Source organism: Planomicrobium sp. CPCC 101079, assembly GCF_007859275.1.
In the GTDB taxonomy this organism is placed as follows: domain Bacteria; phylum Bacillota; class Bacilli; order Bacillales_A; family Planococcaceae; genus Planococcus.
On record NZ_VOHC01000013.1, the window covers coordinates 1 to 41,811 of the forward strand.

A 41,811-nucleotide genomic window follows, 5' to 3' on the forward strand; every position below is an offset into this window, starting at 1 on the left:
TGTTTTTTCGACTCGTGGCCAGCTAAATAATCGCGAACAGCCCGTACCTTCTTTTCAATCGTAAATTTCGTCATAGAAAAACTGCACCTCCATTGTTAGTTGTGTCTAACAATTTCGGTGCAGTTCAATTCAAGCTGCTTTTTTTATTTGTCACTTCAGGATTTTTATTTTAACGTTTTTGCGGCCCCATTTAAGCGCTCCGCTTTGTGTAGGAATAAATACATCGATTTTCTTCCCTTTGATCGCTCCTCCGATATCACCGGCCACTGCATATCCGTATCCTTCAACGTGGACTTTTGTTCCCAATTTGATGACTTTTGGATCAACGGCAATAACTTTTAAACCAGGATTTTTCTTTAAGTTCAAGCCCGTTCTGGTAATGCCTGAGCAGCCTCGGCATGAGGCTGTATAAGCAGTAGCTGAAACCGTGAATTCTTTAACGACGGAGCTTGAAGAAGAACGCGACGGTGTTTTTGCTTTTGAAGCGGGTTTGGTCAATTTCAACTTTTGTTTTGGCTTGATTGTATTCGACTTTAAACCGTTCCATGATTTAAGGTTAGCAACGCTTACTTTTTTGTTTTAGAAATTTTATATAATGTGTCTCCACTTTTAACTGTATAGGTACTTGCTGCTGCGGAACTTTCAAGTGATGTGCCAAGGAATAAAATCAGTGCAAAACTCAAGACAACTAGTAGTTTTTTCAATCTGTTCTCTCCTTTGTTTGTGTTTATTAAGTACAAACAAAATAACACGCAAACATTACAGTTCTGTAACAAATACCCTCCAATCCCATTACAGTTGTGTTCTTTTTTGTGACATAGTAACTATCCAAGCCTTTATAAAAGTAATATATTTACTTTTATATAAGCACTTTATAATAACCATTTAATCCTACGCGTAGTATTATTCCCCGGGAAATGTTATTTTTCAACAAGAAAAGCCGCTGCATCCGCAGCGGCTTGTATTTTTATTACTTATTTGCTTTATGGACTTTTAAAGATTTCCCTTTAACTGTTTTGTCCTTCATCGCCTTTAATACCATAGGTCCTTTACCGTTTAAGATATCAATATAGGTGACCGTGTCTTGTATTTTGATAATGCCAATATCTTCTGCAGTTACTCCTGGAATGCTGGTCAAAGTACCGACAAAATCAAATGCCCGCAATTTCTTTTTCTTCCCGCCATTGAAATACAGTTTCATAATATCTTTGTTCAATTGTTCATTTTTGTTTTTCTTCAACTTCGGGCGGCTCTCTAGCTTTTCAATGAATGCATCTCTTGCTTCGTTCACTTCTTCTGCAGCCGGTGCATCTCGTTGAGGGATTTCAAATCCGATATAAGATTGAATCTCCGATAAAAACTTATCTTCATTTGGCGTAACAAATGTAATTGCTTTTCCGGTTTTGCCGGCGCGCCCTGTTCTCCCTGCCCGGTGGACATAGCTTTCTTTCTCCAACGGAATGTCATAGTTAATGACGTGTGTAATATTGTCGATATCGATGCCCCGCGCTGCTACATCTGTAGCGACCAAATAGCGGAACTCGCCTCTTTTAAATTCATTCATGACCGCAAAGCGGTCTTCCTGCACCATGCCGCCGTGCAGTTTGTCTACCGTGTAGTAATGTTTCTCAAGTTCATCCACTACATAATCGACGTTGTCTTTCGTGCGGCAAAAGATAATGCAGCTGTCAGGATTTTCGACGACTGTCACATCCCGAAGCAACGAAAATTTCCCCTGCTCTTTCACGACATATAACGAATGGTCGATCTGATCTGTCAATGTTTCTGTAGATTCGATCTCGATATGCTGTGGATTTTTCATGTATTTATGCTGCAAATTTGCAACATTTTCCGGCAGCGTCGCAGAAAACAACATCGTCGTGAGCTGCTTTGGCAATTTTTCAATGATCGCTTCAACTTGTTCAATGAATCCCATGTTGAGCATTTCGTCCGCTTCATCCAAAACAAGATATTCAATACGGTCGACATTCAGCGTTCCCCGCTCTAAGTGGTCTAAGACACGCCCCGGCGTTCCAACAACAACATGGCATTTCTGTCTTAGTTCAGCTTGCTGGTAGGCGAATGGCTGTTTGCCATAAACGGCCGCTGCCTTGACTCTCTTGAAGCGGCCAATGTTCGTGATATCTTCCTTCACTTGGTCCGCCAATTCCCGTGTAGGAGTCAACACAAGGGCTTGCGGCTTGTTTTCTTCCCATTCAACCAATTCACAAAGCGGAATGCCGAAAGCGGCGGTTTTTCCGCTCCCAGTCTGGGACTTTACCGTTACGTCACTCTTGGCAAGCGCCAAGGGGATCACTCTCTCCTGTACTTCTGTCGGTTCTGCATATCCTAATCCCTCGAGCGTCCGTAAAATAGGTTCACTTATATTAAATTCGATAAATTGCTTCTTGTTCATCTTTTTGCTCCTTTTCATTACGCAAGTATTTCAGTATTTCTATTATGGCATGGTTTAGAGCATTCCGGTCATTAAACGATTATTAAGTTTTATATGGCATAAAAAAGCGGCAAGGACCACTCTCCTTGCCGCTTAGGCCTTTTATTGGTCCAACAGGCTTACTGAAACTTTGACGTCCAGCGACTGGCTTCCGCCTCTATAGACGCCTTGGACCGGGCTGACATCGTTATAGTCCCGGCCGACGCCGACCCGGATATGGTGTTCCAGCGCTTCTACATTATTTGTCGGGTCAAGCCCAACCCAACCGATCCCGGGAACCATCACTTCCACCCAGGCGTGGCTTGCAGCATCCCCTACCAAAGCCGAGTTTTCGCCAACGTATAAATAGCCGCTGACGTAACGGGCTGGTATATTTTTATTGCGCAAAATCCCAAGCATGACATGCGTTATGTCCTGACAAACGCCTTTCATTAAGCCAAATGATTCTTCAGCCAGCGTAGAAACGTTCGTTGATTCGCCATCATACGTAAAGTGCTTATTCAAAAACTCCGTAACGTCAATGGCATATTGCACCGGATTCTTCATTTCGCCGAGCTGGTCATCCACTTGTTTCATCTGCTCCGGCGTGATATACGTATAGGCCGTGTTGCTCAAAAAAGCCAAGTAATGTTCACTGAATAATTGCGAATGGAAGATGGCATTCATTTCAGGCGAATAATCGATGCGGTGGACAAATGGGCTTTTTTGAATGCTGACCACCGAGCTGGTTTTAACTTCTAAATGCTGGTGGTGTTCGGCAATAAAAAAGGTTTCGACATGATTGCCCCAAATATCAACATGTTCTTTTGTCAGCGAAGCCGGTGTAATTTCCGCCCGGTAAGAAAGCAAGCGCTGGCATTCATCCGTTCTCGGCTTTAATCGGATGGAATTCATGCTTTGGTCGACAATTGTCTCGTATTCAAAAATATTGGTATGCTCGATTTTATATTTCATAGAAGTAATTCCCTTCGGACTTAACGTCTGAGTTTGCCTTTGAGTTTGGGTTTGTTTCATTTCTTGTTTTTGTAAGGAAGGATCGATTAAATAATACGTTTTCGAAAAAATTTCACCGATTTCATTGCAGCCATTTTGAAACTGGTTTAAGAAGTTCATCATTTCGTCGGAATTTAACGCTCTTATATCAGTTTTCTCAAAATCGGTCCGCAGCTGATCCAACTTTGCGTAAAGCTCCCATGAATAATGGGAGACTTTTCCTCCTTCAAGATCATCGACCGCTTCCCGTACATGATTCAGACAGTAAATGATCGACCGCGGAAAAGCTTCATTGGACGTCAGAAAACACAGCACTTCTTTTGCGTCCATAAGCGGTGGATTGGCTTTCAAATAAGCTTCGTAACCATTCGTCATGCGGAGAGCCGCCAGCCAGTAATAATAATCTTCTGTCTGCTCCTCCATTTCCCGTTCACGGGTCCGTTCACACACTACATTTAAAATTCGTGCAGTTTTTTCTGCACGTTCCAGCCATTTGCCGATTTTAATCATTTGATAGGCAACTCCGCGGGACATAGAAGATTCAATAATGCCTTGGGAAGTCAATGAAGTCATTTTGACTTGTTCTAGGAATTTGCGGACATTGTGCATGCTAGTTTGCTGCCCATCCATTTTTTGAAGCGTCCAAAAACTGTCATTCCAAGCTTCCCAATAGTCATCCGGGATATGGTCACGGCTCACTCTGGCATTTTCCCTCACAAAGCGCACACAATTTGCTGCAGAATTCAAGTTTTCTTCCGACAATGCCAAATAATGCACAAGATTTTCTTCATCGTAATAGGGCATGGATTTGATTTGCTCCATCAATTCCGTAGAAGCACAAATTTCAAAAATCAGCTTCCAATCCCGATCCCGTACCAATTCTTCATCCGAAGCTTCGATCATTTGCAGCAGCTGTACATCTAAAATGCGAGCATTGTTTTCGGCTCTTTCGGCATTACGCGACATCCAATATAACGAATTTGCTACACGGCTCAACATCACAATAGCCCCCCCTCATCTTTGCAAACCCACGTATCTTTGCCTCCGCCGCCTTGAGAAGAATTGACAACAAGTGATCCTTCTTTCAATGCGACACGAGACAATCCGCCAGGCAGCACACGGGATTCCTTGCCCCTCATGACAAAAACACGCAAATCTACATGGCAGGGATAAAATTTTTCTCCTTGATAAGCTGGCGCACGGGATAGCTTGATTGTCGGCTGGGCAATGTATTGATGGGGCGTTTCGATAATTTTCGCACGGAACTCTTCTATTTCTTCTTTAGAAGCATGCGGACCGATAAGCATATCGTAGCCGCCTGATGCTCCAACATTTTTGACCACCAGTTCTTCGAGATGTTCAAGGACCCACTCCCGTTCTTCCTCTTTACTAAGGAGATATGTTTTCACATTGTCGATAATCGGTTCTTCACCTAAGTAATAACGGATCATTTCCGGAACATAAGCATAAATGGCTTTATCATCAGCAACCCCGTTGCCGATACCATTTAAAATAGCTACATTGCCGTGCCGATAAGCTTCCACTAATCCCGCTACCCCTAAGGCAGAATCTTCACGGAAGGCTTTGGGATCCAGAAAATCATCGTCTATTCTCCGGTAAATGATATCGACACGCTTTAAACCGCGAATTGATTTCATGTATACGATATTGTCTCTGACAAGCAAATCGCGGCCTTCAACCAAGTCAATCCCCATTTGCTGGGCTAAAAAGACATGGTCATAATAAGCAGAGTTATACATGCCTGGCGTTAAAAGTACCGCAAATGGTTTATCACTTTTCGCTTCCGGTGCATGGTCAAGCATCGCTTCGTATAAATAGGATAATTGATGCTCCAAGGTCTCCACCGCGTGTTTAGCAAAAAACTCAGGATATACTTGCCGCATCACATAGCGATTTTGATAAACATAAGACATTCCTGAAGGATTCCGCAGGTTGTCTTCAAGGACATGGTATTTGCCAGACTCGTCCCGGATCAAATCAATACCAGCCAGGAAAATATGGTTTTTTATCGGCACTTTGATGCCTTGGACTTGCTTTGAATAATAATAGGGATTCTCTTCGACCAGGCTTCTTGGAATGATGCCTTCTTCGAGGATGTTCTGTTCGTGGTAAACGTCTTCCAAAAATCGGTTGAGGGCTTCCGTCCGTTGAATCATTCCTTTTTCAATCGTCTTCCATTCTTCCGGAGAAATGATAATCGGCACAAAATCGAATGGCATGGTCCGTTCAGTTCCCACATTGTTGTTGTAAACCGTAAATGTGATGCCTTGCCTCAGAAAGGAAAGTTGTGCTGTTTCATGTTTTTCTTTTAATTCATCTTGTTTGAATTGGGAGAGAATTTCGTGAAACTTTTGATAATGCGGTTTTGGCGTTCCTTCCGACGTAAACATTTCATCAAAAAAAGGACTTGTCTTGTACGATTTAAACATGCGGTTCCCCCTCTCGAAAATTTATGTAATTTTCAAACAAATTAAGATAGAGAAAAAAGCTATAGCTCTGTAAGACTAGAGCATAGCTTTATCTTAATATTCAGTATATCTTATTTTATTTGTCAAATGTAGATTTATTCGACGAAGAATCGCTGCCAGTTGAAGAATCATCGTCTGAAAGATCTTTTTTCAATGATTCTGTATAAGCTGTGCTGCCGCCGTAGATACCGCCGCTTGGCGTTGTCGTATCTGTTTTAGATGTTGAAGAAGTTCCCGTTGAAGTGCTGCCGCTTGTCGAGCTGCCAGCATCTTCACCTGATGAACCGCCGACATCATCCTGAAGCGTTTGGTTCGCTTTATCCAGCATGTCTTTTTCTTTATCCATCATTTTTTGCTGGCTGTCGATTGCGCCTTTTACTGCTTCAACCGCTTTTGTTACGCCCGGCTTCACTTTATCAACCATGCCACCTGATTGTTCGTTAAATCGATCCAAACCTTTTTTAACGTTTTCTTTCAAGTTGCTTGCTTGTGAAGTTGTCGTTCCGTCAGTATTCGTCTTTTTCTGTGTCATAGCTGCTCCAATTGCCGCACCTAATCCCAATAATACGAGTTTGCTGAATACACCACCGCCGCTATTTCTAGCCATAACAATCTCCTCCTCTAATTTGTTTACACTATGTCTTTAGTATTGACTAAATTTGATGTTTTTAAACATTTGTATGGATAAATAAAAGACACCTCATATATAAATTAAAAGGTGTCTGAGATGTCATTATTCTTTGGTGAGTTTTCCTTCTTGGTATAATACTTTTTCAAAAGCGGCTACAACTTCGGGGTCATACTGAATCCCCGAAAGCCGCTTCAGCTCTTCCATCGCATACTCTGGCGAAAATGCTTTACGGTAAGCACGATCTTCTGTCATAGCATCGAATGTATCGGCTACTCCAATAATTTTAGCTTCCAGCAAAATTTCTTCGCCTTTTAATCCAAATGGATAGCCACTGCCATTTATCCGTTCATGGTGCTGCTCCACAATATCCGCTAAATCGGCGTAAGCCGTTTCCCGTATCATGGCTGCACCATCGCCAGGATGTTTTTTTACTAAGTCAAATTCTTCTTTAGTTAACTTAGTCGGTTTATTAAGCACACTTTCCGGAATATTTATTTTTCCAATATCATGAAGAATAGACGCTAAAAGCAGGTTTTCCATTTCATCTTTTCTCAACTTCAATTTTGAAGCAATCTTTACCGCATAATTTGCTACTCTAGAACTATGATTAAAAGTATATTGATCTTTTTTTTCTACAGCTTCTCCAATTTTACGTAATTCACTTAACATATTGCTAAGATAATGAAAGACTGGAACTGTAGAGGCTGACAAAAATGTAACATTAGTTAAAGTTTTAAAATGGATTGCTCTCTCTAAACTATGAGAAGAAAAGAAATCATTTGATTTTAACTTTAATGTAGCACCATCGATTTCAGCTTCAATTTCCCCGTCTATTATATAGAAGAATTCTTGAGCATCTGGGTCTTCACTTGGAAAAAGTATGAAAAGATTGTCTTTTAAGACCGTTTGTTTTATTACCTCAATACCGTTTCCACGTCCAAGAAGGCTTAATGTTGTCTCTCCATTTTTCACTTTTTCTAGATGTCCATTTCTTAATATGTCAAATCCTTTCACCAATACACTTCCTTTATTGAAAAAGTATGAGAGCTAAATAAAAACTTTATTCTCATATTACTCTATTTAAGCTTTTTTTAACAACTGAATCTACCAAGCAACTACTACTATAGGATCAATCAAAGCAACACGGTCAGCAAATTGGTATTCAACCCAGATCACTTCCACAGTGACTCCGGCTTCCGTTGCTTTTTCGACACCTTTGCTTGTCATTTTTTGAGTTTTTTCATCTAGTTTGGCGATTAGTCCATCAAGATCTTCGTTGTATTCAGCAGTAAGTTGCGCCTTCTTTGCAACATCCTGTTCGCTGTTGAATTTTACAAGGTACTTTTCGTACAAGGCTTGCGCTTTCACTTGAGTTTTTTCGACTTCATCGGAAATTTTATCGTTTGTTTGGTAAATTTTCACTAATGCTTTCTCAACTTCCGGGCTGGCTGGTTCTGCTGCAAATGCCGAAGTGCTGGCCATCACAGCGAAAATAATAGAAAATAAAGCGGCTACAAAACTTTTCTTAAACATGTTTTTCCTCCCTGTTTTCCCTGAATGTAGCGAATGCAACGGTTTTTGACTTGAAACATCTGGATTTCTAATCGGCTTCATTTGTAGATCAAAAAAATTGCCCCACCCAATGTTAGTATATAGGAACTAGGTATAAAGGACAACTTATTTCTAAATATTCTCTTAATTCCGGTCAAAATATTGTATTTATCCCAGTTTTATAAAAAAGAACCAGGAATTTATCCTGGTTCCTTTTTTACGGCAATACAGTTGTCCCCATCAGAAAACGGTCGCATTCGCGGGCAGCTTCCCGGCCTTCGTTGATCGCCCAGACAATCAGGCTTTGGCCGCGGCGCATATCTCCTGCCGCAAAGACGCCTTCTACATTGGTTGTGTATTTTCCGTATTCCGCTTTAACAGTTGAGTTTGCTTCTGTTTCTACATTCAACTGCTGGATTAGATGTTGCTGCGGGCCGCTAAATCCGATTGCCAAAAGCACCAGATCCGCCTTCCATACTTTTTCCGTCCCCGGAATTTCTTCTCGGATGCGGTTGCCTTGTTCGTCGATTTTCAGTTTCACATTGACCGTATGGACTTCTTTGACGTTGCCATTTTCATCGCCGACAAACTTCTTCGTCATAACGGCATATGCTCTCGGGTCATCACCAAAAACAGCCGCCGCTTCCTTTTGGCCATACTCAATTCGGTGGATTTGCGGATATTGTGGCCATGGGTTGCCCACTTCGTCGCGGATCGCCCCTTTTTTGTCATAAACATCAAATTGCACAAGGCTTCTGCAGTTTTGGCGAACTGCTGTTGCAAGGCAGTCTGTTCCTGTATCGCCTCCACCAATTACGATGACGTCTTTTCCTTCTGCTGAAATAAAGGCGCCATCTTCCAAATTCGAATCCAGCAAACTTTTCGTACTGGAATGAAGAAAATCCATTGCGTATTCGACGCCTTTCAATTCACGGCCTTCCACTTTAATATCCCGATGGACCGTAGCGCCTGTGCACATAATGACAGCATCAAAATCTGAACGAAGTGCAGAGGCCGGATAATTTTTTCCTACTTCCGTATTGGTCTGGAAAATGATGCCTTCCTGCTCAAGAATATCGACTCGGCGTTTAACGACATCATATGAAAGTTTCATCTCTGGAATGCCGTAAGTCAACAATCCGCCTACACGGTCGCTTCTTTCAAAAACCGTAACCAAATGGCCTGCTTTATTTAATTGGGCGGCGGCTGCAAGACCTGCAGGGCCGGAACCAATGACAGCCACTTTTTTGCCTGTCCGGGTTTTCGGCGGTTCCGGAACAACCCATCCTTCTGCAAACCCTCTTTCAATAATTGAGCGTTCAATCGTCCTGATCGCGACTGGCGGCTCGTTAATGCCTAAAATGCATGCACTTTCGCAAGGAGCGGGGCAGGCAAGCCCCGTAAATTCCGGGAAATTGTTCATGACATGTTCACGGCGCAGCGCTTCTTTCCATTGTCCACGGTACACAAGGTCATTCCATTCCGGTATAAGGTGATAAACCGGACAGCCCGTAGTGGTTCTATCTATTTCCATGCCGGATTGGCAAGTCGGCACGCCGCAATCCATACAGCGTGCGCCCTGTTCCTTCACTTCTTGCTCTGATAGAGGCGCCGTGTAATCAGCCCAATCCTTAATCCGTTCCGCTGGATTGCGCTCTTTGAATGTCTGTCGATTATATTCCATAAATCCAGTCGCTTTTCCCATTATATCCCCCCCATTTTGGTCTTGTTTTTTTAAAGGGCCAAAATACGATTCAAGCCAGCCCTCTTATTTTCCGGCATTAGCCATTTTACTTTCTTCAAATGCTGCCATTTCAGCATCCATTTTTGTCATGCCGCTGCTTTGTAGTTTGTTGATGCGGTCATTGATTTTCAAGTACGCTTTTGGAATGACCCGGACAAACTTAGCGGAAAAGATTTCCCAGTGCGCCAAAATTCGTTTAGCGTTTGAGCTGTTTGTATACTGGGCGTATTTCTCTATCATATTGCGCAAGTCTTCAATTTCCGCCGGTTCTGCAAGGGGCTGCAGATGCACCATTTCCGGATTGCAGCGCACTGCAAATGTTCCATCTTCATCAAGCACGTAAGCGATGCCGCCGGACATGCCTGCTGCAAAGTTTTTCCCGGTTTTTCCTAGAATCACAACTCGGCCGCCTGTCATGTATTCGCAGCCATGATCACCGACTCCTTCAACAACAACGTTCGCTCCGCTGTTGCGGACGGCAAAACGTTCCCCGGCCACTCCGTAGATATAAGCTTCGCCGGCAGACGCGCCGTAGAAGGCGACGTTTCCAATAATGGTGTTCTTTTCTGGTATGAACGTCGAATCGCTTGCCGGATAAACAATGATTTTCCCGCCAGACAATCCTTTGCCGACAAAGTCATTGGCATCGCCAACCAGCTTCAGCGTCATCCCTTTTGGAATGAAGGCCCCGAATGCTTGTCCTGCTGAACCTTGGAAATTGAAGTTGATGGTATCTTCAGGCAATCCTTCTGCACCGTAGCGCTTGGAGACGGCGCTGCCGATAATGGTTCCGGTCGCACGGTGGATATTGCGGATGGCAGTTGTCACTTCCACCCGTTCTCCCCTTTCGATCGCGTTTTTGCTGCGCGGCAGCAATTCCTGATAATCGAGCGTCTGCTTTAAACCATGGTCTTGCTTGATGGTCGCATAGCGCCCAACTTTTTCTGGAAGATCCGGCTGATAAAGAAGCGCCGATAGATCAAGGCCGCCAGCTTTCCAGTGGTCTACAGCATGATTCGCTTCAAGGACGTCTGTTCTTCCGATCATCTCGTTGATAGTTCGGAATCCGAGTTCCGCCATCAGTTCACGCGTTTGTCTTGCGATAAAGCGCATAAAATTGGCGACATGTTCGGGATTCCCCATATATTTTTTGCGCAATTCCGGATTTTGCGTAGCAATGCCGACCGGGCATGTATCCAAATGGCAAACACGCATCATGACACATCCGAGCACTACAAGAGGCGCAGTAGAAAAACCAAATTCCTCTGCCCCAAGAAGCGCAGCCGTTACAACATCGCGCCCCGTCATCATCTTGCCATCCGTTTCTACAACAATCCGGTCACGCAATCCATTTAACATCAAGGTTTGATGCGTTTCGGCAAGCCCGATTTCCCAAGGCAATCCCGTATGCTTCAAACTGGTTTTAGGAGCAGCACCAGTTCCCCCGTCATAACCGCTGATTAATACGACATCAGCGCGTCCTTTCGCTACACCTGCAGCAATCGTACCTACACCGACAGCCGACACAAGTTTAACGCTGATGCGTGCAGAAGGGTTGGCATTCTTCAAGTTGAAAATCAGTTCTGCTAAATCCTCAATTGAATATATATCATGGTGAGGAGGCGGTGAAATCAGCTCTACGCCTGGCGTCGAACCGCGCACTTCCGCAATCCATGGGTACACTTTCTTGCCCGGCAAATGACCGCCTTCTCCTGGTTTTGCACCTTGGGCCACTTTAATCTGGATTTCATCCGCATTTACGAGATAATGGCTGGTCACTCCAAATCGGCCGGATGCTACTTGTTTGATAGCGCTTCGGCGATTATCGCCATTCTCATCCAAAGTAAAACGGGATGGCTGTTCGCCGCCTTCGCCCGAGTTGCTTCTTCCGCCAATGCTATTCATAGCAATGGCCAGCGCTTCATGAGCTTCAGCACTGATCGAACCGTATGACATGGCTCCCGTTTTAAAGCGGGCGCAAATTTCTTCAATCGATTCCACTTCTTCGATCGGCACAGGCGTCCGTTTCTTAAAGGACAGCAAACCGCGGATCGATTGCAGATTAGCTTTTTCATCCGTCAGCAATTTTGTGTATTTTTGGAACGCTTCGTAATTGTTTGTGCGGCAAGCTTGTTGAAGTGTATGAATTGTGACCGGATTGTATTGATGGTCCTCACCTTTTTCGCGGTACTGGAATTCATCTCCCGCATAAAGTGCACGGTTTCCTCCATCGCGTTCTGGATAAGCTTGTGCATGGCGCATCAACACTTCCTTAGCGATGATATCAAGACCAATGCCGCCGAGGCGCGAAGACGTTCGGGTAAAGTATTTGTCGATAACATCCATGTGGATGCCGACTGCTTCAAAAATCTGAGCGCCGCGGTAACTTTGAATCGTAGAAATCCCCATTTTCGACAATACTTTTATAATGCCGTCTGTTACCCCTTTGACATACGTCTTTTCCGCTTCTTCATAAGTCATACCGACAATATCTTCAATCGCAACAAGTTCCTTGATAGAGCGGAAAGCAAGATAAGGATTGATCCCTTCAGCCCCATAACTGAGAAGCGCCGCAAAATGATGCACTTCCCGCGGCTCCGCCGATTCAAGAAGCAGGCTGACTTTTGTCCGCACTCCCTGGCGTATCAAATGATGATGCAGACCGGATACGGCAAGCAGCGCTGGAATAGCCGCAAATTCACGGTTCACTCCGCGGTCCGACAAAATGATCAATGTGGCCCCATCCGAATGCGCGGCGTCCGCTTTCGCAAACAACGCTTCCAACTCCGCTTCCATGGCTTCATGTCCGCCATCAGCTTGGAATAAAATCGGCAAAGTCACTGCCTGGAATTCTTTAAGCTTTTGTTGGCGTAATGCCTCTAATTCGTAATTCGTTAAAATCGGCGTTTCCAACCGGATATGGCAGCTGCTTTCCGGTCCCGGCTCAACAAGATTGCCTTCAGCTCCGATGGTGGTGCGGGCAGCGGTAATAATATGCTCGCGAATGGCATCAAGCGGCGGGTTCGTCACTTGGGCAAATAGCTGCTTGAAATAATTATAGAGAAGCTGCGGCTTTTTCGATAACACTGCCAGCGGCGAGTCGTATCCCATCGACCCCACTGGGTCTTTGCCGTCTGTAGCCAAAGGTTTAATGATTTTCTGCAATTCTTCTACCGTATAACCGAAAGCATGCTGCTGTTCAAGCAACCCTTCCGTTACGTCATAATTAGGATTTGTTGCTGGTTCCGGAAGGTCTTCCAAGTTGACCATATGGTTTTCAACCCAGTCTTTATAAGGATACTCCGCAGCGATTTGCAGCTTGATCTCCTCATCCGGAATAATTTTCCCTTCTTCCAAATCGACAACCAGCATTTTTCCTGGCTGAAGGCGATCTTTATAAACGATATCATCTGCAAAAATATCCAATGCCCCAACTTCTGAGCCAAGCACTATCATGCCGGTTTTCGTCACGTAGTAGCGGGCAGGCCGCAAACCATTGCGGTCAAGGCAGGCGGCAATTTGTTTGCCATCTGTGAAGACGAGGGCTGCTGGACCATCCCATGGTTCCATCAACGTGCTGTGGTATTCATAAAAATCTTTTTTCTCCTGCTTGATCGTCGGGTCATTCACCCAAGGTTCAGGCACCATCATCATAGCGGTGTGCGCAAGCGAACGGCCAGACAAATGAAGAAACTCGAAACAATTATCGAACATCGATGAATCACTGCCAGTTTCATCGATGACCGGCAGAACTTTTTGCAGTTCCTCTTCATTGAAATACGGTGAACTGCATAACGCCTGGCGCGCCCGCATCCAATTGACATTGCCGCGCAGCGTATTGAATTCGCCATTATGAATGGAGTAGCGATTTGGATGGGAACGTTGCCAGCTCGGGAATGTATTCGTACTAAAACGGGAATGCACGAGCGCCAAAGCCGATTTGAATTCTGGGTGGTTCAAGTCGATATAAAATGAATCCAGTTGTTCCGGAATCAACATCCCTTTATAAACAATTGTTCCAGCAGAAAGGCTGCTGAAATACACATCTTTGAATTCTTCTTTTTCCACCAATTCCTGTTCAATCCGCTTACGGATGATGTATAGTTTTCGTTCAAAATCTTTTCTGTTGGAAAGCGCTTCGGCTGCGCCTATAAATACTTGGCGTATTACCGGCTTTGTCTTTTGTGCCACTTTGCCAACGAACGCATCATTTACCGGAACCGCACGCCAGCCTAAACAATCCTGGCCTTCTTCGACAACAATTTGTTCAATGATTTCTTTTGCCTGCATTCTCAAATCATAATCTTGCGGCATGAAAACCATACCAACTCCGTACTTTCCTTCTTCCGGAAGTTTAATGCCTTCTTTTTCACATTGCTTCAAGAAAAAGCGATGAGGGATTTGCGTAAGGATACCCGCTCCATCACCTGTGCTTGTATCGGAAGATTGGCCGCCCCGATGTTCCAAATTACAAAGTATATTAATCGCGTTTTGAACAATCGAATGCGATTTTTCACCATTTATATTAGCAATCATTCCTATGCCACACGCTTCATGCTCTTGATCCGGATGGTAAAGCCCCTGACGAACGGGATACTCTTTCTTCTTCATCAAATCGCCTCCTTTAGTTCAGTAAAGTATTTTGATTTTGAATAGTATATCATAAATTTTGAATAAATATAAAATTGAATCAATTAAAACGATAAAAATTTTATTGCAAGCGCTTTCAATTAAACCTGATCTAACAAGGTTCCTGATGCATCCTTCATTGTATTCTGCAGCAAAAAACCCCTATTAAGAAATAGGGGTTTTTATGCATAAATATTAAGTTTCTACCTTCTCATAAGAACGGATCGCCTCTAAGAAAGCAGCTCCGTATTTCTCCAGTTTGTTGGCGCCTACACCATTCACTTCCAAAAAGCTGTCTGGTGTTTTTGGTCTGCGGGAACACATGTCCTGTAGAGCTTTATCCGAGAAAATAACAAATGGCGGCACACCCGCTTCGTCTGCCAACTCTTTCCGTACTTTACGCAGTTCTTCAAACAGCGGATCATTTTCTGAGAGCTGTTTGGTGACAACCGCACCTTTTCGCAGAACCTTCCGCTTGCCGAGCAGCACGTCCCGTCCGCCGTCTGGGACATAAATCGTCGGATACGTCCCTTGCTCAACCGCCAGCAAATCTTGTGAGATCATAAATTCTATTAGATTCGAAACTTCTTTCGCGCTTTGGTGCTTCAAAATTCCGTATGTTGACAATTTATCAAAACCGAAATCCATCACTTTTTTATTGCGCGAACCAGTCAATACTTGGGCAGTCAGCATCTTGCCGAATTTCTGCCCCATCCGGACCACACATGACAGCACCATTTGGACGTCTTTAGTCACGTCCAGGCTTTCGCGCTCATCCAGACAGCTTCCGCACTGTCCGCACGGTTCAGCATTAGAATCGCCAAAATAATGAATGATGAATTGTTGCAGGCAGTTTTCCGTATGGCAATAATCGACCATTCCTTGAAGTTTCACCAGCTCTCCTGGAATTCGGCTTGGGTCTTGCGCTTGGTCAATTAAAAACCGCTGGGTCTGGACATCCTGTGAAGCATAAAGCACTATGCATTCACTCGGCAACCCGTCGCGCCCCGCACGCCCAGCTTCCTGATAATAGCTTTCCATATTTTTGGGCAGCTGGTAATGGATAACGTAGCGAATGTTTGATTTGTCGATTCCCATGCCAAAAGCATTGGTTGCGACCATGACGTTCACTTCATCGTTCAAAAACCGCTCTTGGCCTTTCTTTCGTTCTTCATCAGGCACCCCCGCATGATACCTGGCAGCTTTGATGCCTTTTTTCAGAAGCATCTCGTACACAGAATCAACGGTTTTCCGTGTCGCTGCATAAATTATGCCCGCTTCTTTTTTATTTTTTTCTACATATTCTTTTACAAAACGTTCCCGGTCTTGTCCACGTATAACCGAGAACGTAAGATTTGCCCTTTCAAATCCAGTCATGACTGTATGCTCTTCATCAATATTGAGGATGCGGCAAATGTCTTCCCGAACTTGCGGCGTAGCAGTCGCGGTCAGCGCCAATACCGTCGGATTGTTTGGGAAGATTTCCATCATTCGGCTGATCAACCGGTAACTCGGCCGGAAATCATGGCCCCATTGCGAAATACAATGCGCTTCGTCCACTGCAATCAAAGGCACATGCACCCCTTGCAATTCATCCAGGAAAATTTGGGAATCAAGCCGTTCCGGTGCAATATAAAGCAACTTAACTGCGCCTTGCTGAACATTGTGCAAGGTTTCCCGGACTTCTTCAAAATCGAGCGAACTATTAATGTAGGCGGCTGGGATGCCAGCTGCTGTAAGTGCATCCACCTGGTCTTTCATCAACGAAATCAAAGGGGAAATTACAATGGTCGTTCCATCCATCACAAGGGCAGGGATTTGGTAGCACATCGACTTTCCGCCGCCAGTCGGCATGACGCAAATTGAATTATGACCTTCAAAAACTTGTGAAATCGCTTGTTCTTGGCCAGTCCGGAAGGCTTCATAACCAAAATATGATTGCAATAATCTTTTTGCTTCTTCCAACAAAATTAAACACTCCCAAAACTTCTATCGTACTAATAAGCTTACCATATTTCTGGCCCCTTTTACTTTCAATAGAACCAGCTTAAACAAATTCAGGACTTTCGGACTTTCTTCAGCATTTATCAACGCACAAAAAAACTGCCCATGTTTATTGGGCAGTTTTTATTCCATTTTTTCTAACAGAAAAAAATAAGGCTGTTTGTCTGCCTTCCAATCCATCATGCAAAAAAGCAAACCGTCGTGCACTTTTCGGAAATGATCATGAATAGGAAGGTTGTCATAAATCATTGTCGCCGTCGTTTCACCCCGGAACTTCACCATACGCATACGGGCTTTTCCGCCAACTGCCTTTACGAGTTTTCGTTTGTCCATGAATGGAACCGGATCCACTGCAAACACAACTCCTTTTTTCCCTTCAAACAATAAGGGATCGACGTTTTCAGCATCATGAAAAGCTTTGCCATACCAATTCAATTTCTTTAGAATTCCGTCCATCGGGTGGCCCGTATGGAACTCCCGCCCTTTCCAAGTGCCGATCATCATTTCCAGGTCGGCTGTTTCACATGAATCAAAAAGTTGACAGGCTGTATGCAAGTCCGCTTTTCCCTGCTCAAGTATCTGCTGAATTTCTGTGTCGCGGTACATTTAAACCACTCCTTCAAATTTCCATATCCCATCGCTTTGCTTCTTCTTCTTTCATTTGCTGTTCAGTATCCGGCGGAAAAGCTGTCCGGAACTTATGGGAATCCAGCGGGATTACTTCCACCATTTTTGCAATCATATCCGCAGCATCATATTGGTTTTCCAATGCCTTATCCGCTTCCGCCATGTCTTCTTTTTTCGTGAAATGGAATTTTTCGTCATACCATTTCCACTTTGCTTCTGCGCTTCGGTCATTGAAGCCAGTGGCAAAAGCGCCAGGATTGATTGTGGCTACTTGAACCCCGAATTCGGCCAATTCTTTTTGCATTGTTGTCGCAATCGCTTCAATGGCATGTTTTGTGGCTGTATAGGGACCGACATAAGGTGTTGCCATAATGCCTGCCATCGAAGACATGAAAACAATTTTCCCTTTTCCTTTTTCCACGAATTTCCGCGCGGCTATTTGAGCAGTTTCTAGTGTTGCAAAAACATTCACTTCAAACAGTCTGCGAAAATTGGTCATCGGCACTTCCCCGAGCGGGCCGCCTTCGTTGATCGCCGCATTGGCGACAAAAATATCGAAATCGTATTCCATCATCTGCAAAAGATCCTGCGGATTTGTAATATCCATTTTAAACACTTCAAGTTCCACGCCTTCCGCTTTTGCCGCTTCTCTTAAAGAAGTGACTTGCGGTGCAATTTCCACCGGCGCAATCACGCGGTGGCCTTGTTTAGCTAAGCCGATTGCCGCACCTTTTCCAAGGCCGCTTCCGGCTCCGGTAATGAAAATCGTTTTGCTCATCTGTTCTGCCTCCTGTAAAGTTGATGTCTTCTATCCCTTCACTTCCCTTTGACAGATGAGGTAAACAAATCCACTTCAACTACGCCACCAATTTTCCGCTTCAAACTCTTCTATATACTTCGCATATTTTTTTAAGCTGTCTTTTATGGATTTCTCATTTTTCGCAAGCATCCGCTCTCTAGCCTTTTTGCGTTTGAACCTTAAACCATACGCTTTTTGGGCAGCGTCGTACGCTGCCTTCAACTCTGTAAATTCCAGCGCTACGTCTCCATCTTGATCTGAAAGCAAAGATGCCAATAATCCGATTTTCCAGTAAAGTTCATCAACTGTATAGCGGTTCTGATCACGATGCAAAAGCCCTGCGACAATGCTGCTCGGCAATTCTTGGTCAACCCCTTTTGCCAAATCTGTAAGGAGTTCAATCATCACTCGTCGATTGCTGGCTAGTGATAGCACATAGAAAACATGCGGAATTTCTTCAATTGGCGATGCGCCAATAAATCTATCAATCTCTCTTATTAGTTCAGCAGGTTCGATATGTCCGATTAACATGCCTAGCCGATAAGTTTCATACATTACATATCTATCCATAATATCACCCGCTTTTAATGAAGAGATACAAAAGAAAGTTCGAATGCCTGCCTTGGATTTTCAGCCTTATCCGATTGCAAAATTCGAGGCGATTACCCGCCTTATCGCTAGAAACATTCTTCTTACGCCATCGCTATAAACTTTTAGCTATAATCGTTCTACATTTCTTCTTGGTCTGTCACTTAATATCCTGCCTAAAACCGGAAAGCTAAAAAATACAATAAAAAATACCCGACTCTACAAACAGAGCCGGGCGTTATTTCCTATAAATGACGGCATCAATTATACAGAAGCCGATCCATAGCTTCCCATGCGCCGTTTTACTTGAATATAAGAAGCAGCTTCCGCAATTTCCGCTTGATCGAGCGGTTTATCATCCAGTAAGAAAGTATATTCATTTAATATAGAAGAGCTTTGTATATTAACATTGAAAGTTCGTTCAATACGCCCTAGCAACCCATCGACAGAGACGTTGAAATAATCAGCTAAAATAGCAAGGTGGCTAACAGATACTTGTTTTTTGCCACTCTCATAAGCCCAGACCGTACTTTTTGCAAACCCTAATTCTTCTGCTAAAGCCTCAACTGACATCCCCTGTTGTTCTCTAAGTTCTTTGATCTTAACAGCTAATAATTCCATTTCGCTTCCCGCTTTCTCTATGTAAAATTCTAACTATTTAAAATATACTGCATGCAAATTGAAAATACAATATATTTATATAGCGCTTTTTAAAAAATGTGAATATTTGGTGAAGATGAACTAGTAAATGTAAAATTTTGTATTACTATTGCATTAAAAATAAACCTTTGCGCTCTTCTATGGTTTATTTCGTTCTAAATCCTTGTTCGTTAGTTTTTTAGTCCTAAAAAATCACACTCAATCTTTCACTATTATTTTATTAAAAAAATTTCTGAATATTGATTTTTTGTACAAAGTGAAAACTACTTCGATATTGGCGTCTATTTTCCTAATTTTTATTTTTATTTTGATTTTTACTATCAAAAAAAGTATTATAGTAACATATCTAAAAGGAGGTCGTACGATGTCTGACCATTATACGAAACAAGATATCGTAAATAGCGTGCCGCAAAAAGGCTTTTTCGGGCACCCTAAAGGGCTATTTACTTTATTCTTCACAGAATTTTGGGAGCGCTTTTCATACTATGGCATGAGAGCGATTCTTGTATATTACATGTACTACGAATTATCACAAGGCGGACTTGGCCTAGACCAAACGCTTGCTTTATCAATCATGTCGATTTACGGTTCTTTGGTCTATATGTCGGGAATCATCGGAGGCTGGTTGGCAGATAGAGTACTCGGTACTTCGAAAGCTGTTTTCTATGGCGGGATTTTGATCATGCTTGGTCATATCGCATTGGCAATTCCAGGCAGCCTGCCTATGTTCTTCATCTCAATGGTACTGATCGTTCTCGGTACAGGCTTATTGAAACCGAACGTTTCGAGTATCGTTGGAGAAATTTACGCAGAGAAAGATGATCGCCGCGATGCCGGTTTCAGCATCTTTTACATGGGAATCAACCTCGGCGCATTTTTATCTCCTCTAATTGTCGGTAAAGTCGGAATGGACATCGATTTCCATCTCGGTTTTGCAATTGCCGCGGTCGGAATGTTCTTTGGTCTAGTGTTGTTTGCTGTTACGAAAAAGAAAAACCTTGGATTGGCCGGCACCACAATTGCCAGCCCGCTGTCTGCCACTGAAAAGAAAAACTTCATCAAAATTTTTGTCGGCAGCGTCGTTGTGCTCGCAGCTATTGTTTACTTTGGTTTAGAATTTGGCTTCTTGACGTTTGAAAGCTTTATCGCTACGGTCGGGATTCTCGGAATTTTGATCCCGACGATGTATTTCATCGTCATGTATCGAAGCAAGAAAACAACTGAAGTCGAACGCTCCCGTATTTTGGCTTATATCCCGCTGTTCATCGCATCTGTCATGTTCTGGGCAATCCAGGAGCAAGGTTCGACGATTCTTGCCGCTTATGCGGATACACGGACAGATTTAACTTTCGCTGGCATTGAAATATCACCGGCTTGGTTCCAATCGTTAAATCCTTTGTTCATCATCACATTGGCTCCAGTATTTGCTTGGCTATGGGTAAGACTGGGCAGCCGCCAACCATCCATTCCGCAAAAATTTTCGCTCGGTTTGTTGTTTGCCGGCTTATCGTTCTTGGTCATCTTGCTTCCTGCTTATTTTGGCGGGTCGAACGCATTAGTAAATCCTTTATGGCTTGTGCTTAGTTACTTGATTGTTGTTCTTGGCGAATTATGCTTGTCGCCTGTCGGTTTGTCTGCAACGACAAAATTGGCGCCTGTGGCATTCTCTGCGCAAGCGATGAGTTTATGGTTCTTATCCAATGCAGCTGCTCAAGCTTTAAACGCACAGCTTGTAAAATTCTACACACCTGAAAATGAAATGATGTATTTTGGACTGATCGGTGGAGCTTCCATCGTGCTTAGTATCATTTTGTACTTTGCTTCCCCTGCAATTCAGCGTTTTATGAAGGGTGTACGTTAAAAAATTCAAAAGGCCCGCTAGCGAAGAATCGCTAGCGGGCCTTTTTCTGCTTTTAATCTGCAATAACGAGCCCAAGTTGCCGGGCAAATGCAAGTGCCTGTTCCGAAGACACACGGCAGCCAGCTAATTTTTCTACAGTTACTTGAATATTTTCAAAACGGTTCGTACTCAAGTCGACACCTTTCAAACCTGTTTCAATGAAATTGATATTATTCATGCCACATGAATGAAACTCAGTTTTTTTCAATTCAGCTTCGTAAAAATCCGCAAAGTGCATTTCCGAACTTTCAAAACGCGTAGTATTGCACAGCGAAAAGCCAAAAGTCGCGTAATTGAGCACACAATCTGTAAACAAGGTATGCCGAACCCCCGCTTCCGCAAAATTCGTTCCAAGCAATTTGGAATTACGGAATTCGGTCCTATGAAAAACGCAGCGGCTAAAATCTGCATTAGACAAGTCGCAATTGATGAATACGACATCGACAAATTCGCTGCGCGGCCAGGCCACTTCAAGGAAATTGACGTTCTCGAATATCACTTTATCAAAATGCAATGCCTCGCCTGTCTGATATTCGATTGTTTCTTGAGTGATTTTACAATTGCTTATGTACTGGTCGTCCATCGCTTCTTGAAAAGGCACGATATCCAAATCAGCAGAGACGACCGGTATGGATCGTTTGTTTTTTTTCATTCTCATACACCCTTCTGGTAATGCAAAAATAGCCGCTTCGTTAGCGGAGTCTTTTTTTACTTGTTACCTTTAATTTATCGTAGTCGTACTCATTGGCTTTTCTTGGCCCGTCAATGGAGGAAAACTATATTTACAAAGTCCAATTTATTATTATACATGAATTTTAAAATACCGTATCAATTGTAGATAACCAGGTCTTACAAGAAACGCCTTCAAGCTCTATTCTTCTGATGTGGAAAATTAAACTCTCACTGCCCCTTCTTTTCCAAAACTAAGTGGTTGGAAGCTTTTCCATTTTTCTCCTTGATAAGTTTATGACAAAAATAGCAAGGGAATAAAATAAAAAAAGCGGCAAAGGAGACTTATGATGGAAAACATCAAAGAAACCTTTAAAGAGGTTGCTTCCGCCATTTTGCCCGTAACTATTGTCGTCATTATTTTGCAAGTGACGCTCATCCGCCTGCCGCTGGAAGCTTTGCTGCAATTCCTGGTTGGAGTGGCCTTTGTCAGCATCGGTTTTTTCCTTTTTCTTCTCGGAGTCACCGCTGGTTTGCTCCCAGTCGGTGAATTGATCGGCAAACAATTGCCGAAAACAGGAAAATCATGGCTAATTATTGGAACCGGCTTTCTGCTCGGGTTAACGGTGACAATTGCTGAACCAGACGTCCGGGTGCTGGCCAGGCGAATCGACCAAGTCTCGGAAGGCGAGATTGGTTCAGGAATACTGATTTTATCCGTCGCGCTTGGACTGGCTATCTTTGTTGCTCTGGCCATGGTACGGACAATTTTTAGCATTCCTCTCCATTACATGCTGATAGGCGGGTATGTTCTAGTTTTTGCCCTTTCCATGTATGTGCCGGAAGCGTTTGTCTCGATTTCGTTTGATTCTGGAGGGGTTACGACCGGCCCAATGGCAGTGCCTTTCATCTTAGCTCTTGGAGTTGGCGTCGCTTCAGTGCTTCGTTCAGGTTCTTCCTCTGATAGTGAAGGCTTTGGTTTGATCGGGCTCGCTTCCATTGGACCAATTCTGGCCGTCATGCTTTTGGGGGTGCTGTTCAGGTGACTTTGCATATTTTTGATGGATTTGTTGATGTGCTCATTGAAGTTGGATGGGCGCTTGTTCCTTTAATCTTGTTTTTTGCACTCTTTCAAATTTTCCTGTTGAAGCTCCCTCTGCAGCGCGTTCTCCAAATCGCTTTAGGCTTTATCCTCACTTTTTTGGGTTTGGCATTTTTTCTTCAGGGTGTTCATATCGGTTTTTTTCCGATAGCCGAGATGATGGGCAAAACCTTGGGCAATAAATCGTATGCCTGGGCAGTGGTCCCCATCGGCTTTATTCTTGGCTTTGCCGCAACATTTGCAGAACCAGCTGTCAGCATTATGAACGCTGAAGTCGACCGGGTAACAGAAGGCTATATTTCAGAAAAATTGATGCTGTACACTTTGTCAACCGGCGTCGGCATTTCCATCGCCTTATCAATGGTCCGAATCCTTGCAGGCATCTCACTTTGGTATTTCCTCATTCCCGGCTATTTGCTGGCCTTAATCTTAGTCTTTTTTTCAAAACAAGTCTTCATTGCCATCGCATTCGATTCCGGCGGTGTGGCTACTGGGCCGATGACCGTAACATTTATCTTATCAATGGCCGTTGGAGTGGCTTCTGTCACCGATGGCCGCAATCCGCTCATGGACGGCTTTGGTTTGGTGGCGCTGGTGGCAATGACACCTATATTGGCAGTGCTGGTTCTTGGCTTGATTTTCACGAGAAAAGGTGGGGCTCGAAACGATGAATCTGAACCATAAACTGATGATTGCAATCGTCAAACGAGGCTATTCACGCGACGTGATTGCTGAAGCGAAAAAAGCAGGAGCAGATGGAGCGACCATTCTATACGGCGAAGGAATCGGGCGTAACGAGAAACCAACGTTCTTTGGCTTGCCTGCCACGCATGAAAAAGATGTTCTTTTTCTGGCTATTGACGGAAAGATTGAAGATGCAGTCACAGAAGCTGTCAGCCGTGCCGGAAAACTTGGCATCCCCGGACACGGGCTTGGATTCACTGTGCATTTAAACCAATTGCTGGGCGTTCCGCATTTGTCAAACCGTCTCGGCGAAGCCAAACAACAGAAAGGTGACTTGCTCATGGAAAAAGCAGCCGATCAGTTCCATCTTGTTGTAACGATTGTCAATAGCGGGGACTCGGAAAAAGTGGTGAAAGCAGCGGCGGAAGCAGGCGCAGAAGGAGGAACCATTTTATCGGGCCGCGGCACAGGCGTGAACGAACGGCAAAAATTTCTGAACTTTACCATCGAACCGGAAAAAGACATAGTGCTTACAGTCATTCCCCAAAGTTATACAGAAGCCGTGGTCAAAAGCATTGAAAATGCTATCGACCTAGATGCTCCCGGAAAAGGCATCGCTTTTTTGATTGATGTTGAAAAAGTTTTCGGCGTTAACCATTCTTCACTCCTAAAAAACAATGAATAAAACAGCGTGGAACGGCGGTCGTTCCACGCTGTTTTCTATTTGGCCTTTCGCAAATGCAAAATGGCCATAAGGATGATCCAAAACGAGGGCCGTTGCTGCTTTTTTGCTCTTCGGTTTCGAGTTTTCCACCGCTCCGCTTCTACTTCGGACTGGATGTCTTTCATTTTCTGCTGCACAACCGCTTCATCAATTCTGAACATGCCGGTTCCCTCCTTCTTATAGGGAAAGCTCTCCCACATTTTGCAGGCCCGTGCTTTGAGTGGCTGCAGTTTCCCCTGCAGTTATCATATGTCCTTCGTTGGCTCGAATTTTGCTTTGTACTGCACCTTTCAATTTTTCTTCAGGCACTTGGATTTCTCCAAACAGATCAATCGCCGCCACCTTAGCTTGCAGCGTTTCCGCTGTAACATTCGCTTTTAGCGACAGAATGCCTTCCACTAAGAGATTTACAGGATTTTCAAACGCCTGAAATTGATCCTCCGACCATTCTTGCTCTCCTTCGATCACAACAAAATGGTCGGTATAAGATAATACTTCTGTCTCAAACCGATCCAATCGTTCGTAGACCAGATCTTCCAGCTCTTCATGACAGACAATAAATGATTTCGAATTGATTTTTTCAAATGCCCCTTCAAACGCTTCCCTCGTAATATCTGCCTCCAATAGAATTGGCTTTTTTGTCAGAAGCTTTTTTCCGCGAAAACTTCGAATGGAGCGTGAATTCAACCGGATTTTCTTTTGGATCAATTCATAGCCTGCAGGAATGACATTAATGACGCCGTTTAAAGAAGATTCCATTTTCTTGTACAATGCACTTTCCTGCTCTTCATGCAAGGTGACTACTCCGTTTACCGTGATTTTCTCTATTTTTTCCTGGAACAATTCCATATCCAAGCTCTTTGGCAATTCCAACACTCCGTCTACAACTAGATGCAACGGCGCAACGGCGGCGTTTAAGAAGGAATTGCTTAAAGTAAAGACGCCGTTTTCAAAACGCGGCGGGGCATCAGTATAAAACTCGATTGTATGGCTGCCTTCTGCAAAAAATTGGCTGGCAAACCCGGCAAGGTGGGTTGGAGCGTAGATTTCTCCATTGACAATCAACTTCATGCCGCTGTCCTCCAGTTGTTCCCGCTTCAGTTCTTTTCCAAGAATGACCATGCCGCTTACCACCATTTTTAGCGGTTCATTGAGAGAGTTTACATAGACAGGATCAATGGTCAGCTTGCCATTGTAATAGCGATAGCCGTCAGGAACCTCAACTGTTTTTCCGATATTGCCGATAGTTAATGAAGCAAGCAAGTGCGACTGTCCGCTTTTATACAAGACCATGCCGACGTTGCTGATTTCACCAAAACTTTTTACACTTTCTTCTGTCGCATTCAATAAATTCAAAACACCTACATTGCCGATTCGCTGTTTTATCACCGTTCATCAACCTCCAATTGCTTCCTCAAAATTTTCACAGCATACTGCAATTTATATCGTACAGTAGCAGCTGGCATGCCGAGTTGATGCCCGATTTCTTTGCTCGTCAGCCCCAGCCAATAGCGTTTAAATACCAGGTCACTTAGTTCGGGCGGCAAATGGGACAAGAGATTCGCCATTTCTAAATGTTGGACCGCATATTCTTTTTCCGGGAACTCAGTCTCTTCTTCCCAAACAGTTAAACGGTTTTCTTTCCGGCGGTCATCAATCAGCCGGTTCTTCATGACCCGGAAAAACCAAGCCCGTTGTTTATATACCGGCAAGTCGAGGAGTTCTTGCGCTTTCAGCGATTTTTCCAATGCATCCTGTACTAAGTCGTCTGCTTCCTGCTCGTGCCGGGAAATGGAACGGGCGAAGCGGTTCAAGTCAGCTTTTAAGTTCTCGTACATATTCACCGCTTCCATTCCATCCCCACTTTCTGAAGTTTATCGCCTCTGTCATTAAGATAACGGATGAGAACGGCAAAGTGTTTGAAAAAAATAAAAAAACCGGCAAGCCGAGGCGGCTTGCCGGTTTTCTGGTTTTATTAATAAGGGCCAGCTTCGTGGCCTTTTTGAGCAGCAGCTTGCGCCACTTTATTGGCTGCAGGCTTGCCATACACTCTAGGCTCGCTGTCTTTCATCTCTTCCATCGCTTTGATCTTCTGTTCCATATTTTCACGTACGCGGCGGCCATAATCTTCGTCCGCTTGCGTGAAGTGATGGATCATTTCTTCCTGGATTCTTGGGTCGCATACAGACAGCGCATCGCCCAAGTTGTTAATCAGCTCTTCACGTTCCCAATCTTCAAAGCTGCGGTAAGTTTCTCCAGCCTGGCCATAATTATTTGTACGGTCAATCGGCTGGCTGACTACTTTAGCGTTGTAAGCCGGTTCGTGAGGCGGTGCAACTTTTTCCGCTTCCTTCACGCCGCCCAGAACAGATGGCTCGTAATTGATATGCGGATTTGGCACATGTTCTGCCGGACGGTCCATTTGACCGCCGTACTGGTTTGTCGCAACCCGTTTTTTCGGTGCGTTGACTGGCAATTGCAGGTAGTTGGCGCCTACCCGGTAGCGCTGCGTATCGGAATACGAGAACGTACGCCCTTGCAGCATCTTATCGTCCGAGAAGTCCAAACCGTCTACAAGGACCCCTGTACCGAAGGCTGCCTGCTCAATTTCAGCATGATAGTTTTCCGGATTGCGGTTTAAGACCATTTTACCGACAGGAAGGAACGGGAATTTGTCCTGCGGCCATAATTTCGTATCATCCAGCGGATCAAAATCAAGTTCCGCATGCTCGTCATCGCTCATGATCTGAACGAATAATTCCCATTCCGGATAATCTCCGCGCTCGATTGATTCAAACAAATCCTGTGTAGCATGTCCAGTATTTTCTGCCTGGATTTCATTGGCTTCTGCCTGCGTTAAGTTGCGGATGCCCTGTTTCGGCTCCCAGTGATACTTGACGAGAACTGCTTCGCCTTTATCGTTTACCCATTTATAGGTGTTTACGCCAGACCCTTGCATATGGCGGTAAGTGGCAGGGATGCCCCATGGCGAGAACAAGAACGTGATCATATGCGTCGCTTCTGGAGTTCGCGCAACAAAGTCGAACATGCGCTCAGGATTCGGAACGTTTGACACCGGGTCATTTTTAAATGCATGAATCATATCCGGGAATTTCATCGCATCACGGATAAAGAAGATTTTAAGGTTGTTTCCGACTAAGTCCCAGTTGCCGTCTTCCGTGTACATTTTAACCGCAAATCCTCTCGGGTCTCTTGCAGTTTCAGAAGAATGCCGGGAACCTGCTACTGTAGAAAAACGAACCAATAACGGCGTCTGCTTTCCTGCACCAGAAAACACTTTCGCACGCGTATATTTCTCGACCGGCTCATCTCCAACTTTTCCGTAAGTTTCAAAATAGCCAAATGCACCGGCACCCCGTGCGTGAACAATTCGTTCCGGGATTTCTTCCCGGTCAAAATGTGAGATTTTTTCAATAAAGTGATAGTTTTCAAGAGTGGCAGGGCCGCGGTTTCCAACGGTCCGTATATTCTGATTGTCTTTTACAGGATGCCCTTGCCGGGTCGTCAGCGTTTGTTCATCTTCGCCCGTTCCCATTTTCAAGTTCTTTTCTTCCTTGTTTTCACTCATACGAATCCTCCTCTGTATTTTTCTATCATTTTATTTTTCCCGTTGCTTTCTTTCTTAAACATCAAATTATAAAGAGCAGAAAATAGGTATTTTATTCGCATTCTTTCAACTGCCTTTAAAGCGGTAATTTGAGAGGAATAATTAAATCAGATTTGTAAAGTAAAGACAATAAGAAGTAAGACACTTTAATAAATTTACAAAAAGAACATAATTACCTATTCAAAATATACTGAATTATTTATATTATTTTACAAAACAATAATTTTTAAGGAGAGTGACACGTTTGTTAAAAGTCTTATCTACTTCATTTTTATCGCTTGCAGTTGCAGGAGCTGCAATTTTTGCAGGGACTGGAGCCCCTGCTGCTCCAGCGGAACAACCAAGCAAGTACAATTTAAATCCTGCTGAACACGTGGGGGCTGCACCGGAACTGGCGGATAAAGCCAAAAAATTAGGAATCGACCTTTCAAAAGCAGATCCTGTTGAAAAAATAGCCGGCAATGGAACAAAATTTGAAGCTCCTGGTGATAACCATGTTGCTTATAACTCAACACAAGGAGATGTTCCCGTCTTAGTTCTTTTAGCTAAATATAAAGGCGATGATCAGCCGGTCGGCGATATGCCTGGACAAGTTCCTGCACACTACTATGAAGACTTAATTTTTGGAAACGAATATAATCCATACGAACTTCCCCAATTTGAGCAATACGCTGAATTTAATGGAGTAAAGGCTCCGACGGACAGTACGATGCAAAACGTCTATAAAGAATCCAGCAACGGAAAAGTTAACCTTGTCCGCAAGGAGAATACAGAATTTGTCTGGGTTGAACTGCCAAAAGGAGCTTCCTACTACTTGGATCAAGAAGGCACTTATGCTGAAGATGGCACTTACGTATTGGGTAATGTAAACGGAGATGCCCATACAGGCGAATTCGTTCGCGACCTATTAAAAGCGGCTGACGAGCAAGTCGATTTCTCTAAATATGCGGTAGATGGCGAAGTACCAAACGTATTTGTGGTCCATGAAGGCACAGGAGCAGAATTCAGCAGCGACCCTGCCCAATTCTGGTCACACAAATGGAGCTTGCTCAGCGCATTGTACTACGGAAAATACTATGAGACTGGCAAGCCTGCCGACGTTTATGAAGGCAAGAGCCAAAGCCAATGGATTAACGAAACAGTGATAGAAGATATGACATATGACGGCGTTGTTGTCGACAACTATAACATCCAGCCAGGAATCGGCGGTAACGTGGCTGGTTACGATGCAGCAACCGGCACTTATTCGGACGCAGCGAAAACTGGTCCATATCCGGCACAACCTGGGGTTTATGCCCACGAATTTGGCCATGCGCTTGGCTTGCCTGACTTTTATGATACCGTTTACTCTTCTGAAGGCGTCGGCAATTATTCAATGATGTCTGGCGGATCTTGGATGCGCTATCCTGATGGCAACGCTTATTCAGGAAATGCACCGACTCACTTCGACCCATTCTCAAAAATCTTCTTGGGATGGACTACTCCGGTTGAAGTAAAACCGGAAAGCGGTGTCAAAGAAATCACATTGCCGGCTATCAATAAAGCAGCAGCTGATAATGGTATCGTGAAAATGGAAGTTCCAGGTTCTAACGGGACGGAATACTTCTTGTTCGAAAACGTACAGCAAGACGGATTCAACAAAGGCTTGAACCGCCAAGGCACTGATGCTCATGGTCTATTGGCATGGCACGTGGATGAAAACGTTTTGAACTTGTACCAAACAGCCGGTTTCCGTCCGAATAACGTGGAAAACTGGATGAACAAACGCTTCCAGTACAACCAGTTTGATACTGCCAGCGACGGCACAAAAGTTACCCACTATGGACTGTCTCTTCTTCAAGCAGACGGCAAGTATGATCTTGAGAAAAATGCCAACCGCGGCGACGCAGGCGACTTCTTTAAAACTGGAAGCAAAATTACGCCAACCAGCAGCAATGTCCATACAGGTTCTTACTACTTCTGGAAAGGCAACAGCAAAACGCCTGCCGATTCGGGGATTAACGTAACCGACATCGTCGAAAACAAAGACGGTTCCATTACAGCGAAATTCTTCTACAGTAAATAAGAAAAATCCCCGGCTTCAGCCTCTTTATAAGAGTCTGAAGCCGGGGATTTGTTTTGTTTCATCAAAAAGCCATTTCCAATTCAATTGGACAATGATCGGAACCTAATACTTCCGCATGAATTTTTGCGCCTTTTAAATTTGGTACAAGGCTAAGGGATGCGATAAAGTAGTCAATGCGCCATCCAATGTTTTTTGCCCGGCAATCGGACCGGTAAGACCACCAAGAATACCGCCCAGTTGCACCAGGGTAAAAATAGCGGAACGTATCGATAAAACCGCTCTCTAAAAAGCTGGACAGCTTCCCGCGTTCTTCCGGAGTAAATCCGGAATTTTTCATGTTCGCTTTTGGATTTCTCAAGTCAATCTCTTCATGCGCCACGTTCAAATCTCCGCACAAAATAACAGGTTTTTGTTGATCTAAATTTTTTATGTAAGTAAGGAGTGCATCTTCCCACCTCAAGCGGTAATCAAGCCGGAGCAGCCCATGCTGCGAGTTTGGCGTATATACCGTCACAACAAAATAATTGTCGAACTCGAGAGTGATGATACGCCCTTCCGCATCATGTTCTTCAACACCTAACCCATACCGTACAGTAATCGGCTCTCTTTTCGTAAAAATGGCAGTTCCGGAATAGCCTTTTTTAAGGGCATAATTCCAGTATTTGAAGTATCCCGGCAGTTCCATTTCAATCTGCCCTTCCTGCAGCTTGATCTCCTGCAGGCAAAATACGTCAGCATCGACTTTTTCAAAAAAGTCCATAAAGCCTTTTTTCATGACAGCCCTTAAGCCGTTCACATTCCATGAAACAAATTTCAAAAGTGCACCTTCTTTCCCGTTCTTTTTCTAGTTTACTTGAGGAAAGTGCGCCGCTCAAATTGAAGTCTGTACCGCTTCGGCCGCTCTGGGCAGTGCAAAGACGATTGTTTCTGCATTGCACCTGCATCGCTGCTCGCTTCGTCGCAAAGCCATGGGCTGAAAAACTTCGGCCCATGGCTTTTCAGCTGTTTTGCGGAATATCGGATATTATAAATCATTAGCCAATTTATATAGCGTAAAATTTCAGTAAATTTTTAGAATGTTCACCCAATCCTCGCTTCTTCTTGTACAATAGACCTATCTAGGACTAAGGAGATTGAACTCATGAAAAACTTTACAAAAGAAGAGAAGAGTTGGGCGCTTTACGACTGGGGAAGTTCTGCTTATTCTATTATTATTACAACAGCTGTTTTTCCGTTATTTTATAAATCCGCTGCTACGGAAGCCGGTGTCAGCCTGTCTGATTCAACCGCCTACCTTGGCTACACAATTGCCATTTTCACATTTATCCTGGCTTTAATCGGGCCCATTTTAGGAACAATTGCAGACTATCAAGGGCTTAAAAAGAAGTTCTTTGCCGCTTTTTTCTTTATGGGAACTGCAGCGACGGCGATGCTCGCTTTTGTACCGAGCGATAATTGGCTGCTGCTTTTAGTCTGCTATACTTTCGCAGCTCTTGGCGCTACAGGGGCCAACGTCTTTTATGATGCCTTCATTGTTGATGTTACAACAGAGAAACGCATGAACATCGTATCTTCTTTCGGCTATGGGCTGGGCTATATCGGTTCGACGATTCCCTTTATCATTTCGATTGCCATCATTGTACTTTCTCAGCAAGGTATTTTACCGGTTTCAACGATCAATGCGAGCCGAATTGCGTTTGGCATTACTGCAATCTGGTGGATTTCGTTCTCCATTCCAATGTTTCGCCACGTTCAGCAGCGTTATTTTATTGAGCGTGAACCGAATCCGATCAGCCAAAGCTTTAAGCGCCTCAGCAAAACCGTGCGGGAAATACGCCAATACCGTGCACTGTTTTTGTTTTTAATCGCCTACTTCTTTTATATTGACGGAGTAGGAACCATCATTTCCATGTCAACAGCCTACGGAACCGACCTCGGGCTCAGTTCAGTCAGCTTATTGATCGTCCTATTCGCCACGCAAGTGGTTGCTGCTCCATTCGCTATCCTATACGGCCGGCTGTCCGAACGCTTTACCGGAAAAAAAATGCTATATGTCGGCATTTGTATCTATATCATTGTGTGCATTTACGCTTTCTTCCTGGAAACAATTGTAGATTTCTGGATTTTAGCAATGCTTGTAGCGACCAGCCAAGGCGGCATTCAAGCACTGAGCCGTTCTTATTTCGGCAAGCTCGTGCCAAAAGAAAATTCCAATGAGTTTTTTGGTTTCTATAATATTTTCGGCAAGTTTGCCGCTATATTAGGTCCACTTTTAGTCGGAGTCACTTCCCAAATCACAGGGAATTCCAGTATGGGCGTTTTCAGCCTAGTTATTCTGTTTATTATTGGCTTATTCATCTTGTCGCGTGTGCCGGAGCCCGTTGCCCATGATGCCGTTGACGACATTGTCGCGGAATAGCTGCCCCCAATAGAAAAGGTGGCCGGAAACCCTGCTGAAAAGCAGGATTTCCGGCCACCTTTATTTTTGTTACTTATCTTTCGATTTGATAATAACGCCGCCTGTGTCGTTATTTTCAACTGAAGCATCTCCAAGTTCCACCACTTCAATTTTGCCGCTTTCTTGTTTTGCTTCTTTTTCAGCTTTTTTAATTTCTTTTTCAGCCTTTTTTTCAGCTTTTTCATGCTCTTTTTGAGCTTTCTGTTCTTGTTTTACTTCGTTCATAACCGCTTTTTGCTGCTTGGCCAGCTCTTTTTCTTCTTTTTTCTCTTGGCGTTTAGCTTTTAAGTTGTCCACCGGACCTTTTGCTTTTTCCATTACGCCAGAGCCTTTTTCTTTCGCTTGGCCAACGACGCCTTTTACTTTTTCAGCAACGCCGCCTCCGCCGCCTCCGGACTGATCACTGTCTTTATCTTTTGATGTGAGGCCACCTGCTTTGCTTTTAACTTGCTCTATTGTGCCTGTCGCTTTTTCCATGACAGTCCCTTGCATTTCCTTGCCGCTTTTTGGCGTAAGCAATAGCCCAGCTGCTGCGCCGATGACTGCGCCAGTTGCAGCGCCTTTTAGGAACGGGCTCATGCCGCCTTTTTCCTGATCTGCAGGCGCAGTAATTTTGCCGGAACGTACGAGGCGTTCTTCCACTTCCTCAACGATATCATACAAAGTACGGCCTTTTGCTTCCACCAAGGGAACGTTCATGTGAAAATCCGCTAAATCTTCCTTATCCCGGACCACTACGCAATCGTAGCTTACCGAATCTGCTTTTTGATCGAGCATATCTACTTTGTAGCCTTTCTTTTCAAGCGCATCTTTTACTGACGTAAACGGTTGTTCAACTGCAATTTTCACCATTCCATGTCAACTCCCTTTCGAAAAGTGTTTGTTCCTTTGTTTCCCCTCATTCCCAGCAGGATAAACACTCGCTTGATGAATGTAATAAATTTACTCAAACAGCCGGTTTTCACTAACTTTCATCAATCTTGAAACCAGAAAGGTGCCGAGCAAGGCGCCGCTTGCACTCGAAATTAAAAAAGGAGGAAAAAAGAAAAAGGCACCAAACTCTGTTCCCATCAAAAACTTTGCGTATGGGACAGCCACAAAAGACGCAATAATTCCCGTTCCGGCCACTTCACCTAATGCAGCCAACCAAACTTTTCCGTACTTTGCATACATTATACCTGCAAACAGGGCGCCAATCATGCCTCCCGGAAAAGCCAGCAATGAACCGGTTCCCGTGAAAACTCTCACCGTTCCAGTCAAGAAAGCAATCAGAAGAGCTGGGCCCGGACCTAAAAGAACAGCCGAAATGACATTGACAGCATGTTGGATGGGGTAAGCTCGGGCGAGGCCCGCTGGAAATGAGACAAAGGTTGAGCCTGCTACAGCAATCGCCACAAACATCGCTATCAGCACTAGTTTTCGGGTTTTCATCTGACGCCCCCCTTTTTATAGGAATTTTTGAAAAGCCCTACTTGAAGTGCCACATCTTCCGCTTGAGCTATAGCAGATATCACCGCCACGCCTTCCGCGCCGGCACTCCATACATGTCCTGCGTTTTCAGGAGTGATTCCGCCGATGCCGACAATCGGCAATTGGGGATATATGGATTTCACTGAAAGAATACCGGCTGCACCAGCTGGGCTTTTCGCATCGCTTTTCGAGCTGGTCGGAAAAACGGGTCCCATTCCCACATAATCAGCTCCCGCCACAATGGCCGCCCCCGCTTCCTCCACTGAATGGACGGAAACACCAAGAATTTTTCCTGGCCCTATTTGCTTGCGCACAGCGGCGGCATCTTCATCTTCTTGTCCAATGTGGATGCCGTCCGCGTCAATTTCACGAGCCAATGCAACATTGTCATTGATGATAAATGGCACACCGTACACCTTGCACAGCCGTTGGCAATCCTGGGCAAATTTCTTTAGCGCATGGCCACTCAAAGCCCCCGCGCCTTTTTCCCGCAACTGAAAAAAACTGATTCCCGCTGACAGCGCTTCTTCCAGCACCGTCAGAGGATTTCGCTCATTTACATTTCCGGTTCCCATAATAAAATAGATGGATGGTTCACCCCAGTATTTCAATGCCATTCCTCCTTCCCCCTTGCTGCATCCCGGCCTTATAAGCTGCGTGATTGGTCGGGCCATGGCCAGCTCCGATATGCAAGCTTTCACTGAGCGCCGCCTGAATGAATTGTTTCGCTACATGTATCGCTTCCTTCGCCGCTTTCCCTTTCGCCAATTCTGCTGCCACAGCAGCGGCAAACGTACAGCCAGTCCCATGCGTTTGGGTTGTGTCAATCCGGACAGAGCGGAAGATAAAAGATTCGCCTGAGCAGTGTAGATAAAAGTCTTCCGCTATGTGAGGATCTGCACCGTGCCCTCCTTTGATAACGACTGATTCCGCTCCAAACGACAGGATTTTTTCAGCGGCTTTTCTCCGTGACGCCCCGTCAGTGATTGCCATTCCACAGAGAGCTTCAGCTTCCGGAATGTTCGGCGTTACGACGGTTGCCAAGGGCAGAAGGTGCTCCTTTATCGCTTCCGCAGCTTCCCGCTGCAGCAAGGCGGCTCCGCCTTTTGCAATCATAACCGGATCGACGACGACTCTGCCCCAGCCAAATTGCTTTATACTTCTTACCGCCTCTTCGATAATTTCCGCGCTGAACAACATTCCCGTCTTCAGTGCCGCCACTTGAAAGTCCCTGCCTATCGCCTCCAGCTGGCTGCGCACCGCTTCAGGGGCCATCGGGTAAATCGCATCGACTCCGAGCGTATTCTGCGCCGTCACTGCTGTAATGGCTGAAGTGGAATAAACACCGAGTTCCTGAAAAGTTTTAATATCCGCTTGAATGCCAGCGCCACCTCCAGAATCGGATCCTGCAATGGTCAGTACTTGAGGGATTGCACTCATACCTTTTCTTCCTTTCCTTTTAAAATTTCTTCGATTTCGGTTTGCTGGAGTGAACTCAATTCATCCAAAAAAGCCAGTTGAAAAGTTCCCGGCAATTTCGCGTAAGCGGCCGCTCTTTCTCCGGCAATGGCGTAATATTGCATGGCCGCCGTCGTTGCCATGAACGCGTCTCTTGGTTTTGTCGCCAAAAACGCGGCCACCACCGCACTCAGCAAACAGCCAGTCCCTGTAATCGATGCCATGATGGCATCGCCAAACGGAATTTCCACAAACCGCTTCCCGTCCGTTACAACGTCCACTTCTCCGGTAACAGCGACAATTATCCCCAGCTTCACAGCGAGCCGGCGGGCAAGTTCACCAATATCGGCCTGCCCTTCTCCCGCATCCACGCCTTTGGCTTGCCAATCCGCTCCAGCAATGGCAGCCAGTTCGCCGGCATTGCAGCGAAGAACGGTGATCTTCAGTTCACTAAGGATCTTTGCGACTGCACTAGCTCTGTATGGAGTCGCTCCAGCGCCCACCGGATCCAGGACGATGGGAATGTTTTTTTCGTTGGCTGCTTTTCCGGCAATCAGCATACTTTGCAAAGAAACAGCATTCAAGGTGCCGATATTCAGCGACAGCGCCCCGGCCAAGGAAGCCAGTTCCCCGGCTTCTTCCGGCGCCTCCCCCATGATTGGCGACGCGCCGATTGCCAGCAAGCCGTTCGCTTGAAAGTTCGAGACCACGTGATTGGTAATTGAATGGACAATCGGTTTTTGTGTTTTGAGTTCATTTAGCACTTTAAACACCTGCCTTATCAAAAGTCTCAACGGACCATGTTTCTTTTTTCCAAGCCTGCTCCCAGAAGTTCCATTCGTAATAGCTGCTCCGCCGGAAATGGCTTTTCAGTTCTCGTCGCCTCGCTTGCGGCAGTTCTTCTGCCAGCTTGTCCATGCGCTCGATTTGTTCAGCAACAAGTTCCCCAAACCACTCCGAACCATATGTTTCGATCCAGCGTTTGTAAATCGGATGGCCAGGCTTTGCATTTTTCAAATTTTCACCGATTTCATAATACAGCCAGTAGCAAGGCAGAATCGCAGCCAAGACATCGGCCAGATCACCTTCTGCGGAACGATACATGTGGGATACATATGCATACGCACTTGGGGACGGTTCAAATGCCGCCCAGTCCTCTTTTGTTACACCGAGCAATTTCATGAACGACTCGTGCAGCGCCATTTCGGCGGCACATGTCTGCTCGGCATGATGGGCAAAACGTTTTGTCGTTTCCAAGTCGCCCGCTTTGACAGCACCGATTGCCTGCACTTTCGCAAAATGGGTCAAATAATAAGCATCCTGCATCACATAGAAGCGGAACCGGTCAAGTGCCAATGTGCCATCGGCAATTCCTTTCACGAACGGGTGATCAAAACTTGCTTGCCATAATTCATTGCATTCTTCACGCACTTCTTTACAAAATGACATTTCTCCATCTCCTTTTAAACGATTTTCGGGCTCGAATGCCTGCTCTACGAAATGAAAGTTGAAATTGAGCAGCCACATCCGCTTTTTCCAGCAAATAAAAAACGCCGCTTCCCAGTAAAGGAAAGCGGCGTGTATGCACATAGAAAAGAGAAATTTGCATGCGTTCGCCACTTCCCTCCGCTGGTATGATCCAGATCAGGTTCAAAGGGTCCGGGCTTATGCCCGTCTCAGCCGATATCCGGCTCCCCTAGTGGTGTTTAATATTTAGTTTTCGTAGCCACTATATCACAGTTCAAGAAACTTCAACAACTGATTTTGCAATCGGCTCTTTGATGCGTTCCCCATTTTTCGGGTCAAAGAAATGGACATGGGACATATCAAAAGCAAGCCGCACTGTATCGCCCGGGCTGATTTTTGAATCAGCTTCCACACGTGCCACAAACTCCTGGTCCGCGTAGAGAGCATACAAAATAGTTTCGGCCCCAGTAAGTTCGGACACAGTAATTGTTGCATCAAATTCGCTTGTTGGAACTCCGGAGAGATCTTCACTGTTTACATGGATGTGCTCTGGCCGGATCCCTAAAGTGATCGGTGCTCCGTCATAACCTTGGCCTTTCAACCAGTCCAACTGCTCTGCTGGAATGTCCAGTGTCCGGTCTCCAATAGTGAAGGTCCCGTTCTTTAAAGTCCCTTCGAAAAAATTCATGGCAGGCGACCCGATAAAGCTGCCAACAAATCGGTTGGCCGGAAAATCATAGACTTCCTTAGGTGTCCCCACCTGCTGGATAAGGCCATCTTTCATGACGACAATGCGGCTGGCCATTGTCATGGCTTCCGTTTGATCGTGTGTCACATAAATGGTCGTTGTTTGCAGCCGCTGATGCAGCTTCGCAATTTCCGCCCGCATCTGCACCCGCAACTTAGCATCCAAATTTGATAACGGCTCATCCATCAAAAAGACTTGCGCATCCCGGACAATGGCGCGCCCAAGAGCTACCCGCTGGCGCTGGCCGCCTGATAGAACTTTCGGCTTTTTATCCAAGTAAGGCTGCAGGCCAAGGATATCTGCTGCAGCTTCTACTTTTTTCTTAATCTCCTGCTTTTTCACTTTACGCAGCTTCAAACCAAACGCAATGTTTTCAAAAACCGACATATGTGGATAGAGAGCATAATTTTGAAATACCATGGCAATGTCCCGCTCTTTTGGCTGGACTTCGTTCATCAGTTTGCCGTTTATGTAGAATTCGCCGTCCGTGATTTCTTCAAGCCCCGCAATCATACGCAGCGTTGTCGATTTCCCGCACCCAGAAGGGCCAACAAAGACGATAAATTCACCGTCTTTAATGTGAAGATTAAAATCTTTCACTGCAATAGCACCGTTGTCGTATGTTTTCTTCAAGTGTTCAATCTTAATCTCTGCCATTTTGCTTCCCCCATTCTTTTTGTTTAATTATAGATAGTTTTCTGTAAATTACAAATATGACCATGGAAAAGTAAGAGAAGTTAAGCTATACTTCTCCTAAAGAAGTAGAAGCTGGAATTTATTATCCACCTTCTCTAAATTTATAGAGGAGAAAAGGTTTAAAGTCCAGTAATATAGGTTAATTACTTCGAGGGTCAAAGATTTTTTGTAAATCACTTCGACTGTCGAAGTAATAACCTGACTTCCTTTTTAAACTACCACAACTACAGGAGGAGTGAAGAAAAATGAACAAAACGCGCAGCTTTATCTTTGTACTGGCCGCCTTGGTTTTATTTTTAAGCGGTTGTGCCGGTTTCCAGACAAGCAGCAACAATGAAGAAGCGAACAAAGAAGAAAATACAGAAGGTAAAACCGTCATCGATTTTTGGACGTTCTGGGGCTCAGAAATCCGCCGCCCAATCATCGAGAAAATGATTGCAGATTTTAACGAATCACAAGACGAAATTGAAGTGAAACACACATATTTGCCATTTGGCGATATTTGGACTAAAGAACTTGCGGCAATTGCTGCCGGCGATCCGCCTGATGTCGTGATCAACGATATCAACGCGACTGCACTTCGCGGACAAAAAGAGCAAGCGATGAACTTGTCTCAATTCTTGGAGCAAGATGACATTTCAAACCGCTTTTACCCTGAACTTTGGGATGCGACTCTTTACGAAGGCGACTCTTACGGAGTTCCATTCAATACCGATACGCGGGTTTTATTCTACAATAAAGACGCTTTTGAAGAAGTCGGCCTAGATCCTGAAAATCCGCCGACAACTTGGGCTGAACTTGAAGAGTATGCAGCAAAATTGGACAAGAAATCCGGTGATAATTATGACCGCATCGGTTTTTATCCGCTATGGGGAGTCGGATATGATGTTTGGCTCTTGAACGCAAATGGCCAGAACTATTTTGACGAGCAAAATAATTTCCAAATTGATACAGCCAAAAATGAAGAGGTTTTAAATTGGCTGAAGTCTTTCAAAGATCGTTATGGCGAAGATGTGATCAACTCTTATCAAGCACAGATCGACAGCCAACAAGGGCACCCATTCTTTAGCGGAGATTTGGCAATGATCGTCCAACAGCCGACTTTCTACACCCAAATCCGCGACTATGCACAAGATTTGAATTTCGGAGTGGTAGAACTTCCTGAATACGAAGAAGGGAATGGCCACACAAGTTGGGGCGGCGGTTTCGTAGCAGAAATTCCTGCTGGCGCCAAAAACCCTGAAGCATCTTGGGAATTCATCAAATACTTGACTGACGTTGAAGCACAGACCTATTGGGCTGTCCAGAACTTTGACAATGTCGCGAACATTGAAGCGGCTGAATCGGCTGCCGAATCAACAGAATTCACGGAAGATGGCACAATGGTTTACCAGAAAGCCGTTGAGAACATGGAACATACGCTATTGACGCCGGTTCCGGTAATCGCACCTGACTTCAGCAGTTTCATCAACCCGAACATGGATGAATTCTTCCTCGGTTCTATGACAGCAAAAGAGGCATTAGAGAAATCACAGACAGATGTCGAGAACTTAATCAAGAAAAACCAGTAAGCGAGGGGGAACCATTTTGGGGAAAAAAAGACTGACCATGCGGCGCAAGGAAAGCATCTACGGCTATATTTTCGTATTGCCATGGATCATTGGATTTCTCGCTTTCACCGCGGGACCTTTGGTATTTTCCTTTGCGGCGAGTTTCACAAACTATAACATTACATCACAGATGGACTTTGTCGGCGGAGAAAACTATCAAGGGCTCTTCACGGAGGACAGCCTTTTTTGGACCTCGCTCTGGAACACCTTGTATTTTGTGGCATTTTCGGTGCCACTGACAACTCTTGGCGCCATTTTCCTGTCCGCTTTATTGAATCAGGATATTCCGGGCATCCGCTTTTTCCGGACTTTGTATTATTTGCCGGCAGTCTTGTCTGGCGTCGGAGTATATATGCTTTGGATGCAGCTTCTCGACCCAGGTACCGGGATGGTTAACTTGGTGTTGAGCTGGTTCGGCATCGACGGGCCCAATTGGCTGTTTGATCCGGACTGGACGAAGCCCTCGTTGATTTTCATGAAGCTTTGGAGTGTCGGCGGTTCGATGCTTTTGTATTTGGCGAGCATGCAGGGCGTTTCCAAAAATCTTTATGAAGCCGCGGAAATAGACGGCGCAAATACATGGAGAAAGTTCTTCCATATCACGATCCCGATGATTACACCTGTCATTTTCTTTGACGTGGTGACGAGCCTCATCGGCGGGTTCCAGATTTTTCAGGAAGCCTATGTCATGTCCAATAATGGTGAAGGCGGCCCGGCAAATTCTTTGCTGTTCTATAATCTGTATATGTGGAAACAAGCCTTTACAAACTTTAACATGGGCTATGCCATGGCCATGTCGTGGATTTTATTCGTCATTGTGTTCTTCCTGACCATCATCAATTTGAAGCTCGCTCCTCGTTGGGTTCATTACGAAGGGGAGGAGAAATAAATGGATAAAACAACAGAAGAGACGGATTACCTGGACAGTGCCGACAGCCTAAAAAGCATCGGCAAGACGAATGAAAACCCCAGTTTCTTGGAGCATCGCGGAAACAGGAAAAACTTTTTGACGGTCATCAATTTTTTCCTGCTTGCAATAGGCGGCTTGCTAATCCTTTCTCCTTTATGGTGGATGGTTTCCACGTCCCTTAAAACGATGGCAGAAGTAATGTCGTTCCCTCCATCTTTTTGGCCGGAGGATTGGTTGTTCAGCAACTATTTACGGACGTGGGAAGCAGCTCCTTTTACACGCTATACAATTAACACACTGACCATCACCATTCTTGTCGTTATCGGCAATGTATTGTCAAATTCGTTTATCGCTTACGGATTTGCGAAGATTCCGTTCAAAGGCAAAAATATATTGTTTGCAATTGTCTTGGCTACCATGATGATTCCAGGATTTGTCACACTGATTCCGCAATATGTTCTTTTTGCCAAATTGAACTGGATCAATACTTATTACCCTTTGTTTGTGCCAGCCTTTTTCGGCAGCGCCTTCAACATCTTCCTGCTTCGCCAATTTTATATGACAATTCCTACCGAATTGATTGAAGCAGCGAAAATGGAAGGTGCCAACCATTTCTATATTTGGTGGAAAATCGGTTTGCCGTTAACCAAGCCGGCAATCGCCACTGTCGCTATCTTCTCATTTAATGGCGCGTGGAACGATTTCCTTGGGCCGCTATTGTATTTGAACGACGAAAACTTGTATACACTGCAGATTGGTTTGCAGGTATTCAAGGGGCAACTCAGCACTCAGTGGAATTATTTGATGGCCGGCTCGCTTATTGTGCTGTTGCCAGTCATCTTGCTGTTCTTCGTTTTCCAAAAATATTTCATCCAGGGCATCAACTTACAATCTGGAGGAAAATAAAAAATCCCATCTGCGAATGTGGACTGACCCGTTAATTTGAGACACAAGAAAAAACACCTAGACTGCCATTGTCCGGTATTCAACCGGAGAGTGGCAGTTTAATTTTTGGAACGGTCGGATGTAGTTGTAATAATACATGTAATCTT

General features: G+C 44.7%; 35 protein-coding genes, 2 pseudogenes and 1 riboswitch. Of the genes and pseudogenes, 9 read left to right on the forward strand and 28 right to left on the reverse strand.

Annotation, left to right across the window (positions count from 1 at the left end; all coding sequences use genetic code 11):
• Positions 1 to 150: 150 nt before the first annotated feature.
• The 14 genes and pseudogenes from FQV28_RS07235 to FQV28_RS07300 form a co-directional block, all read right to left on the reverse strand.
• Positions 151 to 704, reverse strand: a pseudogene (locus FQV28_RS07235) (3D domain-containing protein).
• 266 nt (positions 705 to 970) lie between these two features.
• Positions 971 to 2,416, reverse strand: a complete 1,446-nt coding sequence (locus FQV28_RS07240; RefSeq protein WP_146495084.1) for a DEAD/DEAH box helicase — start codon at positions 2,414 to 2,416, stop codon at positions 971 to 973.
• 141 nt (positions 2,417 to 2,557) lie between these two features.
• Entirely contained in the window at positions 2,558 to 4,447 is a 1,890-nt protein-coding gene (locus tag FQV28_RS07245) for an alpha-E domain-containing protein (RefSeq protein WP_146495086.1), read from the reverse strand.
• The gene (locus FQV28_RS07250) at positions 4,447 to 5,898 is read right to left on the reverse strand and encodes a circularly permuted type 2 ATP-grasp protein (RefSeq protein ID WP_146495088.1); all 1,452 of its coding nucleotides are present in this window, start codon (positions 5,896 to 5,898) and stop codon (positions 4,447 to 4,449) included. Before FQV28_RS07250 ends, FQV28_RS07245 begins: the two co-directional genes overlap by 1 nt.
• Before the next feature lie 115 nt (positions 5,899 to 6,013).
• Complete coding sequence (locus FQV28_RS07255) at positions 6,014 to 6,544, reverse strand: hypothetical protein (RefSeq protein ID WP_186763810.1); 531 nt, start codon at positions 6,542 to 6,544, stop codon at positions 6,014 to 6,016.
• A gap of 126 nt (positions 6,545 to 6,670) precedes the next feature.
• The gene (locus FQV28_RS07260; RefSeq protein ID WP_146495090.1) at positions 6,671 to 7,582 is read right to left on the reverse strand and encodes an HD-GYP domain-containing protein; all 912 of its coding nucleotides are present in this window, start codon (positions 7,580 to 7,582) and stop codon (positions 6,671 to 6,673) included.
• A gap of 90 nt (positions 7,583 to 7,672) precedes the next feature.
• Positions 7,673 to 8,101 (reverse strand): hypothetical protein, encoded by a 429-nt coding sequence (locus tag FQV28_RS07265; RefSeq protein ID WP_146495092.1) that lies wholly within the window; start codon positions 8,099 to 8,101, stop codon positions 7,673 to 7,675.
• 235 nt (positions 8,102 to 8,336) lie between these two features.
• Entirely contained in the window at positions 8,337 to 9,824 is a 1,488-nt protein-coding gene (locus FQV28_RS07270) for a glutamate synthase subunit beta (protein WP_146495094.1), read from the reverse strand.
• A gap of 63 nt (positions 9,825 to 9,887) precedes the next feature.
• Entirely contained in the window at positions 9,888 to 14,474 is a 4,587-nt protein-coding gene (gltB, locus tag FQV28_RS07275; protein ID WP_146495096.1) for a glutamate synthase large subunit, read from the reverse strand.
• Positions 14,475 to 14,687: 213 nt separating this feature from the next.
• On the reverse strand, positions 14,688 to 16,460 hold the full coding sequence (gene recQ, locus FQV28_RS07280; RefSeq protein ID WP_146495097.1) for a DNA helicase RecQ: 1,773 nt from the start codon (positions 16,458 to 16,460) through the stop codon (positions 14,688 to 14,690).
• Positions 16,461 to 16,619: 159 nt separating this feature from the next.
• On the reverse strand, positions 16,620 to 17,102 hold the full coding sequence (locus FQV28_RS07285; RefSeq protein WP_146495099.1) for a DUF4334 domain-containing protein: 483 nt from the start codon (positions 17,100 to 17,102) through the stop codon (positions 16,620 to 16,622).
• 13 nt (positions 17,103 to 17,115) lie between these two features.
• The gene (locus FQV28_RS07290) at positions 17,116 to 17,901 is read right to left on the reverse strand and encodes an SDR family oxidoreductase (RefSeq protein ID WP_146495101.1); all 786 of its coding nucleotides are present in this window, start codon (positions 17,899 to 17,901) and stop codon (positions 17,116 to 17,118) included.
• A gap of 75 nt (positions 17,902 to 17,976) precedes the next feature.
• Entirely contained in the window at positions 17,977 to 18,492 is a 516-nt protein-coding gene (locus FQV28_RS07295) for a hypothetical protein (protein WP_146495103.1), read from the reverse strand.
• Between the two features lie 282 nt (positions 18,493 to 18,774).
• On the reverse strand, positions 18,775 to 19,131 hold the full coding sequence (locus FQV28_RS07300) for a helix-turn-helix domain-containing protein (RefSeq protein ID WP_146495105.1): 357 nt from the start codon (positions 19,129 to 19,131) through the stop codon (positions 18,775 to 18,777).
• 403 nt (positions 19,132 to 19,534) lie between these two features.
• On the opposite strand from FQV28_RS07300, the gene FQV28_RS07305 reads away from it, so the two are divergent.
• Positions 19,535 to 21,031 carry a peptide MFS transporter gene (locus FQV28_RS07305; RefSeq protein ID WP_146495106.1) on the forward strand — a complete coding sequence of 499 codons (1,497 nt, stop codon included), beginning with the start codon at positions 19,535 to 19,537 and terminating at the stop codon, positions 21,029 to 21,031.
• 52 nt (positions 21,032 to 21,083) lie between these two features.
• Here FQV28_RS07305 and FQV28_RS07310 read toward each other — a convergent pair whose 3' ends face one another.
• Positions 21,084 to 21,722 (reverse strand): pentapeptide repeat-containing protein, encoded by a 639-nt coding sequence (locus FQV28_RS07310; protein WP_146495108.1) that lies wholly within the window; start codon positions 21,720 to 21,722, stop codon positions 21,084 to 21,086.
• A 367-nt stretch (positions 21,723 to 22,089) separates the two neighbouring features.
• Between FQV28_RS07310 and FQV28_RS07315 the strand changes: the two genes are divergently transcribed.
• From FQV28_RS07315 to FQV28_RS07325, 3 genes are read left to right on the forward strand one after another with little or no spacing between them, the layout of a single operon-like run.
• Positions 22,090 to 22,785 carry a DUF1538 domain-containing protein gene (locus FQV28_RS07315; RefSeq protein ID WP_146495110.1) on the forward strand — a complete coding sequence of 232 codons (696 nt, stop codon included), beginning with the start codon at positions 22,090 to 22,092 and terminating at the stop codon, positions 22,783 to 22,785.
• On the forward strand, positions 22,782 to 23,525 hold the full coding sequence (locus FQV28_RS07320; RefSeq protein WP_146495112.1) for a DUF1538 domain-containing protein: 744 nt from the start codon (positions 22,782 to 22,784) through the stop codon (positions 23,523 to 23,525). The genes FQV28_RS07315 and FQV28_RS07320 overlap by 4 nt, the downstream gene beginning before the upstream one ends.
• Positions 23,509 to 24,210, forward strand: coding sequence for a P-II family nitrogen regulator (locus tag FQV28_RS07325; RefSeq protein ID WP_146495114.1), 702 nt, complete (start codon positions 23,509 to 23,511; stop codon positions 24,208 to 24,210). Before FQV28_RS07320 ends, FQV28_RS07325 begins: the two co-directional genes overlap by 17 nt.
• Before the next feature lie 35 nt (positions 24,211 to 24,245).
• On the opposite strand, the gene FQV28_RS19160 is transcribed toward FQV28_RS07325, so the two are convergent.
• The 4 genes and pseudogenes from FQV28_RS19160 to FQV28_RS07340 form a co-directional block, all read right to left on the reverse strand.
• The gene (locus FQV28_RS19160; protein ID WP_186763811.1) at positions 24,246 to 24,410 is read right to left on the reverse strand and encodes a hypothetical protein; all 165 of its coding nucleotides are present in this window, start codon (positions 24,408 to 24,410) and stop codon (positions 24,246 to 24,248) included.
• A gap of 16 nt (positions 24,411 to 24,426) precedes the next feature.
• Positions 24,427 to 25,638 (reverse strand): hypothetical protein, encoded by a 1,212-nt coding sequence (locus tag FQV28_RS07330; RefSeq protein ID WP_146495116.1) that lies wholly within the window; start codon positions 25,636 to 25,638, stop codon positions 24,427 to 24,429.
• A pseudogene (locus FQV28_RS07335) lies at positions 25,635 to 26,105 on the reverse strand (RNA polymerase sigma factor); the annotation flags it as partial. The pseudogene FQV28_RS07335 and the gene FQV28_RS07330, both read right to left, overlap by 4 nt.
• Positions 26,106 to 26,224: 119 nt before the next feature.
• Positions 26,225 to 27,838, reverse strand: coding sequence for a catalase (locus FQV28_RS07340; RefSeq protein WP_146495120.1), 1,614 nt, complete (start codon positions 27,836 to 27,838; stop codon positions 26,225 to 26,227).
• Positions 27,839 to 28,121: 283 nt separating this feature from the next.
• On the opposite strand from FQV28_RS07340, the gene FQV28_RS07345 reads away from it, so the two are divergent.
• Positions 28,122 to 29,942, forward strand: coding sequence for a M6 family metalloprotease domain-containing protein (locus tag FQV28_RS07345; RefSeq protein ID WP_146495122.1), 1,821 nt, complete (start codon positions 28,122 to 28,124; stop codon positions 29,940 to 29,942).
• Between the two features lie 61 nt (positions 29,943 to 30,003).
• On the opposite strand, the gene FQV28_RS07350 is transcribed toward FQV28_RS07345, so the two are convergent.
• Positions 30,004 to 30,759, reverse strand: a complete 756-nt coding sequence (locus tag FQV28_RS07350) for an exodeoxyribonuclease III (RefSeq protein ID WP_146495123.1) — start codon at positions 30,757 to 30,759, stop codon at positions 30,004 to 30,006.
• Positions 30,760 to 31,083: 324 nt separating this feature from the next.
• On the opposite strand from FQV28_RS07350, the gene FQV28_RS07355 reads away from it, so the two are divergent.
• The gene (locus tag FQV28_RS07355; RefSeq protein WP_146495125.1) at positions 31,084 to 32,361 is read left to right on the forward strand and encodes an MFS transporter; all 1,278 of its coding nucleotides are present in this window, start codon (positions 31,084 to 31,086) and stop codon (positions 32,359 to 32,361) included.
• A 69-nt stretch (positions 32,362 to 32,430) separates the two neighbouring features.
• On the opposite strand, the gene FQV28_RS07360 is transcribed toward FQV28_RS07355, so the two are convergent.
• The 7 genes from FQV28_RS07360 to FQV28_RS07390 form a co-directional block, all read right to left on the reverse strand.
• Positions 32,431 to 33,252 (reverse strand): YkuS family protein, encoded by an 822-nt coding sequence (locus FQV28_RS07360; RefSeq protein ID WP_146495127.1) that lies wholly within the window; start codon positions 33,250 to 33,252, stop codon positions 32,431 to 32,433.
• A 90-nt stretch (positions 33,253 to 33,342) separates the two neighbouring features.
• Entirely contained in the window at positions 33,343 to 33,831 is a 489-nt protein-coding gene (gene thiW / locus FQV28_RS07365; protein ID WP_146495130.1) for an energy coupling factor transporter S component ThiW, read from the reverse strand.
• The gene (gene thiE / locus FQV28_RS07370) at positions 33,828 to 34,487 is read right to left on the reverse strand and encodes a thiamine phosphate synthase (RefSeq protein ID WP_146495132.1); all 660 of its coding nucleotides are present in this window, start codon (positions 34,485 to 34,487) and stop codon (positions 33,828 to 33,830) included. Before thiE ends, thiW begins: the two co-directional genes overlap by 4 nt.
• Entirely contained in the window at positions 34,465 to 35,310 is an 846-nt protein-coding gene (gene thiD / locus FQV28_RS07375; protein ID WP_146495134.1) for a bifunctional hydroxymethylpyrimidine kinase/phosphomethylpyrimidine kinase, read from the reverse strand. Before thiD ends, thiE begins: the two co-directional genes overlap by 23 nt.
• On the reverse strand, positions 35,307 to 36,101 hold the full coding sequence (thiM, locus tag FQV28_RS07380) for a hydroxyethylthiazole kinase (RefSeq protein WP_255472842.1): 795 nt from the start codon (positions 36,099 to 36,101) through the stop codon (positions 35,307 to 35,309). The genes thiD and thiM overlap by 4 nt, the downstream gene beginning before the upstream one ends.
• Positions 36,094 to 36,777 carry a thiaminase II gene (gene tenA, locus FQV28_RS07385; protein WP_146495138.1) on the reverse strand — a complete coding sequence of 228 codons (684 nt, stop codon included), beginning with the start codon at positions 36,775 to 36,777 and terminating at the stop codon, positions 36,094 to 36,096. Before tenA ends, thiM begins: the two co-directional genes overlap by 8 nt.
• 155 nt (positions 36,778 to 36,932) lie before the next feature.
• Positions 36,933 to 37,036: riboswitch (TPP riboswitch) on the reverse strand.
• A 33-nt stretch (positions 37,037 to 37,069) separates the two neighbouring features.
• On the reverse strand, positions 37,070 to 38,200 hold the full coding sequence (locus FQV28_RS07390) for an ABC transporter ATP-binding protein (protein ID WP_146495140.1): 1,131 nt from the start codon (positions 38,198 to 38,200) through the stop codon (positions 37,070 to 37,072).
• Positions 38,201 to 38,484: 284 nt separating this feature from the next.
• Between FQV28_RS07390 and FQV28_RS07395 the strand changes: the two genes are divergently transcribed.
• Genes FQV28_RS07395 through FQV28_RS07405 form a run of 3 tightly spaced genes read left to right on the forward strand, consistent with a single transcriptional unit; the run spans position 38,485 to position 41,665 of the window.
• Positions 38,485 to 39,810 (forward strand): ABC transporter substrate-binding protein, encoded by a 1,326-nt coding sequence (locus FQV28_RS07395; protein ID WP_146495142.1) that lies wholly within the window; start codon positions 38,485 to 38,487, stop codon positions 39,808 to 39,810.
• A gap of 16 nt (positions 39,811 to 39,826) precedes the next feature.
• Positions 39,827 to 40,738: a carbohydrate ABC transporter permease gene (locus FQV28_RS07400; RefSeq protein WP_255472843.1), complete on the forward strand. Its 912-nt coding sequence runs from the start codon at positions 39,827 to 39,829 to the stop codon at positions 40,736 to 40,738.
• A complete protein-coding gene (locus tag FQV28_RS07405; protein ID WP_146495144.1) occupies positions 40,739 to 41,665 on the forward strand; it encodes a carbohydrate ABC transporter permease in 927 nt (308 codons plus the stop codon).
• A 57-nt stretch (positions 41,666 to 41,722) separates the two neighbouring features.
• Here the strand turns inward: FQV28_RS07405 and FQV28_RS07410 are convergent.
• A partial coding sequence (locus tag FQV28_RS07410; RefSeq protein ID WP_146495148.1) for an IS3 family transposase occupies positions 41,723 to 41,811 on the reverse strand: 89 nt, incomplete at its 5' end.

What these genes read in the sequence shown, in the direction of transcription:
- FQV28_RS07240 (WP_146495084.1), bottom strand. Translation starts at nt 2,416, where the DNA reads ATGAACAAGAAGCAATTTATCGAATTTAATATAAGTGAACCTATTTTA.
- FQV28_RS07245 (WP_146495086.1), bottom strand. Translation starts at nt 4,447, where the DNA reads ATGTTGAGCCGTGTAGCAAATTCGTTATATTGGATGTCGCGTAATGCC.
- FQV28_RS07250 (WP_146495088.1), bottom strand. Translation starts at nt 5,898, where the DNA reads ATGTTTAAATCGTACAAGACAAGTCCTTTTTTTGATGAAATGTTTACG.
- FQV28_RS07255 (WP_186763810.1), bottom strand. Translation starts at nt 6,544, where the DNA reads ATGGCTAGAAATAGCGGCGGTGGTGTATTCAGCAAACTCGTATTATTG.
- FQV28_RS07265 (WP_146495092.1), bottom strand. Translation starts at nt 8,101, where the DNA reads ATGTTTAAGAAAAGTTTTGTAGCCGCTTTATTTTCTATTATTTTCGCT.
- FQV28_RS07270 (WP_146495094.1), bottom strand. Translation starts at nt 9,824, where the DNA reads ATGGGAAAAGCGACTGGATTTATGGAATATAATCGACAGACATTCAAA.
- gltB (WP_146495096.1), bottom strand. Translation starts at nt 14,474, where the DNA reads ATGAAGAAGAAAGAGTATCCCGTTCGTCAGGGGCTTTACCATCCGGAT.
- FQV28_RS07285 (WP_146495099.1), bottom strand. Translation starts at nt 17,102, where the DNA reads ATGTACCGCGACACAGAAATTCAGCAGATACTTGAGCAGGGAAAAGCG.
- FQV28_RS07290 (WP_146495101.1), bottom strand. Translation starts at nt 17,901, where the DNA reads ATGAGCAAAACGATTTTCATTACCGGAGCCGGAAGCGGCCTTGGAAAA.
- FQV28_RS07295 (WP_146495103.1), bottom strand. Translation starts at nt 18,492, where the DNA reads ATGGATAGATATGTAATGTATGAAACTTATCGGCTAGGCATGTTAATC.
- FQV28_RS07300 (WP_146495105.1), bottom strand. Translation starts at nt 19,131, where the DNA reads ATGGAATTATTAGCTGTTAAGATCAAAGAACTTAGAGAACAACAGGGG.
- FQV28_RS07305 (WP_146495106.1), top strand. Translation starts at nt 19,535, where the DNA reads ATGTCTGACCATTATACGAAACAAGATATCGTAAATAGCGTGCCGCAA.
- FQV28_RS07310 (WP_146495108.1), bottom strand. Translation starts at nt 21,722, where the DNA reads ATGAAAAAAAACAAACGATCCATACCGGTCGTCTCTGCTGATTTGGAT.
- FQV28_RS07315 (WP_146495110.1), top strand. Translation starts at nt 22,090, where the DNA reads ATGGAAAACATCAAAGAAACCTTTAAAGAGGTTGCTTCCGCCATTTTG.
- FQV28_RS07325 (WP_146495114.1), top strand. Translation starts at nt 23,509, where the DNA reads ATGAATCTGAACCATAAACTGATGATTGCAATCGTCAAACGAGGCTAT.
- FQV28_RS19160 (WP_186763811.1), bottom strand. Translation starts at nt 24,410, where the DNA reads ATGTTCAGAATTGATGAAGCGGTTGTGCAGCAGAAAATGAAAGACATC.
- FQV28_RS07340 (WP_146495120.1), bottom strand. Translation starts at nt 27,838, where the DNA reads ATGAGTGAAAACAAGGAAGAAAAGAACTTGAAAATGGGAACGGGCGAA.
- FQV28_RS07355 (WP_146495125.1), top strand. Translation starts at nt 31,084, where the DNA reads ATGAAAAACTTTACAAAAGAAGAGAAGAGTTGGGCGCTTTACGACTGG.
- FQV28_RS07360 (WP_146495127.1), bottom strand. Translation starts at nt 33,252, where the DNA reads ATGGTGAAAATTGCAGTTGAACAACCGTTTACGTCAGTAAAAGATGCG.
- thiW (WP_146495130.1), bottom strand. Translation starts at nt 33,831, where the DNA reads ATGAAAACCCGAAAACTAGTGCTGATAGCGATGTTTGTGGCGATTGCT.
- thiE (WP_146495132.1), bottom strand. Translation starts at nt 34,487, where the DNA reads ATGGCATTGAAATACTGGGGTGAACCATCCATCTATTTTATTATGGGA.
- thiD (WP_146495134.1), bottom strand. Translation starts at nt 35,310, where the DNA reads ATGAGTGCAATCCCTCAAGTACTGACCATTGCAGGATCCGATTCTGGA.
- tenA (WP_146495138.1), bottom strand. Translation starts at nt 36,777, where the DNA reads ATGTCATTTTGTAAAGAAGTGCGTGAAGAATGCAATGAATTATGGCAA.
- FQV28_RS07390 (WP_146495140.1), bottom strand. Translation starts at nt 38,200, where the DNA reads ATGGCAGAGATTAAGATTGAACACTTGAAGAAAACATACGACAACGGT.
- FQV28_RS07395 (WP_146495142.1), top strand. Translation starts at nt 38,485, where the DNA reads ATGAACAAAACGCGCAGCTTTATCTTTGTACTGGCCGCCTTGGTTTTA.
- FQV28_RS07405 (WP_146495144.1), top strand. Translation starts at nt 40,739, where the DNA reads ATGGATAAAACAACAGAAGAGACGGATTACCTGGACAGTGCCGACAGC.